General features: G+C 68.6%; 51 protein-coding genes (1 of these 51 running past the window's edge). 38 read left to right on the forward strand and 13 right to left on the reverse strand.

What is annotated here, in order from left to right; translation table 11 throughout:
- The 20 genes from N802_RS06445 to N802_RS06540 all read left to right on the forward strand — a co-directional run.
- Window positions 1-1,875 (forward strand): peptidoglycan D,D-transpeptidase FtsI family protein (locus N802_RS06445; protein WP_342666745.1); only part of this gene is annotated, 1,875 nt, incomplete at its 5' end.
- Between the two features lie 11 nt (window positions 1,876-1,886).
- On the forward strand, window positions 1,887-3,494 hold the full coding sequence (locus N802_RS06450; RefSeq protein ID WP_052109519.1) for a UDP-N-acetylmuramoyl-L-alanyl-D-glutamate--2,6-diaminopimelate ligase: 1,608 nt from the start codon (window positions 1,887-1,889) through the stop codon (window positions 3,492-3,494).
- On the forward strand, window positions 3,491-4,939 hold the full coding sequence (locus N802_RS06455) for a UDP-N-acetylmuramoyl-tripeptide--D-alanyl-D-alanine ligase (protein WP_035913907.1): 1,449 nt from the start codon (window positions 3,491-3,493) through the stop codon (window positions 4,937-4,939). Before N802_RS06450 ends, N802_RS06455 begins: the two co-directional genes overlap by 4 nt.
- Window positions 4,936-6,018, forward strand: coding sequence for a phospho-N-acetylmuramoyl-pentapeptide-transferase (mraY, locus tag N802_RS06460; protein WP_035913910.1), 1,083 nt, complete (start codon window positions 4,936-4,938; stop codon window positions 6,016-6,018). The genes N802_RS06455 and mraY overlap by 4 nt, the downstream gene beginning before the upstream one ends.
- A complete protein-coding gene (murD, locus tag N802_RS06465) occupies window positions 6,015-7,505 on the forward strand; it encodes a UDP-N-acetylmuramoyl-L-alanine--D-glutamate ligase (protein ID WP_035913913.1) in 1,491 nt (496 codons plus the stop codon). Before mraY ends, murD begins: the two co-directional genes overlap by 4 nt.
- A gap of 4 nt (window positions 7,506-7,509) precedes the next feature.
- Window positions 7,510-8,778 carry a putative lipid II flippase FtsW gene (ftsW, locus tag N802_RS06470; protein WP_035913914.1) on the forward strand — a complete coding sequence of 423 codons (1,269 nt, stop codon included), beginning with the start codon at window positions 7,510-7,512 and terminating at the stop codon, window positions 8,776-8,778.
- Window positions 8,775-9,911, forward strand: a complete 1,137-nt coding sequence (murG, locus tag N802_RS06475) for an undecaprenyldiphospho-muramoylpentapeptide beta-N-acetylglucosaminyltransferase (protein WP_052109523.1) — start codon at window positions 8,775-8,777, stop codon at window positions 9,909-9,911. Before ftsW ends, murG begins: the two co-directional genes overlap by 4 nt.
- Window positions 9,912-9,913: 2 nt before the next feature.
- Window positions 9,914-11,362, forward strand: coding sequence for a UDP-N-acetylmuramate--L-alanine ligase (gene murC, locus N802_RS06480; protein ID WP_035913915.1), 1,449 nt, complete (start codon window positions 9,914-9,916; stop codon window positions 11,360-11,362).
- A 4-nt stretch (window positions 11,363-11,366) separates the two neighbouring features.
- Window positions 11,367-12,146, forward strand: coding sequence for a cell division protein FtsQ/DivIB (locus N802_RS06485; RefSeq protein ID WP_035913916.1), 780 nt, complete (start codon window positions 11,367-11,369; stop codon window positions 12,144-12,146).
- A 407-nt stretch (window positions 12,147-12,553) separates the two neighbouring features.
- Window positions 12,554-13,879, forward strand: coding sequence for a cell division protein FtsZ (gene ftsZ / locus N802_RS06490; RefSeq protein WP_035913917.1), 1,326 nt, complete (start codon window positions 12,554-12,556; stop codon window positions 13,877-13,879).
- Between the two features lie 83 nt (window positions 13,880-13,962).
- Entirely contained in the window at window positions 13,963-14,685 is a 723-nt protein-coding gene (gene pgeF / locus N802_RS06495; protein ID WP_035913919.1) for a peptidoglycan editing factor PgeF, read from the forward strand.
- Window positions 14,682-15,380 carry a YggS family pyridoxal phosphate-dependent enzyme gene (locus N802_RS06500; RefSeq protein WP_035913920.1) on the forward strand — a complete coding sequence of 233 codons (699 nt, stop codon included), beginning with the start codon at window positions 14,682-14,684 and terminating at the stop codon, window positions 15,378-15,380. The genes pgeF and N802_RS06500 overlap by 4 nt, the downstream gene beginning before the upstream one ends.
- Before the next feature lie 55 nt (window positions 15,381-15,435).
- On the forward strand, window positions 15,436-15,924 hold the full coding sequence (locus tag N802_RS06505; RefSeq protein WP_035913921.1) for a cell division protein SepF: 489 nt from the start codon (window positions 15,436-15,438) through the stop codon (window positions 15,922-15,924).
- Window positions 15,925-15,969: 45 nt separating this feature from the next.
- Window positions 15,970-16,245 (forward strand): YggT family protein, encoded by a 276-nt coding sequence (locus N802_RS06510; protein ID WP_035913924.1) that lies wholly within the window; start codon window positions 15,970-15,972, stop codon window positions 16,243-16,245.
- Window positions 16,246-16,317: 72 nt separating this feature from the next.
- Window positions 16,318-17,631: a DivIVA domain-containing protein gene (locus N802_RS06515; RefSeq protein ID WP_035913926.1), complete on the forward strand. Its 1,314-nt coding sequence runs from the start codon at window positions 16,318-16,320 to the stop codon at window positions 17,629-17,631.
- Window positions 17,632-17,832: 201 nt separating this feature from the next.
- Complete coding sequence (locus N802_RS21040) at window positions 17,833-18,777, forward strand: TraR/DksA family transcriptional regulator (RefSeq protein WP_035913928.1); 945 nt, start codon at window positions 17,833-17,835, stop codon at window positions 18,775-18,777.
- Entirely contained in the window at window positions 18,750-19,412 is a 663-nt protein-coding gene (locus N802_RS06525) for a signal peptidase II (protein ID WP_084071988.1), read from the forward strand. The genes N802_RS21040 and N802_RS06525 overlap by 28 nt, the downstream gene beginning before the upstream one ends.
- Window positions 19,405-20,328: an RluA family pseudouridine synthase gene (locus N802_RS06530; RefSeq protein WP_035914378.1), complete on the forward strand. Its 924-nt coding sequence runs from the start codon at window positions 19,405-19,407 to the stop codon at window positions 20,326-20,328. Before N802_RS06525 ends, N802_RS06530 begins: the two co-directional genes overlap by 8 nt.
- 102 nt (window positions 20,329-20,430) lie before the next feature.
- Window positions 20,431-24,042: a DNA polymerase III subunit alpha gene (gene dnaE / locus N802_RS06535; protein WP_035914381.1), complete on the forward strand. Its 3,612-nt coding sequence runs from the start codon at window positions 20,431-20,433 to the stop codon at window positions 24,040-24,042.
- Window positions 24,043-24,049: 7 nt separating this feature from the next.
- Window positions 24,050-26,248 (forward strand): S9 family peptidase, encoded by a 2,199-nt coding sequence (locus N802_RS06540; protein WP_052109591.1) that lies wholly within the window; start codon window positions 24,050-24,052, stop codon window positions 26,246-26,248.
- On the opposite strand, the gene N802_RS06545 is transcribed toward N802_RS06540, so the two are convergent.
- Entirely contained in the window at window positions 26,180-27,067 is an 888-nt protein-coding gene (locus tag N802_RS06545; protein ID WP_035913932.1) for a universal stress protein, read from the reverse strand. The genes N802_RS06540 and N802_RS06545 overlap by 69 nt on opposite strands.
- A 236-nt stretch (window positions 27,068-27,303) precedes the next feature.
- Between N802_RS06545 and N802_RS06550 the strand changes: the two genes are divergently transcribed.
- The 5 genes from N802_RS06550 to N802_RS06570 all read left to right on the forward strand — a co-directional run bounded on the left by N802_RS06550 (window position 27,304) and on the right by N802_RS06570 (window position 31,018).
- On the forward strand, window positions 27,304-27,957 hold the full coding sequence (locus N802_RS06550) for a SatD family protein (RefSeq protein ID WP_035913933.1): 654 nt from the start codon (window positions 27,304-27,306) through the stop codon (window positions 27,955-27,957).
- A complete protein-coding gene (locus tag N802_RS06555; protein WP_035913934.1) occupies window positions 27,954-28,721 on the forward strand; it encodes a hypothetical protein in 768 nt (255 codons plus the stop codon). Before N802_RS06550 ends, N802_RS06555 begins: the two co-directional genes overlap by 4 nt.
- Before the next feature lie 66 nt (window positions 28,722-28,787).
- Window positions 28,788-29,549, forward strand: a complete 762-nt coding sequence (locus N802_RS06560; RefSeq protein WP_035913935.1) for a hypothetical protein — start codon at window positions 28,788-28,790, stop codon at window positions 29,547-29,549.
- Between the two features lie 46 nt (window positions 29,550-29,595).
- Window positions 29,596-30,621: a citrulline utilization hydrolase CtlX gene (ctlX, locus tag N802_RS06565; RefSeq protein ID WP_035913936.1), complete on the forward strand. Its 1,026-nt coding sequence runs from the start codon at window positions 29,596-29,598 to the stop codon at window positions 30,619-30,621.
- A 19-nt stretch (window positions 30,622-30,640) separates the two neighbouring features.
- Complete coding sequence (locus tag N802_RS06570) at window positions 30,641-31,018, forward strand: Cif family virulence factor (protein WP_035913938.1); 378 nt, start codon at window positions 30,641-30,643, stop codon at window positions 31,016-31,018.
- 42 nt (window positions 31,019-31,060) lie between these two features.
- Here N802_RS06570 and N802_RS06575 read toward each other — a convergent pair whose 3' ends face one another.
- Together N802_RS06575 and N802_RS06580 are read right to left on the reverse strand one after the other, a co-directional pair.
- Window positions 31,061-32,530 (reverse strand): peptide ligase PGM1-related protein, encoded by a 1,470-nt coding sequence (locus N802_RS06575; protein WP_035913940.1) that lies wholly within the window; start codon window positions 32,528-32,530, stop codon window positions 31,061-31,063.
- 79 nt (window positions 32,531-32,609) lie between these two features.
- A complete protein-coding gene (locus tag N802_RS06580; protein ID WP_035913942.1) occupies window positions 32,610-33,314 on the reverse strand; it encodes a hypothetical protein in 705 nt (234 codons plus the stop codon).
- Between the two features lie 134 nt (window positions 33,315-33,448).
- Here N802_RS06580 and N802_RS19355 point away from each other — a divergent pair, with 134 nt between their 5' ends.
- On the forward strand, window positions 33,449-34,630 hold the full coding sequence (locus N802_RS19355; RefSeq protein ID WP_156971311.1) for a sensor histidine kinase: 1,182 nt from the start codon (window positions 33,449-33,451) through the stop codon (window positions 34,628-34,630).
- Window positions 34,627-35,289, forward strand: a complete 663-nt coding sequence (locus tag N802_RS06590; RefSeq protein WP_035913944.1) for a response regulator — start codon at window positions 34,627-34,629, stop codon at window positions 35,287-35,289. The genes N802_RS19355 and N802_RS06590 overlap by 4 nt, the downstream gene beginning before the upstream one ends.
- A gap of 58 nt (window positions 35,290-35,347) precedes the next feature.
- On the opposite strand, the gene glnA is transcribed toward N802_RS06590, so the two are convergent.
- Entirely contained in the window at window positions 35,348-36,772 is a 1,425-nt protein-coding gene (gene glnA / locus N802_RS06595; protein ID WP_035913945.1) for a type I glutamate--ammonia ligase, read from the reverse strand.
- 171 nt (window positions 36,773-36,943) lie between these two features.
- Here glnA and N802_RS06600 point away from each other — a divergent pair, with 171 nt between their 5' ends.
- Window positions 36,944-37,363 (forward strand): RDD family protein, encoded by a 420-nt coding sequence (locus N802_RS06600; RefSeq protein WP_035913946.1) that lies wholly within the window; start codon window positions 36,944-36,946, stop codon window positions 37,361-37,363.
- A gap of 5 nt (window positions 37,364-37,368) precedes the next feature.
- Here N802_RS06600 and N802_RS06605 read toward each other — a convergent pair whose 3' ends face one another.
- The 4 genes from N802_RS06605 to lipB all read right to left on the reverse strand — a co-directional run bounded on the left by N802_RS06605 (window position 37,369) and on the right by lipB (window position 41,186).
- Window positions 37,369-38,352 (reverse strand): endonuclease/exonuclease/phosphatase family protein, encoded by a 984-nt coding sequence (locus N802_RS06605; RefSeq protein WP_052109526.1) that lies wholly within the window; start codon window positions 38,350-38,352, stop codon window positions 37,369-37,371.
- Window positions 38,349-39,080, reverse strand: a complete 732-nt coding sequence (locus N802_RS06610; protein WP_035913947.1) for a DUF4191 family protein — start codon at window positions 39,078-39,080, stop codon at window positions 38,349-38,351. The genes N802_RS06605 and N802_RS06610 overlap by 4 nt, the downstream gene beginning before the upstream one ends.
- 69 nt (window positions 39,081-39,149) lie before the next feature.
- On the reverse strand, window positions 39,150-40,184 hold the full coding sequence (gene lipA, locus N802_RS06615) for a lipoyl synthase (protein ID WP_035913948.1): 1,035 nt from the start codon (window positions 40,182-40,184) through the stop codon (window positions 39,150-39,152).
- Window positions 40,185-40,553: 369 nt separating this feature from the next.
- A complete protein-coding gene (lipB, locus tag N802_RS06620) occupies window positions 40,554-41,186 on the reverse strand; it encodes a lipoyl(octanoyl) transferase LipB (RefSeq protein WP_035913949.1) in 633 nt (210 codons plus the stop codon).
- Between the two features lie 107 nt (window positions 41,187-41,293).
- On the opposite strand from lipB, the gene N802_RS06625 reads away from it, so the two are divergent.
- Genes N802_RS06625 through N802_RS06635 form a run of 3 tightly spaced genes read left to right on the forward strand, consistent with a single transcriptional unit; the run spans window position 41,294 to window position 45,227 of the window.
- Complete coding sequence (locus N802_RS06625) at window positions 41,294-43,537, forward strand: MMPL family transporter (RefSeq protein ID WP_052109528.1); 2,244 nt, start codon at window positions 41,294-41,296, stop codon at window positions 43,535-43,537.
- Between the two features lie 21 nt (window positions 43,538-43,558).
- Window positions 43,559-44,617, forward strand: a complete 1,059-nt coding sequence (locus tag N802_RS06630; protein WP_035913951.1) for a Gfo/Idh/MocA family protein — start codon at window positions 43,559-43,561, stop codon at window positions 44,615-44,617.
- A gap of 1 nt (window position 44,618) precedes the next feature.
- On the forward strand, window positions 44,619-45,227 hold the full coding sequence (locus N802_RS06635) for a DinB family protein (protein WP_084071940.1): 609 nt from the start codon (window positions 44,619-44,621) through the stop codon (window positions 45,225-45,227).
- Window positions 45,228-45,253: 26 nt separating this feature from the next.
- On the opposite strand, the gene N802_RS06640 is transcribed toward N802_RS06635, so the two are convergent.
- On the reverse strand, window positions 45,254-45,985 hold the full coding sequence (locus tag N802_RS06640; RefSeq protein WP_035913952.1) for a Type 1 glutamine amidotransferase-like domain-containing protein: 732 nt from the start codon (window positions 45,983-45,985) through the stop codon (window positions 45,254-45,256).
- Between the two features lie 181 nt (window positions 45,986-46,166).
- Here N802_RS06640 and N802_RS06645 point away from each other — a divergent pair, with 181 nt between their 5' ends.
- The 5 genes from N802_RS06645 to N802_RS19360 all read left to right on the forward strand — a co-directional run bounded on the left by N802_RS06645 (window position 46,167) and on the right by N802_RS19360 (window position 51,372).
- A complete protein-coding gene (locus tag N802_RS06645) occupies window positions 46,167-47,057 on the forward strand; it encodes an ABC transporter ATP-binding protein (protein WP_052109594.1) in 891 nt (296 codons plus the stop codon).
- The gene (locus N802_RS06650; protein WP_052109530.1) at window positions 47,054-47,854 is read left to right on the forward strand and encodes an ABC transporter permease; all 801 of its coding nucleotides are present in this window, start codon (window positions 47,054-47,056) and stop codon (window positions 47,852-47,854) included. Before N802_RS06645 ends, N802_RS06650 begins: the two co-directional genes overlap by 4 nt.
- A gap of 38 nt (window positions 47,855-47,892) precedes the next feature.
- Complete coding sequence (locus N802_RS06655; RefSeq protein WP_245613847.1) at window positions 47,893-48,996, forward strand: sensor histidine kinase; 1,104 nt, start codon at window positions 47,893-47,895, stop codon at window positions 48,994-48,996.
- A complete protein-coding gene (locus N802_RS06660) occupies window positions 48,993-49,598 on the forward strand; it encodes a response regulator transcription factor (protein WP_035913955.1) in 606 nt (201 codons plus the stop codon). The genes N802_RS06655 and N802_RS06660 overlap by 4 nt, the downstream gene beginning before the upstream one ends.
- Window positions 49,599-49,674: 76 nt before the next feature.
- Window positions 49,675-51,372 (forward strand): serine/threonine-protein kinase, encoded by a 1,698-nt coding sequence (locus N802_RS19360; RefSeq protein ID WP_052109532.1) that lies wholly within the window; start codon window positions 49,675-49,677, stop codon window positions 51,370-51,372.
- Between the two features lie 38 nt (window positions 51,373-51,410).
- Here the strand turns inward: N802_RS19360 and N802_RS06670 are convergent, their stop codons facing one another.
- Genes N802_RS06670 through lpdA form a run of 3 tightly spaced genes read right to left on the reverse strand, consistent with a single transcriptional unit; the run spans window position 51,411 to window position 55,642 of the window.
- Window positions 51,411-52,307, reverse strand: coding sequence for a TIGR01777 family oxidoreductase (locus tag N802_RS06670; protein WP_035913957.1), 897 nt, complete (start codon window positions 52,305-52,307; stop codon window positions 51,411-51,413).
- 11 nt (window positions 52,308-52,318) lie between these two features.
- Entirely contained in the window at window positions 52,319-54,223 is a 1,905-nt protein-coding gene (gene sucB / locus N802_RS06675) for a 2-oxoglutarate dehydrogenase, E2 component, dihydrolipoamide succinyltransferase (protein ID WP_035913959.1), read from the reverse strand.
- Window positions 54,224-54,262: 39 nt separating this feature from the next.
- Window positions 54,263-55,642 carry a dihydrolipoyl dehydrogenase gene (gene lpdA / locus N802_RS06680; protein WP_035913961.1) on the reverse strand — a complete coding sequence of 460 codons (1,380 nt, stop codon included), beginning with the start codon at window positions 55,640-55,642 and terminating at the stop codon, window positions 54,263-54,265.
- Window positions 55,643-55,844: 202 nt separating this feature from the next.
- Between lpdA and N802_RS06685 the strand changes: the two genes are divergently transcribed.
- Window positions 55,845-56,174, forward strand: a complete 330-nt coding sequence (locus N802_RS06685) for a hypothetical protein (protein ID WP_035914401.1) — start codon at window positions 55,845-55,847, stop codon at window positions 56,172-56,174.
- 126 nt (window positions 56,175-56,300) lie between these two features.
- Window positions 56,301-56,492, forward strand: coding sequence for a DUF5302 domain-containing protein (locus tag N802_RS06690; RefSeq protein ID WP_035913963.1), 192 nt, complete (start codon window positions 56,301-56,303; stop codon window positions 56,490-56,492).
- A 159-nt stretch (window positions 56,493-56,651) separates the two neighbouring features.
- On the opposite strand, the gene N802_RS06695 is transcribed toward N802_RS06690, so the two are convergent.
- Window positions 56,652-57,671, reverse strand: the 3' portion of a protein-coding gene (locus N802_RS06695; protein WP_035913965.1) for a leucyl aminopeptidase. 504 nt of this gene lie beyond the right edge of the window; 1,020 of the gene's 1,524 nt are visible here — the last part of the coding sequence; its start codon lies off the right edge, out of view; the stop codon is at window positions 56,652-56,654.

Raw genomic sequence — 57,671 nt, forward strand, 5'->3', positions numbered from 1 at the left:
CGCCCGGCACCGCCGCGTCGGCCGCCGTCCCGGCGCCGCCCGGCGGCTGCGGGCAATCCTCGTCGCCGCATGCGCGGACTCACCGTCGCGGTGCTCTTCGTGTTCAGCATCTTTGCGGCGCAGCTCCTACGCATCCAGGGCTTCGACTCCGCGGCCGTTGCCGAGGAGGCACTCAAGCAGCGCACCGAGAAGGTCGTGATCCCGGCGCTGCGCGGCAAGATCACCTCGTCCGACGGAGTCGTCCTGGCATCGAGTCGAGCTCGTGAGACGGTCGTGGCAGATCCGACAGCTGTCTGCCACTACAAGCAGGAGCACGCCAAGACCTGCAGTCCGGTGACGATGGGCGCGGCCGTCGACGCGGCCGCGACCGCTCTGGCGCCCCTCCTCGGCACGACAGCAGCCGACCTCCGTCCCAAGCTCGCGGGCAAGGGGCAATACCAAGTGCTCGACCGCAAGGTGAGTCCACTGACGTGGCGCAAGATCGCCGCACTCGGCATCCCGGGTATCTACAAGGACTCAGCTGAGTCCGTTCCCGAACGCGTCTACCCGCAGGGGCCGAACTCAGCGTCACTCGTCGGCTACGTCACCAACGACGGCGCGGCCGGTGGCGGCCTGGAGTCGATGATGGACAAGGCGCTCAAGGGCACCCCCGGCTACTCGGTGTTCGAGAGGGCACAGGACGGGTCCAAGATCCCGGGTGGGCGTCAGGGCGGGGTCAAGGCCGTCGACGGCCAGGACATCACGCTCACCGTGAACGCCAATATCCAGTGGTACGCCCAGAACGCACTCGCCCAACAGATGGGCAAGATGGGGGCGCAGTCCGGCACGGTCGTGGTCATGAATGCGAAGACGAGCAAGGTGCTCGCCCTGGCGAGCTATCCGACCTACGACCCGAACGACATCGGCCGGGCCAAGGGCAGCCTCGTCAACAAAGCCCTGAGTGACGTCTTCGAGCCGGGGTCGACCGCCAAGGTCATGACCGTCGCGGCGGCGCTCGAGGACAAGAAGGTCACACCCGACCAACCGGTCATCATCCCCAACCGGATGAAGCGCTTCGACACGAACTTCAAGGACAGCCACGATCACCCGACGCTGTACGCGACTGTCGCCGGTGCGCTGGCCGAGTCGAGCAATATCGGGACCATCCTCATCGGCGAGACCCTCGAGTCGAAGCGTCTCGAGGAGTACTACCGGAAGTTCGGCCTGGGCTCGAAGTCCGGCCTGGGCTTCCCGGGGGAGTCGGCCGGTCTGCTGGCGCCGGCCGAGAAGTGGAGCGGAACCCAGCGGTCGACGGTGATGTTCGGGCAGGGCCTCTCGGTGACCGCGATGCAGGCTGCGTCGGTCTTCCAGACCATCGCCAACGGTGGAGTCCGAGTCACGCCCTCGCTCGTCGAGGGCACGACCAACGCCGATGGCGAGTTCACGAAGGCCGAGACGAAGCCGGGGACCCGGGTGGTCTCGAAGGACACGGCCACCAAGGTCAACGCGATGCTCGAGGGCGTCGTGTCCAAGGAGGGCACAGCGCCACAGGCGCAGATCCCGGGATATCGCATCGCCGGCAAGACAGGCACCGCCGACTTCTATGACGCTCGCCTGCGCAAGTACTCCGGCAAGACCGCGAGCTTCATCGGCTACGCACCGGCCGACGACCCCGAGATCGTCGTCGCGGTGATCGTGCAGCGACCCAGCGCGAGCATCTTCGGCGGCACGGTCGCGGCCCCCGTGTTCCACGACGTCATGACCTATGCGCTCCAAGAACTCAAGATTCCGCCGACGGGCACGGCCAAGGCCCCCATCACCCTGTCGGTCTCACCCGAGGAAGCCGCATCGAACCCGGACACCCTTCGCGACAAACCACGCGAGCGCGGCAAGTAGTCTGACTGGTCGTGTCCGCACCCCGACCCGCTTCCCATGACAGTTCGAGCCTTCGTGGTCTCGCGCTGCTCATCGGTGCATCTCCTGACAGCTTTGCATCCCCAGACAGTGGTGCATCCCACGGTGACGTCGCCGACGTCACGGTCACCGGGGTGACCCTCGATTCCCGTGCCGTCCAGAACGGCGACCTGTATGCCGCCCTCCCGGGAGCCCGTGCGCACGGCGCCGACTTCGCGGCGCAGGCTGCCGCGTCCGGGGCGGCTGCGGTTCTCACCGACGCCGACGGTGCCTCCCGGATGCGGGAGGCGGGCGTCGCACTGCCGAGCCTGGTGGTGGAGAACCCGCGCTCCGTGCTCGGCGCCGTCGCATCGGCGATCTATGACACGGCCGACCAGGACCTCACGATGATCGGGATCACCGGCACGAACGGCAAGACGACCACTGCGTACCTCGTCGCCAGTGCGTTGGGCGTCCTCGGACATCGCACTGGCCTCATCGGCACGGTGGAGACCCGCATCGGCGACGAGCGCATCAAGAGCGTCCGCACGACGCCGGAGGCCACCGACCTCCACGCGATCCTTGCCGTCATGGAGGAGCGTGACACCGACACCTGTGTCATGGAGGTGTCGAGCCATGCGCTGAGCCAGCACCGCGTCGACGGTGTCGTCTACGACCTTGCGCTCTTCACCAACCTTTCGCAGGACCACCTCGACTTTCATGCCGACATGGAGGACTACTTCAGCGCCAAGGCACAACTGTTCACGCGCGAGCGGTCGGTGCGGGGGTTGGTGTGCGTCGACGACATCTGGGGCCGTCGCCTCGTCGAGCAGTCCGGTGTCCCGGTCGCGACCCTCACCACGCAACCTGACCAGGAGGCCGACTGGATCGTCACGGTCGACGAGGGTGAGCCATCACGGTTCACGTTGCGCGGCAACGGAACCGAACTCGACCTGCGCTCGGCACTGCCCGGCGACTTCAACGTGGCCAACACCGCGATGGCGGCGGTGGCGCTCCTGCTCATCGGCGAGGAGGTCGACGCGGTCAGCCGGGCGATCCTCACGGACCCGCACGTGCCCGGGCGCATGGAGAAGGTCGTAGCCACCGCCGGTGGGGCCGTCGGCTCCGACGACCTGTTGGCCGTCGTGGACTACGCCCACACGCCGGACGCGGTCGAGGCAGCCCTGACGGCGTTGCGCTCCGCGGCCACCGGGCGCCTCGTCGTCGTGCTCGGTGCCGGAGGTGACCGAGACATGAGCAAGCGCCACGGCATGGGCCGCGCCGCCGCTGGGATCGCGGACGTCGTCGTGGTGACCGACGACAATCCCAGGAGCGAAGAACCGTCAGCCATCCGTGCTGCGGTGCTCGAGGGCGCCCAGTCCGTGGCCACTGACGCTCTTCTCGTCGAGGTCGATGGTCGCCACCGCGCGATCCGTGAGGCCGTGCGCCTCGCTCGCGAGGGTGGCCCCGGTTCGATCGTCGCCGTCGTGGGCAAGGGGCACGAGACCGGGCAGGAGGTCGGGGGAGTGGTGCACCCCTTCGATGATCGTGATGAGCTCCGGCTGGCGCTTGATGCCGCAGACCCCGCCGACGACTCGGCACCGACGGGAGGAACGTCGTGATCACCCTGACCCTGCCCGAGATCGCCGATCTCACGGGCGGCACGCTCCATGGAGTCGATCCCTCCGCCCAGGCTCCGGTCATCTCCGGTGCAGTCGTCACCGACTCCCGTGAGGCCGAGCCGGGCAGCCTCTACGTCGCCCGCATTGGCGAGGCGATGGACGGCCACCAGTTCGTCGGTGGCGCTCGTGACAAGGGTGCAGTCGCCGCACTGACGAGTCGCACAGTCGACGAACTGCCATGCGTCGTCGTCGACGATGTGCAGGCAGCCTTCGTCGCGATCTCACGCGCGGTGCTCGACCGCGCGACCGACCTCACCGTCATCGGGATCACGGGTTCCTCGGGCAAGACGAGCACCAAGGACCTCCTTGGCACCGTTCTTGCCGCCACCGCCCCGACCATCGCTCCGGTCGGCTCCTACAACTCCGAGGTGGGGGTGCCGCTGACGGTCACGCGCGTCACCGAAGAAACCCGGTTCCTCGTCGTCGAGATGGGTGCTCGCGGCATCGGACACGTCCACTACCTCACGACGATCGCGCCACCCCAGATCGGCGTGGTCCTCAACGTTGGCACGGCCCATGTCGGCGAATTCGGTTCTCGCGACGCCATTGCACAGGCCAAGGGCGAACTCGTCGAAGCGCTTCCGGCCGCCGGCGTCGCGGTTCTCAACGCCGACGACCCAGCCGTCCGGTCCATGGCGGGGCGCACCGGCGCGCGCGTCGTTCTCGTCGGCGAGGCGCCGGACGCGACCGTTCGAGCGGAGGATGTCGCAGTGGGCCGGGACGGACGGGCGACGTTCCGTGCCGTGACGCCGAAGGGTGACGCGACCATCGCTCTCAGCCTCGTCGGTCGACACCACGTGGGCAACGCCTTGGCAGTTCTCGCGGTGGCCCTGGAATGCGGCATACCCCTCGCCACGGCGGCCACCGCCATCGGAAGCGCGGGCATCGTGAGCCGCTGGCGCATGGAGGTCACCGATCGGGCGGGCGGAGTGACCGTCGTCAACGACGCCTACAACGCCAACCCCGACTCGATGCGTGCCGCGCTGGCGGCGCTCGAGACGATGGGAGAGGGCCGGCGCACCTGGGCCGTCCTGGGGTCCATGCTCGAACTCGGAGACGAGTCCGACGCTGACCACGCCGCCATCGGCGTGGAGGCGCAGCGCCGGGGTGTGGATGAACTTGTCGTCGTGGGTGAGACAGCCCGCCCCATGGCGGAGGTTGCGCCCGTCCCCGGCACCCGAATCCGTTGGGTGGCCGACGCCGACGCAGCCGAAAGCCTGCTCCGAGCAGAACTCGCGCCACCCGACGTCGTGTTGTTCAAGTCGAGTCGCGATGCGGGTCTACGGTGGCTCGGAGACAAACTCACCGAGTCCGCCCGGGCCACGCCTGACGAGAGCTCAGCCCGCACCACAACAGACCACACCATCCAGGAGGACACACAGTGAAGGCCGTGCTCGTTGCCGCGGTGGTGAGCCTTGTCGTCGCGCTCCTTGGGACGCCGATGTTCATCAAGTTCCTCGTCAAGCGCGGCTATGGCCAGTTCATCCGCGACGACGGTCCGACGTCGCACCACACCAAGCGCGGCACGCCGACCATGGGTGGAGCCGTCATCATCATCGCCACCCTGGCGGCCTACGGCATGGCGCACCTCGTCTTCTGGTCGGCGCCGAGTTGGAGCGGCGTCCTCGTGCTCTTCCTCATGGCCGGTCTGGGTCTCGTGGGGTTCCTCGACGACTACATCAAGATCAGCAAGCAGCGCAGCCTCGGACTGCGGTCCAAGGAGAAGCTCTTCGGGCAGACGCTCGTCGCGACGATCTTCGCCGTGCTCGCGCTGCAGTTCCCCAACGACTCGGGTCGCACGCCCGCCTCGACGAAGATCTCGTTCGTCCGCGACACCAACATCGACCTCGCCTTCGCGGGGACGATCGCCGGCGTCCTGCTCTTCATCCTCTTCGCCAACCTCATCATCGCGGGCACGAGCAACGGCGTGAACCTCACCGACGGGCTCGACGGTCTGGCCACGGGCGCCTCGGTGATGACCTTCGCGGCCTACGTCCTCATCGGCATCTGGCAGTTCAACCAGAACTGCCAGACCAACCCGGGCATCAAGTGCTACGAGGTCCGCGACCCGCTCGACCTCGCGATCGTCGCCGCGTCGATCATGGGTGCCTGCTTCGGCTTCCTGTGGTGGAACGGCTCGCCGGCCAAGATCTTCATGGGTGACACGGGTTCACTCGGTCTCGGTGGTGCCCTGGCCGGCCTCGCGATCGTCACGCGCACCGAGTTCCTCATCGTCATCCTCGGTGGCCTGTTCGTGCTCGAGACGGTGTCGGTCATCCTCCAGGTGGCGTCCTTCAAGTCGACCGGCAAACGCATCTTCCGGATGGCTCCGCTTCATCACCACTTCGAAATGCTGGGGTGGGAGCAGATCACGGTGACCATCCGCTTCTGGATCATCGCCGGCCTCTTCGTGGCCTTCGGGCTCGGCCTGTTCTATGCCGAATGGGTCGTCGGCGCCGTATGAGCAGGAGCAACACCGATCGCCTCGACTCCCTGACCCACCGCGAGGCCGACTGGACAGGGCTGCGCGTCCTCGTGGCCGGGCTCGGCGTGAGTGGCTTCGCTGCCGCGGATGCCTTGTTGGACAGGGGGGCCCACGTCATCGTCGTCGACGGCTCCGCGTCCGACTCGTCTCCTGCGATGGCCGAGCGTGCCCGCATCCTCGAGATCCTCGACGCCGAGTTGCGCCTCGGTCCCGACCACGTTTCGCGTATGCCGTCCGACCCCGTCGATCTCGTCGTCACCTCTCCGGGGTGGGCGCCGACCCAGCCGCTGCTGGCTGCCGCAGCGGAGGCCGGCGTGCCGATCTGGGGTGAGGTCGAGCTGGCCTGGCGCATGCGGCCGCTCGAGGGCGCCGCACCGTGGCTCACGGTGACCGGCACCAACGGCAAGACGACGACCGTGCAGATGCTCACGTCGATCCTGCGAGCCGCGGGGGAGAGGGCGATCAGCGCCGGCAACGTCGGCACGCCGATCCTCGAAGCCGTGATGGACCCGCAACCGTTCGACGCCATCGCGGTGGAGCTGTCGAGCTTCCAGCTGCACTGGTCCGAGTCGATTCGGCCCCAGGCCTCCGCCTGCCTCAACGTCGCACCCGACCACGTCGACTGGCACGGCAGCTACGACGAGTACGCCCGCGCCAAGGGCAAGGTCTACGAGGGCACCGAGATCGCCTGCATCTACAACGTCGACGACCCCCAGACCGAGCGTCTCGTAGAGGATGCGGACGTCCAGGAGGGATGTCGTGCTGTCGGTTTCACCCTGGGCACGCCGGCGCCGTCAATGCTGGGAGTCGTCGGTGACGTCCTCGCAGATCGCGCCTTCGTCGAGCAGCGCCGGCACGCTGCCGCCGAACTCGCCTCGATCGACGACCTGCGCGGTGACGCCCCCGATGTCGCGCCCCACCTCGTCGCCAACGCCCTGGCCGCTGCCGCACTGGCGCGCGCCCACGGCGTGGAGCCCGGCGCGGTCCGTGCCGGACTCAAGGCCTTCCGGCCAGAGGCCCACCGCATCGCCCACGTCGCGACGATCCATGACATCAGGTTCGTCGACGACTCCAAGGCGACAAACCCGCACGCAGCGGCAGCCTCGCTCACGGCATACGAGCACGTCGTCTGGATCGCAGGCGGCCTGCTCAAGGGAGCCGACGTCGACGACCTCGTCCGCGCAGCTGCCGCGCGTCTGCGTGGTGTAGTGCTCATCGGGCGCGACCGCGCCCAGATCGCCGAGGCACTGGCCCGACACGCGCCCGATGTCCCCGTCGTCGACGTGGCAGGGACGGACACTGGTGTCATGGACCGCGTCGTGACCGAGGCCGCGAAGCTCGCCCAGGCGGGCGACGTCGTGCTCCTCGCGCCCGCAGCCGCGTCCATGGACATGTTCGCCAACTACGGCGCACGCGGAGACGCCTTCGCCGAGGCGGTGCTCCGCCACTCGGCGTCGGGGGAGTGACGCAGTGAGCAGCACGACCGGGCCCCTCAAGGGGCGCCTGACGGATTCGGTCAAGGACCGACGCGGCCTCGGGTTCTCCGACTGGCTCGAGCGACTCGACCGGCCAGTCACGACCTACTACACCCTCGTGGCGGTGACGTGCGCTCTCGTCGCGTTCGGGCTCGTGATGGTGCTCTCGGCCTCGACCGTCACATCCCTGAATGAATCCAAGTCGGCCTACTCGGTCTTCTTCAGCCAGTTGCAGTTCGCCGCGATCGGCGCCATCGCATTGCTCGTCGCCTCGCGGCTCTCGGTCGCGACATGGAAGAAGTTGGCACTCCCGGTCCTTGTGCTCGGACTCGCGCTGCAAGCGCTCGTGTTCACCCCACTGAGCGCCGGTGAAATCAACGGCAACCGCAACTGGCTCGACCTGCAGGTGGTCTCGGTGCAACCCTCCGAGCTCCTCAAAGTGGGCCTCGCGTTGAGCGGCGGCCTGATCCTGAATGCCAAGCGCAAGCAGCTCGGACGCCTGGGGCACGCGATCGTCCCCTATGTCTTCCCGTTCGCCGCGCTCGCGATCACCCTCGTGCTCCTCGGCAACGACCTCGGGACAGTTCTGGTCATGGCGGCGATCGTGGCCGGCGTGCTCTTCACCGCGGGGGTCCCCGGCAGGTGGTTCGCGTTGGCCAGCGCCGGGTTCGCCGCCGTCGCCGTGACCTTCGTCGTGACGAGCCCCAACCGTCTGGGGCGCTTCGACGTGTGGCTCGGCCGAGACACCGACCCCTTCGGCCCGGCGCGTCAGAGCATCCACGGCCGCTATGCGCTTGCCGACGGTGGCTGGACAGGCGTCGGTCTGGGCCAGTCCCGCGAGAAGTGGTCGTGGCTGTCCGAGCCACACAACGACTTCATCTTCGCCATCATCGGTGAGGAACTCGGACTGGGCGGAAGCATCACGGTGCTCGCCCTCTTCGTCGTCCTCTCCCTGGCCTGCTACCGCCTGGTGATGCGCACCAACGACTTCTTCGTGCGGGTCGCCACCGCAGGGATCATGAGCTGGATCCTCGTCCAGGCGATGATCAACGTCGGTGCTGTCATCGGACTGCTGCCGGTCGTCGGCGTGCCCCTCCCATTCGTGTCGTCGGGCGGATCGTCCCTCGTGACAACGATGCTTGCACTCGGCATCCTGTTGTCCTTCGCCCGTTCCGAACCGGGATGCGCCAAAGCCCTTGCCGCCCGTCCATCCTTGGTGAAACGGTCCATCGCCGTCTTGCCGAAACGAAGGTCTCGTCGATGAGTTCGCCCACCAGTCCCACATCTCGCACGCCCCGCGCTTCAGACGGCGCGGTCGGCTCGGTCGTGCTCGCGGGCGGTGGCACCGCAGGCCACGTGTCACCCCTGCTCGCGCTCGCAGACTGCCTGAGACGGCGTGAACCCGAGGTGCGCATCACAGCTCTGGGCACGGCAGAGGGACTTGAGGCCCGTCTGGTCCCGGCGAGAGGCTACGACCTGGAGGTCGTCCCCAAGGTCCCCATGCCGCGCAAGCCGTCGGCAGCCATGCTCCGACTGCCCGGCTCACTCAAGAGGGCCGTGGACGCCGCCGACGCCGCCATCGTGGGAGCTGACGCCCGCGTCGTCGTCGGCTTCGGCGGCTACGTCGCGACTCCGGCCTACCTCGCTGCGCGCCGTCGTGGCATTCCCGTCGTCATTCACGAGCAGAACGCTCGCCCCGGACTGGCCAACAAGCTCGGCTCGCGGTTCGCCAAGCACGTGGGCGTCACCTTCCCGGGCACGCCCCTGCCTGGAGCGACCGTGACCGGTATGCCGTTGCGTCGAGAGGTCGCCCTCCTCGATCGCGCCGCCCGGCGCGCCGAGGGCATGGCCCACTTCGGACTCGACCCGCACTGGCCCACCGTCCTCGTCACCGGGGGATCACTGGGGGCGCAGCGGATCAACGAAGCCTTCCGCGGTGCGGTGGCGACCCTGCGGACGGCTGGCGTCCAAGTCCTTCATGTCACCGGCGCGGGCAAGGAGTTCCCTGTCGAGGGCGGTGAAGGTGCGCCCTACGTCGTGGTGCCCTATGCCGACCGGATGGAGCTGGCCTACGCCGCCGCGGACATCGTCGTGGCGCGCTCTGGCGCCAACACGGTCTGTGAGCTGACCGCGGTCGGGCTCCCCGCGGCATACGTGCCGTTGCCCATCGGCAACGGGGAGCAGAGCCTCAACGCACGCGCGGTGGTCGCCGCGGGTGGCGGGATCATCGTGGATGACGCAGACCTCACATCGGCCTGGGTCGAGAGCACCCTCGTGCCCCTGCTGCGGGACGCCAGCGGGCTCGCCGCCATGGCCAAGGCCGCGGCGTCCGTGGGCGAACGCGACGGAGACGAGTTGCTCGCCGACCTCGTGGTCGACGCCGCAGGAAAGGGCTGATCGTGCAGGGACGCAATGCCCGGTTCGACTTCACCAGCGAAGTCCCCGGGCTGGAGACGCTGGGTCGTGTCCACTTCATCGCCATCGGCGGCTCGGGCATGTCCGCCGTCGCGCGCATCATGCTGGCCCGGGGGGTGGTCGTGAGTGGGAGCGACGCCAAGGACAGCGCCGTGCTCGAGACCCTACGAGGGCTGGGCGCCACGATCACGGTCGGCCACGACCCAGCGCACGTCGAGGGCGTCGACACGGTTGTCATCTCGTCGGCGATCCCCGAGACCAACGTCGAACTCGCCGCCGCCCGTGTCGCCGGATGCCTTGTGCTGCACCGCTCCCAGGGACTCGCCGCGACGATGAAGGACGCCCGACCGGCGGCGGTGGCGGGAGCCAATGGCAAGACGACGACGACGTCCATGCTGACGGTCGCACTCCAGGCTGCCGGTCTCGACCCGTCATTCGCGTCGGGTGGCGAACTCGCTGGCCAGGGGACCAATGCGGCATGGGGCAGCGGCGACGTGTTCGTCGTCGAGGCGGACGAGAGCGACGGTTCGTTCCTCGTCTACCGGCCCGAGGTCGCCATCGTCACCAACGTCCAACCGGACCACCTCGACTTCTACGGCACGTTCGACAACGTCGAGGCGGCCTATGCGGAGTTCGCGGAGTCGCTCCGTTCAGGGGGGCTGCTCGTCGCGTGCGCCGACGACGCCGGTTCCGAACGCCTCGCGGCGCGTGCGTCGGCGGCGGGGACCCGCGTCCTCACCTACGGCTTCGACGCGACCGCCGACCTGAGGCTGGCCGATCACCGGGCCGACGACGAGGGCATCGGCACGACGACCGTGCTGCACCGGAGCGGCGGCGACTCGGTGACACTCCGACTGGCGACCCCCGGGTCGCACAACGCCCTCAACGCGGCGGCCGCCTATCTGGCCGCGACGGAGGGGTTCGGCGCGCATTCGACCCGAGTGCTCGACGGGCTCGCCGAGTTCGACGGGGCCCGGCGCCGCTTCGAGATTCGTGGCGATGTCGCCGGAGTGACCGTGGTCGATGACTACGCCCACAACGCCGGCAAGGTTGCTGCCGTCGTCGCGACGGCGGCCGAGATCGCGGGACGTCGAGGAGGCCGCCTGCTGGTGGCCTTCCAGCCGCACCTCTACTCGCGGACGCGCGACTTCGCCGGGGGCTTCGCGGCAGGACTCGCTCCGGCCGACACCGTCGTGCTCCTCGACATCTACGGCGCCCGTGAGCAACCGGCTGAGGGGATCACGAGCGAGCTCATCGCGGCACCGCTGCGCGAGCTGCCGGGGGAGCGGTCCGTGACGGTGGGCGGCTCGTTCGAGTCGATTGCCGCCGATCTGGCCGCAGAGGCGCAGCCCGGCGACCTCGTACTCACCGTCGGTGCCGGTGACGTCACCGCCCTCGCGTCGCACGTCCTGCGTGCTCTTGAGGAGCGCTGATCGCGTGGCTGTCTCGACGCGGGGACTCGCCTCCGCAGAGCCGCGCTTCCGGGCCCGGGCACTGCAGCGCCGCCGTCGTCCCTGGCTTCGGATCCTCTGGACGATCGTGGCCCTTGCGGTGGTCGGGGCACTGGTGTGGCTGGTGTTCTGGAGCCCAGTGCTGGCCGCGCGCACGGTCGAGGTTTCCGGGGTGACCGGCGCCGACCGGACGGCCGTCGCCGACCTTGTCGACGTCGACGGGACAACACCTCTGGCTCGAGTCGACCTTGAGGCTGTGGAGCAACGCGTCCGCACGCGTCGCAACATCGCCGAGGTGTCGGTCGAGCGAGGGTGGCCCTCGACCCTGCACGTCCGCGCTGTGCCTCGCGAGCCTGCGCTGGTCCTCAAGAACCCTGAGGGTCAACTCGAGGTCGTGGACGCCACGGGTGTCGCGTACGGCTCCGTCAGGACCGCGCCGGCCGGTGTCCCCGTTGTCACAGCGGACTCCACCAAGGGCACGACGAAGCCGGCACTCGAGGCGGCCCTGTCCGTGATCCACACGCTCCCCAGTGACCTCGCCGACCAGGTCAGCAGCATCCGGGTCAGCACCGCGAACCTCGTCTCGTTCACGCTCGGTGACGTCGAGGTCGTCTGGGGCGGCGCCGACGAAGCGGACCGCAAACTGGCCATTCTGCGGGCCCTGCTCGCGACGGAGCCCACGTCGATCGACGTGAGCGCGCCGGACACCCCGGTCACCCGCGGCGGGCCATCGCCATCGCCGTCGGAATCCGAGTCCGAGGACTGAGCGCGGCCCCGCCTCGGCGTCCGCAGGTTTGGTCGCGGTGGCGACCGGATCTGCGGACGCAAGCGGACGGCATACCCCACGCGTCCGCAGGTTTGGTCGCGTGGGCGACCACATTCGCGGACGCAAGCGGACGGTTGACGGGACCGGAGAAGGCGGATGGGGGCGGTGTGACGCGAGTGACAAGGGTGAGCAAGAATCACGGGACTGGTCTGCGACACGCCCGCCCCTTCGTTGCATGAGGGCGCACCGACGCCTAGCGTCACTTCAACGGGTCGTGACCAAACTGTGACTCTTGACTTGAGGTCGAGACTTCAATCCGGAGAACCAGCGGCAATCACGGGCCGGGAACACCACGAACACCTCGAACACCAGCTCGAAACTCAGCAATCTCAGGGAAGGCCCACGCCGTGGCAACACCACAGAACTACTTGGCCGTCATCAAGGTCGTCGGCATCGGTGGAGGTGGTGTCAACGCCATCAACCGGATGATCGAGGTCGGCCTCAAGGGCGTCGAGTTCATCGCGATCAACACCGACGCCCAGGCGCTCCTCATGAGTGACGCCGACGTCAAACTCGATGTGGGCCGCGAGCTGACCCGCGGCCTCGGGGCGGGTGCCGACCCCGAGGTTGGCAAGAAGGCCGCCGAGGACCACGCCGAGGAGATCGAGGAGGTCCTCAAGGGGGCCGACATGGTCTTCGTCACCGCCGGTGAGGGTGGTGGCACCGGAACCGGTGGCGCCCCCGTCGTCGCGCGCATCGCCAAGGGCCTGGGTGCCCTGACCATCGGTGTCGTGACCCGGCCGTTCACCTTCGAGGGCCGCCGCCGCGCCAACCAGGCCGAGTCCGGCATCGGCAACCTGCGCGAAGAGGTCGACACCCTCATCGTCATCCCCAACGACCGACTGCTCTCGATCAGCGACCGAGCTGTCTCCATGCTCGACGCCTTCCGCAGCGCCGACCAGGTGCTCCTCTCCGGCGTCCAGGGAATCACCGATCTCATCACCACGCCGGGCCTGATCAACCTCGACTTCGCCGACGTCAAGTCCGTCATGCAGGGCGCAGGCTCCGCGCTCATGGGCATTGGCTCGGCGCGTGGCGAGGACCGCGCGGTCCAGGCCGCCGAGCTGGCGATCTCGAGCCCGCTGCTCGAGGCGAGCATCGATGGTGCTCATGGCGTGCTGCTCTCGATCCAGGGTGGGAGCGACCTCGGTCTCTTCGAGATCAACGAGGCTGCCCGGCTCGTCCAGGAGGCAGCGCACCCGGAGGCCAACATCATCTTCGGTGCGGTCATCGATGACGCACTGGGCGACGAGGTCCGCGTGACGGTCATCGCGGCCGGTTTCGACGGCGGTGCGCCGATCAAGCGACCCGACGAGCGCGGCATCGGCAGCATCCAGGGTCCGAGCAAGGCACAGCAGGCGCAGGCTCAGGCCAACGCACAGGCGCAGCAGGCCGCGCCGGCACAGCAGGCTGCTCCGGCGCAGCCCCAGCCGAACCACAACGGCAACGGTGCTCCGGTCCAGCGGCCGGTCCAGGCCGAGCCACAGCGTCAGCACGTGCCTGCCCAGGCGGCGGTCGTCCCGCCCTCCTCGCCGAACGGCGACGGCGCCCGTCAACACGCTGAGCCCGTGGTGTCCCAGCGCGTCGCAGAGCCCGAGCAGCGTCCGGCGCCGCCGCGCACCGTGACCTTCGATGACGGCGACGACCTCGACGTTCCCGACTTCCTCAAGTGAGGCGCGGCGCTTCAAGGCGCTGACAACGTCCTCAGGGGCGACCGGTCATCATCGGTCGCCCCTGAGCCGTCTACGGTGGATTCGTGTTCTTCTGGAATGACGACGTGGACGGTGTCCGCCGTGCCTTCACCGACCGATCGGGTGGCGTGAGCGAGATCCCGTATGCCGGTCTCAACCTTGGCGGGCACGTCGGCGATGCGCCGGAGGCGGTGCGAGAGAACCGAGTTCGTGTTGCCACGGAATTGGGCGTCGGCCTCGATCGTCTCGTGTTCATGGACCAGTGCCACGGCGCGGACGTCGCGGTGGTCACGGAGAAGCCCTCCGGCCCCCTCGCCGTTGATGGCATTGTCACCGCCGAGCCCGATCTCGCGCTGGCCGCGCTGGTGGCCGACTGCACCCCGATCCTGCTCGCGGATGTGCGCGCCGGTGTCATCGCCGCCGTGCACGCTGGACGACCCGGCATGACCAAAGGTGTTGTGCCGCAGGCCATTTCGGCCATGCGAGATCTCGGGGCCAACTCCATCAGCGCGGCCGTGGGGCCGAGCGTGTGCGGCCGGTGCTACGAAGTCCCGCTCGAGATGCGTGAGGTCGCCGCGTCGGTCCGGCCCGAATCGAGCGCCGTGTCGTGGACTGGCACGCCTGCCATCGACGTCGCGGCGGGTGTCGTGGCGCAGTTGCGAGAGGCCGGGGTGAGCGACCTCACCTGGGTGGCCGGCTGTGCTCGGGAGGAAGCCTCTCTGTACTCATACCGGCGCGATGGCGCCACTGGTCGGTTCGCGGGCGTCATCGTCCGGAGTTCCTCGTGAGCGATCGTCGTGAGGCTCTCGGGGCCAACCTGGCGGTGGTGCAGGATCGGATCGCCCGCGCCACGGCGGTCGCCGGTCGCGCTGTGGATGACGTCGAGCTGGTCGTGGTGACGAAGTACTTCCCGGCCGCGGACGTCGACCTGCTGGTCGACCTGGGCGTGAGACACATCGGCGAGAACAAGGACCAGGAGGCCGGGGCCAAGGTCGCCGAGTTGTCTCGGCGCGATCTGGTCACGGTGCACTTCGTCGGCCAACTGCAGTCCAACAAGGTGGGGCACGTCGCCGCGTATGCCGATGTGGTCCAGTCCGTCGACCGGCCCAAGATCGTCTCGGCTCTCGACCGCGCGGTAGGGCGTCACGACCGCACACTCGAGGTGCTGCTCCAGGTGTCTCTCGAAGACCGCGCGGGACGTGGGGGAGTCGTGCCCGAGGAGGCCCTCAGGCTGGCGGATCTCGTCGGCGACGCGGCCCACCTCACCCTCCGTGGAGTCATGGCGGTGGCGCCCCTCGGAGGCGAGGCGCGACGGTCGTTCGCGCGACTGCGAGAGGTTGCGGACGGCATACGTGCAGGTCATCCGGATGCAACCTGGATCTCGGCAGGGATGAGCGGCGACCTCGAGGAGGCCGTTGCGGAAGGCGCGACACACCTGCGTGTCGGAACCGCAATACTCGGTTCTCGTGCGTCACTTGGGTAACTTCTTTTAACGAAAGACACGACCACCGGGTCGCCGATTCGCACTAGGAGTACTCATGGCTGGCGCGCTGCGCAAGACGATGGTCTACCTCGGGCTGGCCGAGGACGAGGGTCGTTACTACGACGAGGCCTACGACGAGTACGAGTCCGACGAGGCCTACGAGCCGGAGGAGACCCGTGAGCCGCGCGAGCGTGCAGCGGAGGTCACTCCGCTCACGGCGCGACGCAGCGTCGCCCAGGTGGTCCGCACGCCGGAGGCGTCGGGCATCTCCCGGATCACGACCATCCACCCTCGCACCTACAACGAGGCCAAGACCATCGGTGAGAACTTCCGTGACGGGACGCCCGTCATCATGAACCTCACGGACATGGACGACGCAGATGCCAAGCGCCTCGTCGACTTCGCAGCCGGGCTCGTGTTCGGTCTGCATGGTGCGATCGAGCGTGTCACCGCCAAGGTGTTCCTGCTCTCGCCGTCGACCGTCGAGGTCAACGCCGAGGAGTCTGTGGCGGCGCCGGGTCGCACGCTGTTCAACCAGAGCTGACCCCGGCTCAGGTTTCGTACAGGCCGGTCCCGCACACTGGTCGCCATGGACTCCGTGCGTTCGCTGCTCGAATTCGTCGTCTGGCTGTATCTGCTGGTCGTCTTCGGGCGCCTCATCCTTGACTGGATTCGTGTTTTCTCCCGTGACTGGCGTCCGCGAGGCGTGATGCTCGTCATCGCCGAGGCCGTCTACACCCTCACGGATCCGCCTCTCAAGGCCCTGCGCAAGGTGATCCCACCCGTCCGCCTCGGGGGTGCTTCCCTCGACCTCGGGTTCCTCGTCCTGGTGCTCGGGCTCTACCTGCTCATCGCCATCCTCTAGGGTGGATGGCTGAAGCCCTGCGTCTGATGTGACACAGGGCATCTCCTGACCGATCGATACAGAGGAGTTGACATGGCGTTGTCGCCCGAGGACGTCCTCAACAAGACGTTCACGACCACCCAGTTCCGACGCGGCTACGACGAGCGCGAGGTGGATGACTTCCTCGATGACATCGTCGCCGAGATGCGTCGCATGACGAAGTCGGACGACGAGGTGCGCAAGCAGCTCAATGACTGCCGTCAGGGCCGCGGCCTCGAGCCGGTCACGGCAGCGATGCCGGCACCGGCCGCTGTGACCCCGGACCGCTCGGCGGAGATCGCCAAGCTCCAGGGACGCAATTCCGAGCTCGAGGCGCGCGTGCGCCAGCTCGAGGAGCTCGAGGGCAAGAACCAGCCGTCACAGGGCCAGGGGGATGCCGAGGGCCTGTCCCGCCGCAACTCCGAGCTCGAGAACCGCGTCAAGGACCTCGAGCGTCAGCTGGCCGACTCCGAGCGCCGCCTCAACGACCTGCGTCAGGAGCGAGACGGCATCGTCGGTGAGCGCGACACGCTCGTGCGCGAGCGCGACTCCGTGGTTGCCGAGCGTGACCGCGCTCGCGCCGAGCACGAGGCGGCCAACGCCAAGAACGCGCAGGAGCGTCAGGCGGTCTACGCCAAGGCCAACAGCAACGCCGACGAGCAGCTCTCCGTGCTGCGCACCCGTGTCGAGGAAGCCGAGCGCGACGCGCAGCGCCGGATCCAGCAGGCTCAGGCGAAGGCCGAGCAGGCCGAGTCCGAGGCCTCTGAGCGAGCCTCCAAGACTCAGGGTCAGGCAGCCGGCGGCTCCGACATTGCCGCCCTCGCTGGTGCCGGTGGCATCGGCGGAGGCTCCGCAGCCGGTGTCCTGGCCCTCGCCCAGCGACTCCACGACGAGCACGTCTCGGCTGGTGAGACCCGCCGCGACGAGTTGCTGCGCGAGGCGCAGGGCCGTCACGACGAGCTGATCAGCACCGGTGAGGCGCAGCACAAGAAGTTCCTCGAGACCGGGCAGTCCAAGCACGACGAGCTCATCAACACCGCTCAGGGCCGTCACGACGAGTTGATCTCGACTGCGCAGACTCAGCACGACACGCTGCTCGCTGAGGCCAACAGCAAGCGTGAGGAGCTCATCACCGAGGCGCGCGAGCGTTCCACCGGGATGGTTCACGAAGCGCAGCAGCGCAAGGCGGCCATCCTGCAGGAGCTCACGGACGAGCGCACGGCGCTCGAGCGCAAGATCGAGCAGCTGCGAGGCTTCGAGCGCGACTACCGCGGCCGCCTGAAGACCTACATCCAGGGTCAGCTCAAGGAGCTCGACCACACGGCCGTCGACCTCGAGGTCGAGGAGTCGGCCAAGCAAGGCAAGTGATCTGCCACTGACCACACGGTCATCACAGGGCACTCGGTCGTGGACCGGGTGCCCTGTGGCATGTCAGGACCCTGTATGCCGCCTGCGAACTTTGCAGGTCATCTGGCGTTTTGCGTTGTGATGCGGATCATGAGGGCTTATCCTCGCCGCACGCGGTCGAGCCCTGCCGGGCCCGACCTTTGTTGACGAGTGAGGACAGGCATGGCTGCCAAGAGCGCTCCCTCGGGGGCCACGAAGGCTGGATCCGGCAAGACGTCGACGGCGAGGTCGTTGGCCAACAAGGCCGGCGCGGCCGTGCGGGCCGTGACCTCACGTGCCACGGGGACGAAGCCGAGCGCGAAGGTCGAGTCGACGACGAGCAAGAAGGCGGCGTCGTCCACGACGAAGTCCGCCAAGGCCGCTCCGGCGAAGAAGGCGCCTTCCTCCAAGGCTTCGGCGAAGACTGCGTCAGCAACGAAGGCGTCCGCCAAGAAGGCCCCGGCCAAGGCGACGAAGGCCGCTGCGACCAAGACTTCGGCCAAGAAGGCCCCGGCCAAGGCGACGAAGGCCGCTGCGACCAAGGCTCCGGCCAAGAAGACTCCGGCAAAGAAGACCCCGGCCAAGGCAGCCGTCACCCAGGCATCCGCAGCCAAGGCTCCCGCACAGAAGGCCGCGAAGGCCGCGCCCACCAAGGCGGCAGTGGCCAAGAAGGCCCCAGCCACGAAGGCGCCAGCCGCAAAGAAGGCCCCGGCCAAGAAGGCCACCACCAAGAAGGTCGCCCTCGTCGTCCGTGAGGACGAGTCACCGTGGACGGCCAAGGAGTTGCGGGCAGTGCGTGCCGAGATCGAGGCGAGCGTGGCTCAGCTGGAGGCCGAGCTGCGGCAGGCAGAGTCCGAGCTGTCGGACCTCCTGCGCGACTCAGGTGACGGTGCCGGAGACGACCAGGCCGACGCCGGAGCAAAGACCTACGAGCGTGAGCAGGAGATCGCTCTCGCCGACAACGCCCGCGAAATGCTGCACCAGAACCGGCACGCCCTCGAGCGTCTCGATGACGGGACCTACGGCGTCTGCGAGAACTGCGGCCAGCCGATCGGCAAACTTCGCCTTCAGGCCGCACCTCGTGCGACCCTATGCATGCGATGCAAGACGAAACAGGAACGCCGCTGACGCCCAGCGCCCAGTCCACTCACGCACCGGCCCCGGATCAGGTCCAGGGCCGGTCGCGGCTGTTTGCCCTGCTGGTGGGGGTCGGTGTGCTCACCCTCGCCCTCGACCAGGGGACGAAGGTGTGGGCCCTGGCCTCACTCACACCGGGAGTGCCCCAGGACCTCGTCGGGTCCGCGCTGCGGCTCAATCTCATCCGCAACGCGGGTGCAGCCTTCTCGCTCGGGGACGGGGTGACCTGGCTGCTCACGCTGGTGGCCCTCGCGATCGTCATCTGGGTGGGGCGTGCGGCGCTTCGTGTCGGACACCGCGGGTGGGCGGTGACCCTCGGCATGCTCCTCGGGGGAGCGATCGGCAACCTCATCGACCGGATCTTCCGGGAGCCGGGCTTCGGCCGCGGCCACGTCGTCGACTTCATCGACTACTTCGGCCTGTTCATCGGCAACGTTGCCGACATCGCGATCGTCGTCGCGGCTGGTCTGGGCGCTGTCATGGCCCTGCGCGGCATACCTCTTGAGGGCGTGACCCACGGTCGTCACGAAGTCGACCACACGGCCGCTGATGTCAACGGTTCGGACGACGAGGTCGGCCAGAACCCCGAACCCCGCCCGGAGGCCTCCGAGCGTGACGATGTCTGACAGCCGCACCATGCTGGTGCCAGAGGGACTCCAGGGCGAGCGCGTCGACGCTGCCATCGCCCGACTCTTCGGGTTGTCGCGGACCCGTGCCGCCGATCTCGCCGCCGATGGTGGCGTGGCGGTCAATGGTTCGAGCGTGGGCAAATCGCATCGCGTCCATGGCGGCGACATGCTCGAGGTCACGCTGCCCAGTGCCGACCCGAGTCCGACCCTCGAGGTCATCGCGGAGCCGGTGCCGGGGATGGGCATCATCCACGACGACGATGACATCGTCGTGGTCGACAAACCAGTTGGTGTTGCGGCCCACCCCAGCGTCGGGTGGACCGGCCCCACCGTCCTCGGCGGGCTCGCTGCTGCGGGCTACCGGATCTCGACGAGCGGGGCCAGCGAGCGTCAGGGCATCGTCTCCCGTCTCGACGTCGGAACGTCCGGGCTCATGGTCGTGTGCAAGAGCGAGCGGGGCTACTCGCTGCTCAAGCGGGCCTTCAAGGAGCGGCGGGTCGACAAGACCTACCACACGCTCGTGCAGGGGCTTCCCGATCCACTTGTGGGCACGGTCGACGCCCCGATCGGTCGGCACCCCGGTCACGACTACAAGTTCGCGGTGATGGAGTCGGGCAAGCACGCGGTGACGCACTACGAGCTGATCGAGGCGTTCCGTCACGCGAGCCTGCTCGAGATCCACCTCGAGACGGGTCGGACGCACCAGATTCGCGTCCACTTCTCGGCGCTGCGGCATCCGTGCGTCGGCGACCTCACCTATGGCGCCGACCCGACCCTGGCCAAGAAGCTGGGCCTCGAGCGGCAGTGGCTGCACGCCGTCGGCCTCGGCTTCGAGCACCCCGGATCGGGCGACTGGGTGACCTTCGAGAGCCAGTACCCCGAAGACCTCCAGTCTGCGCTCGATCGGCTCTGACACAGGCTCTCGTATGCCGTGAGCGCCCGTCCCACGGGCCTCTTCCGTCACAGCGTGGCGCGGCTTCCGAGGGTGTCGGCGGGTCGACCTAGGATGGTCGCGATGTCGTCGCCAACCTCCTCCTCAGCCCCGGACCGCTCGGACAACTTCGTCCACCTGCACGTCCACACCGAGTACTCCATGCTCGACGGGGCCGCCCGGATCGGGGACCTGTTCAATCGGGCCGCCGAGCTCGGGATGCCCGCGGTGGCCATGACCGACCACGGCTACCTCTACGGTGCGCACGAGTTCTGGCGCAAGGCCCAGGGGACCGGCGTCAAACCCATCATCGGGCTCGAGGCCTACGTCACGCCGGGCACGCACCGCACCGACAAGACGCGCGTCAAGTGGGGCGACGAGCGCACCCGTCCCGGCGACGATGTGTCCGGTTCCGGCGCCTACACGCACATGACGTTGCTGGCCAAGAACAACAACGGTCTGCGCAACCTGTTCCAGATGGACAGCCAGGCCTCGCTCGACCAGGTCTATGCGAAGTGGCCGCGTCTCGATCGTGAGTTGATCGACCAACACAACCAGGGACTCATCGCGACCACGGGCTGCCCGTCGAGCGAGATCCAGACGCGGCTGCGGCTTGGCCAGTACGACCTGGCCAAGCAGGCCGCCAGCGACTACCGCGACATCTTCGGTGCAGAGAACTACTTCTGCGAGGTCATGGACCACCAGAACGAGATCGAGCGGCGCACGATCAAGGACCTTCTGCGGCTGGCCAAGGAGCTCGACCTCCCGCTGCTCGCGACGAACGACAGCCACTACACCTACCCCGAGGACTCCCAGGCGCACGGCGCCCTGCTGTGCGTCCAGTCCGGGTCGACGCTGATGGACCCGAACCGCTTCAAGTTCGACGGTGACGGCTACTACCTCAAGTCGGCCGCCGAGATGCGCCACATCTGGCGGGAGTACCCCGAAGCCTGCGACAACACCCTCCTCGTGGCGGAGATGTGCGAGGTCTCCTTCACCGAGGGTGAAGGCCGCTACATGCCCAGGTTCGAGTGCCCCCCCGGCGAGAACGAGGCGTCGTGGTTCATCAAGGAAGTCCAGAGCGGACTCAGCGAGCGGTTCCCGGACGGCATACCGGAGTACGCGCAGAAGCAGGCCGACTACGAGATCGAGGTCATCTCCTCCAAGGGTTACGCCGGCTACTTCCTGGTCGTTGCGGACTTCATCACCTGGGCCAAGAAGAACGGCATCCGGGTCGGGCCGGGTCGTGGTTCAGGTGCCGGGTCCATGTGCGCCTACGCCATGAAGATCACCGACCTCGACCCCATCCCTCACGGGCTGATCTTCGAGCGGTTCCTCAACCCCGAACGCATGTCGATGCCCGACTTCGACATCGACTTCGACGAGCGCCGGCGCGGCGAGGTCATCCGCTACGTGACCGAGAAGTACGGCTCGGAGCGGGTCGCCCAGATCGTCACCTACGGCACCATCAAGGCCAAGCAGGCCGTCAAGGACTCGGCCCGGGTGATGGGGCACCCCTTCAACGTCGGTGAGCAACTCACCAAGGCCATGCCCCCGGACGTCATGGGCAAGGGCGTGCCCCTTTCGGGGATCTACGACCCGGAGCATGCGCGCTACGGCGAGGGCAAGGAGTTCCGCGAGCTCGTCGAGACCGAGCCGCACTTCAAGGAGATCGTCGAGACGGCCAAGGGCCTCGAGGGCCTGAAGCGTCAGTGGGGCGTCCACGCTGCCGGCGTCATCATGTCGAGCGAGCCGCTCATCGACGTCATCCCGATCATGAAGCGCCTGCAGGACGGCCAGGTCCTCACGCAGTTCGACTACCCGACGTGCGAGACGCTCGGGCTGGTCAAGATGGACTTCCTCGGCCTGCGCAACCTGACGATCCTCGACGACGCCATCGAGAACGTGAAGGCCAACCGGGGAGAGGACCTCGACCTCGACGCCCTGTCCAAGGACATGACGGACAAGGCGACCTACGACCTCCTTGCCCGCGGCGACACCCTCGGCGTCTTCCAGCTCGACGGTGGCGGCATGCGCACCCTCCTCAAGCTGATGCAACCCGACAACTTCGAGGACATCTCGGCGGCCCTTGCGCTCTATCGCCCGGGGCCGATGGGTGTGAACGCCCACACCAACTTCGCACTGCGCAAGAACGGCAAGCAGGAGCTCATCCCGCTCGACCCACAGCTCAAGGGCAAGCTCCAGCCCGAGATGGAGACGGCGCTCGAGCCCATCCTGGGGACGACCTACGGCCTGGTGATCTACCAGGAGCAGGTCATGGAGATCGCGCAGAAGCTCGCGGGCTACACCCTGGGCAACGCCGACCTACTCCGCCGCGCCATGGGCAAGAAGAAGAAGGAAGTCCTCGACGCCGAGTACGTCCCCTTCTCCGAGGGCATGAAGGCCAACGGCTTCAACGAGGCTTCGATCGCGGCCCTCTGGGGCGTTCTCGTCCCGTTCTCGGACTACGCGTTCAACAAGGCCCACACCGCGGCCTACGGGCTGGTTTCGTACTGGACGGCGTACCTCAAGGCGAACTACCCGGCCGAATACATGGCCGGGCTCCTCACGAGTGTCGGTGACGACAAGGACAAGTCGGCGCTCTATCTCGGCGAGTGCCGGCGCATGGGCATCAAGGTGCTCCCGCCCGACGTCAACGACTCGGTCGCCCGCTTCGCCGCCGTGGGGACCGACATCCGCTTCGGGATGGCCGCGATCCGCAACGTCGGCCACAACGTCGTCGAGGCGATCATCCAGGCGCGCGAGGAGAAGGGCGCCTTCACCTCCTTCCGGGACTTCCTCTCGAAGTGCCCCGCGGTCGTCTGCAACAAGCGCACCATCGAGTCCCTCATCAAGGGTGGTGCGTTCGACGGTCTGGGGGAGTCACGAGCCGGGCTCCTGCGTATCCACGAGGAGTACGTCGACGCGTTCGTGTCCATCAAGCGCCAGGAAGCCATCGGTCAGGACTCGCTGTTCGGCGCCTTCGGCGACGACGGCAGCGGCGACGGCGGGGGCGACGCCATGATGGGCCTGACCGCGGTGCCGTCGGTCGAGTGGGACAAGTCGACGCTGCTGACCTTCGAGCGGGAGATGTTGGGGCTCTATGTCTCAGACCACCCGTTGTTCGGCGTCGAACACGTGCTCCAGCAACACGCCGACACGGCCATCGCCGCCCTGAGCGCCGAGGACGGCAAGCCCGAGGGGTCCATGGTCACCGTGGCAGGGCTCATCACCGGGCTGCAGATCAAACGGACCAAGAAGGGTGACCTCTGGGCGATCGCCACGGTCGAGGACCTCGAGGGCGCGATCGAGTGCCTGTTCTTCCCGAGCTCCTACCTGACGGTGTCGACCATGCTCTCCCAGGACGTCGTCGCCGTCGTCCGCGGCAAGGTCAACCGCCGTGACGACTCGGTGTCGATCTATGCCCAGGAGCTGACCCTTCCCGAACTCACCGAGGGCCCCCGCGGGCCGGTGATCGTCACGCTCGACACGTTGCGTGCGACAACTGGGCGGATGGAGGAACTCAAGGGCGTCCTCGCCAACCACCCGGGCACCACCGAGGTGCACCTCAAGCTCACCAAGCCGGGGCGCACGACGCTCATCAAGCTCGACGACGCTCTGAGGGTCAACGCGACCGAGTCGCTCTACGGTGACCTCAAGGTGCTTCTGGGCCCGAGGTGCCTCACCGGTGGCTGAGCCGACCATGACGCCGATCCCCAGCCCACCGATCGCCGCGACCCGTGAGCACATCAGAGAGCACCACGGCGACCGGGTCACGGACCCGTATGAGTGGCTGCGCGACGGTGAGGACCCGGCGGTTCGCGCCTACCTCGACGACGAGAATGCCTATGCGGACTCGCGCACAGCGCATCTGAAACCGTTGCGGGACAGCATTTTTGGCGAGATCAAGCAACGCGTGCTCGAGACCGACCTGTCGGTGCCGGTTCGGTCCGGTCCGTGGTGGTACTACTCCCGCACGGTCGAGGGCCAGCAGTACGCCATCCACGCCAGGGTGCCCGTGACCGATCCTGCATCCCGGCCCGTCGTCGCAGCGGATGCGGCACCGGAGGGCGAGCAGGTCATCGTCGATGGCAATGCCGAAGCCGGGGATTCGGAGTTCTTCTCGATCGGTGCCCTCGCCGTGAGTCCCGACCACACGCGTCTGGCGCTGGCGACCGACGTCACCGGCGACGAGCGCTTCGACCTGGTGGTCAGGGACCTTGAATCCGGCGAGACGCTCGACGACGGCATCAAGGGCATCGGCTACGGCGTCGAGTTCTCCTACGACGGCCGCACGCTGTTCTACACCCGGCTCGACGACGCATGGCGGCCACACCAGCTGTGGAGGCACGTGGTCGGTGCCGACCCCAGCGACGACGTGCTCGTCCACGAGGAAGCCGACGAGCGCTTCTGGATGGGCATCGGGACGAGTCGCGACGACCGGTGGATCATCCACGCCCTCGGGTCCAAGACGACGTCCGAAGTCCGCCTGCTCGATGCGACGACTCCCACCCAAGACTTCCGGGTCGTCGCGCCGCGTCGTGATGGGGTCGAGTACGACGTCGAGCCAGCGGGGGACCGGTTGCTCATCGTCCACAACACCGACAACCCGGACTCCGACCTCGCGTGGGCCCCGCTCGGCGCCACGAGCCACGAGGAATGGGTGCCCCTCCTTGCTGCCGGCGAGGGCGAGCGCTTCCTGGGGATCGATGCCTTCGACGACGTGGCAGTCCTGTCGTTGCGACGCGAGGGACTCACCGCGCTGTCACTGCTTGCCGCGGATCCGACACATGAATCCGGTTATGCCGCACCGGTTCCGGTGAGCTTCGACGAGCCCATCTACTCCGTCGGGCTGGGCGACAACCCAGAGCGGGCTCAGTCGTCGCTTCAGGTGGTCTACGAATCCTTCGTGACCCCACGCACCGTGCTGGACCTCGACATCGCTACGGGCGAGCGCACGATCCTCAAGCAGCAACCCGTCCTCGGTGGCGTGGATCTGAACGACTATGTCCAGCGACGCGAGTGGGCGACAGCCTCCGATGGCACGCAGGTGCCCATCTCGATCGTGCACCGGAGCGGTCTCGAACCGGACGGATCGCACCCGGGTCTCCTCACGGCATACGGCGCCTATGAGCATTCGAGCGATCCCTACTTCTCGGTCGCGCGGCTCTCGCTCCTGGATCGCGGTGTCATCCATGCGACGGCTCATGTGCGTGGCGGCGGCGAGATGGGTCGGCACTGGTACGACAACGGCAAGTTGCTCGCCAAGCCCCACACCTTCAGCGACACGGTGGCTTGCGCAGACCGCCTTGTCCAGCTCGGCTGGGTTGCTCCAGACCGACTGGGACTCGAAGGTGGTTCTGCCGGCGGCCTCCTCGTCGGGGCGGTCGTCAACCTCGCGCCCGATCGATTCCGGGTCGCGCACGCTTCCGTGCCCTTCGTCGATGCACTGACGACGATCCTGCGCCCCGACCTCCCCCTGACCGTGGGGGAATGGGAGGAATGGGGGAACCCGCTCGAGGACCCTGAGGTCTACGCGGTGATGAAGGGCTACACGCCCTACGAGAACGTTGCGGCACAGGGCTACCCGGCGATCCTGGCGACGACAAGCCTCAACGACACCCGGGTCTTCTTCACCGAGGCGGCCAAGTGGGTGGCCCGGCTGCGTGCGACCGTGACCAATGACCAGGCGTCGCGTCCGATCCTCCTGAGGACCGAGATGTCGGCGGGGCACGGTGGGCGTAGCGGTCGCTACGCAGCATGGGAGCAGATCGCGTGGGAGTGGGCCTTCGTCCTCGACCAACTGGGTGCGACCTCACGGTTGCCGACGAGGTCAGGCCTCCGGGGAGTGGACGACCACGAGCGGGCACGCGGTGCGGCCGAGGAGCCGTCCGGAGACTGATCCCAGGTGCAGGCCGGGGAAGCCGCCGGTGCCGCGGGCGCCGACCACGACGAGGTCAGCGGTGTCGGCTGCCTGGGTCAGGGCGGCGATGGGGGAGTCGCGCACGACGTCATGCCTCACCTTGACGGCCGGATGGGATGCGCTGCTCGCGGCGATCTCCTGGGTCACCTTGCGCTCCAGTTCGCTCTCGTATGCCGGCCAGCTCGAGTCGGTCTGGAGGGTCGGGTCCTCGAGACCCCTGGCTTCCCACGCGTGCACGACGACCAGTTCGGAGTCGGTGGCGGCTGCGTGGTCGAACGCGGTGTGGAGGGCGGCACGCGATGACGGTGAGCCGTCGACTCCGACGACGACCCGGCGGTGGCTTCCCTCGGTGTGGCCTTCGTGCCCGACGATGACGACGGGACAGGTGGCGTGGGCAGCGACCTGCTGTGCGACGGCGCCGATCGTGGCCCGGCTGAGCAGCCCGTGCCCGACCGCGCCGAGAACGACCATGGTGGCGTCGTGCGAGGCGTTCACCAAGGAGCGTGAGGCAAATCCCGGCGGGAGCGAGGTGGTCACCCTGAGGGTGGAGTCGATGGCGTGGGCCCTGGCGGTGGCGGTCTCAAGGAGGCGTCGCCCCTCTTCGAGGATGGAACTCTGGTCCGTGGTGCCGAAGCCGACCATGGGAATGTCGGGGGCGAACGCGTGGATGATGTGCAGCGGCACGTTGTCGGCCGAGGCTCGCTCAGCCGCCCAAGCGAGTGCTGCCCACCCATGGGCGGAACCGTCGACACCCACCACGAGGCGTCGCGTCGGGGTGGGGGAAGTGATGCCGCTCATGATGCCTCCAGACGATGGTGATCTGGCGGCGGGAACCCTGTGGGTTCGGGACCTCGGGGCCCCGTCGTCACGGAGCCTGCTGCGGCTCCGTCCTTCCACTATGGACCCGATCACTGGGTGTCGTCTGGGAGACGCGCGGGTCCACGTGGGCAAGTGGGCCAATTCAGTGTGACACTTCATTCATCTCGGATGAAGCACATTGCTTATCTGAGTCAGAATGAAGGTATGATCTGTATATGTCCAGAGTTCAGCCGTCGCCTGTAGCCCTCATCGGCGACGTCGTGGCATCGCGATCGGTCAAGGATCGCCGGGGTCTGCACCGCGCGGTGGAGGCAGCCCTCGCCGAGACCAACGACCGTGTCGACCACGTCGAGCCGCTCGAGATCACCGTCGGCGACGAGTTCCAGGGTGTGTACCCACACCTCGGCGCCGCGCTCGAGGCAGCCCTGCGGACGCGGCTCGCCCTTCGCCCCTCGGCGGAGAGCCGCTACGGCCTTGGGAGAGGGGCCACCACGACCCTCGACAAGGCGCGCGGGATCAAGGATGGGCCGGCGTGGTGGGCGGCCCGGGAGGCGATCGTGGAGGTGGAGCGGCAGGCGGAGCGAGGGGCGCTGGCACTCGTGCACACGGCATACCGGCTTTCCGAGGACGAGCGGGACGACCACGGCGTGGTGCACGCCGTGAACGCGGCGCTGCACTGTCAGGACCACATGGTTGGCTCGTTGTCCGAGCGATCAGGGCGACTGCTGAGAGGACTGCTGGACGGGATGACACAACGCGAGCTGGCGACGACGGAGGGCATCACTCCTTCCGCTGTCTCGCAACGGGTTCGGGCTGACGGGCTCGCCGTGATCGTCCGCAGCCACGAACTGCTCAGGAGGCTGCCATGACGTGGCTCGCGGTGTGGCTGCTCGGCGTCGGTGTCACGGACCTGCTGCGCGCCGTGGAGCACCAGCGAGTGCGGCGGTTCGCGGTTCCCGCCGGTGCACTGACGCTCGTGGGTGCCGGCCTGCTCGCAGGTCTGTCCGACACCGCCGATCTCGTGACGCTCATCGCCGCGATCGTGCCGCTGGCGGCCTGGGTGTCACTGTCCGAGCGATCGCTCCAACGCGGGGGCGGACACGCCGAGGCGCTTCTCGTGCTGGGTGGGACGGCCAGCATGCTCGTCCTCCTGTCGGGCTTCTCCTCCTCACCGGGAGGCCCCCTGGCCGACTGGCTCACCTGGGCCGACCTGCCCTTCGCCGACGGGATCACGGTCGACCGGATCCTTCTCGCCGTGAGTTTGTTCATCGCCAATCTCGCGACCGGCAACGTCATCGTCCGGCTCGTCCTCGTGAGCGTCGGGGCGCTGCGCCCGTCGGCGCGCGCCGTGCACGCCCGCGAGACCCAGCCGTCGGACCGACTCAAGGGCGGGCGGCTGCTCGGGCCCATGGAGCGCATCTTCATCCTCGGTCTGGGGCTCGCCGGTCAGATCACCGCAGCGAGCATCGTCATCGCGGCCAAGGGGCTGATCCGGTTTCCCGAGCTGCAGTCCGCCAAGGACGACGACACAAGCGTCAAGGGCGATGGCATCGACCAGGTCACCGAATACTTTCTGGTCGGGAGCTTCGTCAGCTGGCTCATCGCGTTGGGGTCGCTCGCGCTCACCCGTTGACCCTCGGCCTGAGGCATGCTGGAGGTGAGGCCGCGACATCGGTCCGGCCCTGCATGAGGAGGAACCGTGGGATTTCTCGACAAGCTTCTCGGCCGTGAGCCGCGTCAGGGACACGGGTCCGGTGCCGCTCCGGGATCCGGAGGAGGCTCGTGGTCTGGTCAGCAGCAGGCGCAGACCTTCCAGCCCGCGACGCCCCAAGGGCGGGGAAGCGCGTCCCAGGGGTCGAGTGGCTCGTCGGAGGACGAACGCGCCGTCGCGCGCTACCGCTACCTCCTGCGCACGGCGCCACCGGAGGCGCTGGAGCAGGTGCATGCCGAGGCCTTCGCCAAACTCACTCCCGAGCAGCGCCAGCAGCTCCTCACCGAGCTGACCCAGAACGCTCCCCAGGGTGAGGCCCCTGCCAGTGCGGAGCCGCAGGACCTGGCCAGGGCAGCAACCCGGGCCGAGATGCGTCAGCCCGGCACGCTCGAGCGAACGTTCGGCAGCCGCGGCTTCGGTGGCGCCGGGATGGGCGGCACGCTCATGGGATCGATGATGGGCACCATCGCCGGTGTCGTCGTCGGTTCGGCGATCGCCAATGCGCTGTTCGCTGACTACGGCTCCTCACCAGAAGCGGCCGAGGCCGGTGAAGCCGGCGCGGAGGGAGACCCTGGCGGCGACGGCGGGTCCGGCGCGGACGCAGGTGCCGAGTCCGGGGGTGAGCCCACCCCTGCCGACTCCGGTGGCGCTGACGCTTATGGCGGCGACTTCGACGGAGGCGGATCCGACATCGGCGGCTCGGACTTCGGTGGTGGCGACTTCGGCGGCGGAGACTTCGGAGGCTTCTGACGCTGCGAGTTCGGAGCCGGTGCCGCTCATGGTCTAGATTCCGTCCGTGAGTGCACAGGCCCCCAACGCTGTCATCCTGATCCGCGCCGAGCGGTTCATGCCCAACCCCGCCACGGCGGCAGACAACGCGTTCCAGCGTGACGTCCCGGCGGGACAGACCGACGACGTCGTCTCCACCACCGCACTGGCCGAGATGGATGCGCTCGCCGACGCGTTGCGCGGTGCCGGTGTGACGGTTCACGTCTTCGCCGACGAGGACCACACCCGCCCCGACAGCGTCTTCCCCAACAACTGGTTGTCGACCCACGCCGGCGGCTACGTCGCGGTCTACCCGATGTATGCGTCGAACCGGCGCCACGAGCGCCGCGCCGACGTGCTCGAGATGCTCAAATCGGACTATCGCGTCCAGGCGATCGTCGACTACTCCGGTCTGGAGCCGGACGGCATCTTCCTCGAGGGCACGGGGGCCATGGTTCTCGACCATGTGTCGCGGGTTGCCTACACCGCACGCAGTCACCGGGCTGACATCGCCGTCCTTGAGCGCTTCTGCACCGATTTCACCTATGAGCCGATGGCCTTCGACGCCGTCGACTCCGAGGGCGTGCCGGTCTATCACACGAACGTCGTGGCCTGCATCGGCACCGACGTCGCGATGATCGCCCTGGAGATGATCCCCGACGAGACCCGTCGCGAACAGGTGCGGGAGCGTCTCTCGGTGAACGGTCGCAAGATCGTGGAGTTGACGGAGGAGCAGATCCGCGAGTTCGCCGGCAACGCCGTGGAGCTCTGCGGTCGCACGGCCGAAGGCAAGCGCCGCTACATCATGGCGATGTCGGCCAGGGCCCGCCGCAGCCTGCGCCCGGACCAGGTTGCCGTCATCGAGGAGTCCTGCGAGATCGTCGCCGTCGACATCCCCACCATCGAGCTCGCGGGCGGCTCGGTGCGCTGCATGATCGCCGGTGTCCACCTCGACCGCCGCCCCGCCGCTGAGGTCGAGCCGACCGCCGCCGTCGAGGCGATCGATGAGAACCCCGGCACTGTCGACGGTCAGGATCTCGTCGAGGCAGAGTGACAGGTCTGGATTCGGCCTCGTGAAGGCCGACGCACAGACCACCGCCGCGATCCGCGAGCTCATCGACCGCACGTATGCCGTGCTGTCGACTCCCGGAGCCGACGTCGCCTCCGTCTTCGGGGCCGCGGACATCACGGTCGCCGGCTCCGGACAAGGCGAGCTCATGCACGGACCCGAGGAGGTCGCGCTCGTCGCCCAGCACATCGCCTCCACTGCGATGCAGTGGGTTCCGGAAGGGGTGACCGTGTGGTGTCGGGGTGACGTGGCATGGGCACAGGTCCTTGGGGTCGTCCGGGTTCCCCGGCCAGATGGCACGGAGGACGTTGCCCTCTTGGACGACGGGCGTCTTCGGTCGCACCGCCGACGGATGGGAGTGGCTCTACTGGGGCGGGTCTGAGCCGCAGGAGAATTCGAGGGTCTGACGGCCGGGGCACCGCCGTCACCGCGCGGCCGGCTCGCTGACGAGGGCGAGTGCTCGGCAGGCTGCGGCGTGGAGCTCGTCGGACTCGCTCGGCGTCCGCCCGATCGCCACCACGCCCAGTCGGCCGTCGACGGCGAGGCCCGACAACATGTGGAGCACGACGCCGGTGCCCACCGCACGGTCGAACGCCAGCCCGGCCTCCTCCACTGCGGCCACAGCCACGGACGCACGCAGCCCCAGGGCTCCTTGTGGCATCACGTTGTCGTCGGCTCGATAGCAGCGCGTGCTGCCGTCGCGAGCGATCCATCGGCCGCCGACCTCGTCGTAGAGGCCCGGAACCAAGTGGCGCAGCGCCGTGTACGGATGGGTCGTGCCACCGCGACGAAGGTTGATCTCGAGTGCGAACACCTCCCAGGCCCCGCGTCGGCGCACAGCGACGAAGTCCACGGCCACCCTGCCGAGGACGCCGCGGTCGGCCAGCAGGTGGCCCACCGCCCGGGCATGGCCTGCAAGTACGGCGGCATACGCTGGGTTCGCGGGAAACCGGCAACCCGTGAACACCTGACCGTTCTCGCCGCCCAGGACCTGCTCGTGGGTGGAAAGCACTCGCACCGAGCGGTCCGGCCCGATGTCGATCTGGGCGCTGGGGCTGGTCAGGCGTGAGCCGTGGACCAGTTCCTCGACCACGCCACCCTCCAGCAGGTCGCGCGCGAACCATTCGGGCGCCTCGGAGAGGCACTCGATGCCGAGTCGGCGCGTGGGGATGCGGATCCCGTCACGCCGCGTGTGCACGATCAGATTGCCGTCCCCGGCGCCGCTGTTGTCCTGCTTGACCACGACGTCATCGAGCCGGGGTCGGAGCCGGCGGATGGACGCGATCGCTGCCGCCACGTCAGACGGCCCGTGAACCTCTTCGCAGCCGCACGGCACGGGCACTCCCGCAGCCTGGAGGAGTCGTCGCCCCGAACTCTTGAAGCCGAGCGGCCAGAGGTTGGGCGCGGTGCCGTACACCGGCACACCGAGCGAGATCGCCACCGCAACCTCGTCGTCGGTGACGTTCCACGCCTCGAGAAGTGCTGGGCGCCCGGCCACCTGACCGCGGATCTGCCTGAGAAGGTCCGGCCGATCAAGCAGTTTGGCCGAGATGCCTCGTGCCGAGATGTCCGGGACCACCACCACATGAAGGCGACGACGCACCGACGCCGGATCATGCGGACCCGCGAGTGCCGCGTAATAGTCCAGGACGTCGTCGCCCGGGTCCACGCAGGTCACCAACAGCAGCTCCGCCCCGGGGATGGTGCCGAGCATCAGCCCGGCGAGCAGATAGCGGTGCTCGAGCGACCCAAGTCGGTCACGGTAGTGCTCAAGGATCGTCGGGCCGAGGCTGAATGACGGCAGGAGGACCACGACATGCTCGTCAGTCGAGCCCATCGCGTTGGCGCGCCAGGCGGCAAGCAGGTGCTTTTGGAGGTCCTCGAACCTTCCCACGGAATCAGCGTAGGGAGGGGCTGGCCGCCTTCGCATGGCCCAGACACATCAGCCCGGTTCTGGAAGTCACTGCAGCTTGCTACCTGCCAGGGGCCTCGACCTGCCCGACCGACACACTGGTCCGCAGCCCGTCGGTGGCGGCGCCAGCCTGGTCGCTGGGGCGCCGTGGTGCACGAGCCACGACAAAGATTCCGGCGACGACACTCCAGAGGACGAAGAGCAGGGTCGGGAACCAGGTCCAGCCGGCAAGCAGAAGCCCCCCAACGATGTAGCCCGATCCTCGGATCCCGCGCCCCAGCGCGTTCGTGGGACGGCTCGCCCAGCACACGCCAGCCACGGTCAGGCCCAGCAGCACCGGAGCGGCAAGCAACGCGAAGGCATCGCCCATGGCGGACGCCGTCCTCATGAACAGCGGCTCGATCTCCCCGCCCTTCGTATTGAAGCCCAGGTGCGTATAGGCAGTGGGGAGCAGGAAACTTGCCCCGCCCGCCAATGCCAGCGCCCCATATCCCGCGGTCGCCATGGGAACCGACGAGGGGAATCGTCCACCCGCGTCCTCGATTCGACGGCGTAGTTGGCTCACCCACGTGAACACGAGGACGACTGCGGCGACACACAGGTAGAACGCGAAGAAGGTCTTGGTGGGGCCAGTCGCCCCAGCGTAGAAGTCGAGCGCCTCGCCGTTCGACTCCTCGATGTCAGGAACGGTGGTCAGCACCATGGACGCGAAGGTGATCAGACCCATTGCGATCATCAGAAGGCCTGTCTTGCACTGGTCGGTCATGGCTGCTCCTCAGTTGTCGACGGGACGATCACGACGCTAGAGACGCTTTCCGCCCGGCAGTACCGCCTCGAGGTGGCTCGTCCTACCTCCTCAAGTCGGTAGTGAGGCCCGCTGCGGGTTCGTATTCTCAAGTCGTGGCAGTCTCCTCCCGAGCGCCGAACTCGGATCGTGTGCGCGACGTGGCGATCGACGTCGTGCTCGTCCTGGGATTGCTCGCCTTCGGACAGGCAGAGGTCTGGAACGGTGCCGCAGCACTGCTCGTGGGGCCGCGGTGGCTCAACGCAGCCATCTTTGCCGCAATGTCCTTGGTCCTCATCTTTCGGCGAGCCTGGCCACGGGAAACCCTGTGGTTTCAGGCGGGCATCCTTGTTGCCGGCGTCGCAGCCGCAGGAGGGACGTCAGAATCACTCGGGTGGTTGTTCCCGTTGCTGGCCGGGGTCTACACCGTGGCCGTCTCGGACTCCCCACACCGCCTGGTGACGACATTGATGGCCATCGCCCTTCTCACGACCTGCATGGCGTTCATCGACCGGGCTGGCGCCTCGTCATGGTCCGAGGTCATGGCGGTCGTGCCGTTCATCGGGCTCCTCGCCGGCGCGTGGCTGGTCGGTGACCACGTGCGTGCTCGGCGCGTCGCCGCCACGGAGGCGATCAGGATCGCCCGCTTGGAGGTCATCGCGGAGGAGGAGCGGGCCAAGTTTGCGTCCGCTGAACAGCGTGCGCAGATTGCTCATGAACTGCATGACGTTCTTGCACACGCACTCACTGTCTCGATTCGCCAAGCAGAAGCCGGCGCCGCACGGCTGGACAGCGATCCCCAGCGTGCGAGGGAGTCCTTCGAAGCCATCGCTCTCTCGGGGCGCGAGTCGATGACGGACGTGCGCCGCTTGCTGCGGCTGGTGCGTGATCCGGGCGCTGCCTTCCAGCCACCCGTGGCTGACGCCACGTTCGCAGACCTGGCCAGCACGCTGGAGTCGGCGGGCCTGCATGTCGACATGGATGTCCACCGTGATGGGGACGTCGACGCTCCCGATGCTGTGGTCCAAGCGGCCTATCGAATCGTCCGTGAGTCCCTGACCAACGCCCTGCGACACGGTCGCGCCACGGGTGTCACGGTCCGCGTCGTCCACCGTGATCGGTCAACGCTGGTCGAGGTCATCGACAACGGACAGGGGATGGTCGACCACGCTGTACCCGGCGAAGGGCTTCGCGGGATGCGCGCCCGCGCTGCATTGTTCGGTGGCGAGCTCACGACCCAGTCGTCGCCATCGGGAGTCACCATTCGCGCCGAACTCCCCTGGGAGGGAACGGCATGACGACGTTGGTGATCGTTGATGACCAGGATCTCGTGCGTGACGGTCTTCGTGCCCTCTTCGAGGGACACGCCGACATCGAGGTCGTGGGGGAAGCTGGCGACGGTCTCAAGGCCCTCGACCTCTGTGTCCGCCTGCGACCGGACGTCGTCCTCATGGACATTCGGCTACCCCGCCTCGACGGGATCGCCGCGACACGGCGCATCGTCGATCAAGGCCTGGCCGGATACGTCGTCCTCCTCACCACGTTCGAACTGGACGAGTACGTCATCGACGGCCTCAGGGCGGGAGCTTCTGGGTTCCTGCTCAAGGACGCTCCCCGAGAACGCATCGTCGAGGCGGTGGAGCGGACGGCGGCGGGGGAGACCCAACTCGCCCCGCAGGTGGCTCGTTCCCTGACGCAACAGATCGCGCGCCAGCCCAGCCTCGTGGCACTGCCAGCCCTGACCAACCGGGAGACCGAACTGTTGCGACTGCTGGCTCAGGGGTTGAGCAACGCCGAGATCGCGGCCGAGATGCTGCTGGGCATCGCCACGGTGAAGTCGTACGCCAGTTCGCTGTTCGACAAACTCGGGGCCAGGGACCGCGTGCAGGCGACGGTCCTCGCCTACGAGTCCGGGCTCATCCGCCCGGGACGTCCGAGTCCAGCCGAACGAGAGTAGACGAAGTCCCGCCCCCACAGGGTGGAGGCGGGACTTCGTCTACTCTCGACGGCTTCGATCAGATGTCGAAGTACATCTCGAACTCGTGCGGGTGCGGGCGGAAGCGGATCGGGTCGACCTCGTTCTTGGTCTTCCACTCGATCCAGGTCTCGATGAGGTCCTTCGTGAAGACGTCGCCCTCGAGCAGGAACTCGTGGTCGGCCGCGAGTGCCTCGAGCACGGCCGGGAGGGAACCCGGAACCTGCTCGATGGCCTCGTGCTCCTCGGGCGGCAGCTCGTAGAGGTCCTTGTCCACGGGCTCCGGGGGCTCAATGCGGTTCTTGATGCCGTCGAGGCCGGCCATGAGCTGCGCAGCGAATGCGAGGTAGGGGTTCGACGACGGGTCCGGGATGCGGAACTCGATGCGCTTGGCCTTCGGCGAGTCGCCCGCGATCGGGATGCGGACGCACGCGGAACGGTTGCGCGCCGAGTAGACCAGGTTGACCGGCGCCTCGTAGCCGGGGACCAGACGGTGGTAGCTGTTGACCGTCGGGTTCGTGAACGCGAGCACCGCGGGGGCGTGCTTGAGCAGGCCACCGATGTACCAGCGGGCGATGTCCGAGAGGCCGCCGTAGCCGCGCTCGTCATAGAACAGCGGCTCGCCGTCCTTCCAGAGCGACTGGTGCGTGTGCATGCCCGAGCCGTTGTCACCGAAGAGCGGCTTCGGCATGAACGTCGCGGTCTTGCCATAGCCCCAGACCGTGTTCTTGACGACGTACTTGAACTTCATCATGTCGTCGCCCGACGCGAGCAGCGTGTCGAAGCGGTAGTTGATCTCCTGCTGGCCGGCGGTGCCCACCTCGTGGTGGCTGCGCTCGACCTTGATGCCGACCTTGTCGAGGTTCAGGCAGATGTTGTCGCGCACGTCGGCGAAGTGGTCGACCGGGGGGACGGGGAAGTAGCCACCCTTGTAACGGGTCTTGTAGCCCTTGTTGCCGCCCTCCTCCTCACGACCGGTGTTCCACGCGGCTTCGATGGAGTCGAGATAGTAGTAGGACGCGTTGGCCTTGGTCTCGAAGCGCACGTCGTCGAAGACGTAGAACTCGGCCTCGGCACCGAAGTAGGCGGTGTCGGCGATGCCGGTCGACTTGAGGTAGGCCTCGGCCTTCGCGGCGATGTTGCGCGGGTCGCGGCTGTAGGGCTCGTCCGTGAACGGGTCGACGATCGAGAAGTTCATGATGAGCGTCTTGTGCTCACGGAACGGGTCGAGGTAGGCGGAGCTGGGGTCCGGGATGAGCTTCATGTCGGACTCGTGGATGGCCTGGAACCCACGGATCGAGGACCCGTCGAACGCCTGGCCGTTCGTGAAGAAGTCCTCGTCGACCGTGCTGGCAGGCACGTTGAAGTGCTGCATGACACCGGGCAGGTCGCAGAAACGGATGTCGACGAACTGAACGTCCTCGTCCTTGATGAACGACAGGACCTCGTCAGCAGAGCTGAACAACAGGGGCCTCCTAGGCAAAAGGGGAGATCGGGCGGCGCCCGGGCACGATCGAAACCCTAAGTGCGAGCGGTTTCTCGACCATGACCCGAATGTTTCACCGGTGTTACACCCTGCCAGAGCGGGAGCTGACCCGTCGGAGACGTCGGCCGTGACACGGCATACAGTCCTCGGGTGGCGACGAAAGACGAACCGCAGGGGTATGCCGGTGAGGAACTCGGCATGCCGGCTTCCGGACCGGGGTCGATGGCTCCGTTGTGGCGTCGCGCGGTGGGGCTGCTCATCGACTGGGTGCTGGCCCAGGTTCTCGCGGTGGTCGCCTTCGGTGCCGAACTAGGGGCCGGGGGAGCGCAGTCCTTCGTTCCGCTCGGGGTGCTCGCCGTCCTCAACCTGCTCTGCGTGACGGCCTTCGCCGCCACTCCGGGTCACGCGCTGATGCGCCTGCAGGTGCTCCAGGTGCGACCGGGATCGTTCCCGCTCCAGGTCCTGATCAGGACAACGCTGCTGTGCCTGTTCGTCCCGGCAGTACTTCAGGACGCGCACGGGCGCGGCCTCCACGACGCTGCGGCCGGCACAGTCATCGTCCGCCGCTGAGCGAATCAGCTCAGGTTCAGCCGAGCCCAGACCAACGAGTGGTCAGTGCCGGGGAGGGTTGTTGCGCCGGCGCCCACGACCCCGCCGCGGCGCACGAGGACGTGGTCGAGCTGGACGAATGCCGGCACGCCGGTGTTCTGCGGCCACGTGCGCACCCATCCTGAGCCGGCGACGCGGTGAGCGTGCACCATGTCCTTCGTGAGTGTGCGAAACGCTGGGTGAGCCTGGGACGCGTTGAAGTCGCCGGCCAGGACGAGCGGTCTGGCGTCGGGTTGTGCGGCAACCCAGTTGGCTGCTTCACCCAGCTGCCGATGCCATCCGCGCACGAGGCGTGGAGTGGGCGGGTAGGGGTGCATGGCCCGCAGGGTGTAGTCGCCAGTCCGGGCATGGACCGTCGCCACCGGCTGGTCGAAGAGGCCAGGGATGTGGCCGGACGCGATGTCGGTGAGCCTGTGCCTGCTGAGAATGACGGTGCCGTCAGCCCCCACCTGGGCCTGACCCACGCGGTGGGGGAGCAATACCTTCAGGCCGGACTCGTCAAGGGCCGCAGCAGCGTCCGGGGTGATCTCCGTGAGAACGAGGGTGTCGACCTTCAGGTCACGAACGCGTGCGACCAGCGTGGTCGGGTCAGCCTCCCCGAACTCAAGGTTGCTGGCAGCGACGACTTCGTCTGCTTCTGACCCTGGCACTGTGTCGGATCCGAGCGTGGAGGCCCCGAGGACGGTCGGCACCAGGGCCACGCAGACCGCTGGGAGAGCGAGCGCGAGGCGACGGCGCAACAGCACAAGACTGAGTCCGGCCCAGGCGATCGCCACGCCGCCGATCATGGGGAAGGCGGCCTGAAGGACCGGAAGGCGCGCCGCACTCGTATCAAGCCAGCGTGTGGCGACGGCCATCGCCACCCCGACCGTGATCAGGACGCAGAGGCCAGCCAGAACTCGACGTCGACCGTCTGGCGCAGGGCCGAGCGGCTTCCTGCCGTCGGTCACTTGCCGCGCATGGCCTTGCGGTCGACGCGGGCGCGGGTCGGGTCCATGCCGGCGGGGACGCCGGTGCGCAGACCGCCGAGGGACTTGAGTCGCTTGTTGACGACCGAGACCTCGTCCTTGGTGAGGACGGGACGCATGCGGGTGAGCTTGGAGCTGATCTTGCTCACCTTGACCTCGTCGTCACCGTCACCGACGACCCAGAGGTGCACGGGAACGCCAGGCGCGACGCGGTTGATCTTCTTCTCCTCGGCCTTGAGGAGTTTGAGTGCGCGCTGCTTCGGCCCTTCGCCGATGAGGACCACACCGGGACGGCCGAGGGCGCGGAAGACCATGGCGGCACCGGAGAGGTCGCTCGGCTTCGACGCACGGTTCGCGTCGACGGCGACCGGCTCGTGCGAGGCATACCACCCGCGACGGCCGACGCCCTGGAGTGCGGCACCGGCTGCGCCGGCCTGGCCCTCGAGCACGCCATACATCGCCTTGTTGCCGCGACGGTTCATGACGAACGTCGCTGCGAGGAGCGCGGCGGGGATGGCGATGAGGATGAGATACCAGCGCCAGAGGCCACCCAGGAGGAATCCGATGCCAACGATCACCGCGAAGGTCACGAGGGCCGCCAGCAGCATGAACCACCCGATCTTCGGGTCGACCTGCTTGATGGCGCGGTAGCCCTGACGGATCTCGGCGAGCCGTCCGGGCTTCTTCTCAGTGGTGGTCTCTTTGGCCACGGGGCACGTGCTCCTGCGTCAGTGAAGTGGCGCGCGGACAGCGCACCGGTGCGAGAAAGGTCTCGAGGATCAGGATACGGCCCGCTGGGACACCTCGGCGCGCGCCACCAACGACGCGGCCTCTTGGCGGGCGGGGTCGCTGGCGGCCTGGGCCAAGTGCGACAGGTGCTCGGGGATCGGGCGGCCCCACTTCGTCATCGCCGTCGCCCACAGGCGTCCTGCGCGGTAGGACGAGCGCACGAGCGGACCGGCCATGACGCCCTTGAAGCCCATCTCCTCGGCGATCGTGCTCCAGTGCACGAACTCCTCGGGCTTGACCCAGCGGTCGATGGGGTGGTGCAGCTTCGAGGGGCGGAGGTACTGGGTGATCGTGAGGATGTCGCAGCCGGCCTCGTGCAGGTCGGTGATGGCCCGCTCCACCTCGTGGTCCTCCTCACCCATGCCGAGGATGAGGTTGGACTTCGTCACGAGCTCGGCGTCGCGGGCCATCGACAGGACCTTGAGCGACTTCTCATAGGTGAAGGCCGGACGAATCTGACGGAAGATCCGCGGCACCGTCTCGAGGTTGTGGGCGAACACCTCGGGCCGCGCATCGAAGACCTGACCCACGAGCTCGGGCTTCGCGCCGAAGTCGGGCGGCAGGATCTCGACACCGGTGTTGGGGTTGAGCGCATGAATCTGACGGATCGTCTCGGCGTAGAGACCAGCGGCACCATCGGGCTGGTCATCGCGCGCAACACCGGTGACGGTCGAGTAGCGCAGGCCCATCTGCTGCACCGACTCGGCGACACGGCGCGGCTCGTCGAGGTCGAGCGAGGTGGGGCGCCCGGTGGCGATGTCGCAGAAGTCGCAGCGGCGGGTGCAGACGTCACCGCCGATGAGGAAGGTGGCCTCCTTGTCCTCCCAGCACTCGAAGATGTTGGGACAACTGGCTTCCTGGCAGACCGTGTGGAGGCCTTCCTTCTTCACCATCGAGTGGAGCTGTGTGTATTCCGGGCCCATCTTGGCCGTGGTCCGGATCCACTCGGGCTTGCGCTCGATGGGGGTCTCGGCATTGCGGGCCTCGACGCGCAGGAGACGACGTCCTTCGGGTGCGGCAGTCACACGACCCAGAGTACGCCCGCGCGTGTCGAACCCCACATTCGGTCGGGCCAGGCGGCCACTCGATGTGGGAGTGGGCACGGTGCGCGGCAATCAGGCGGGGGGTGCTCGTGTTCGTGCGTTGGTTCCAGGAACGGCTCCCTGCGCTGGGTCCATCTGCCGCGCAGGGGGCACGCCTCCTCTGGAACCCGGCGCCCTCGGCGACGGCCGTCGTGCCACCCTGACCGTCACGGAGGTGCGATCCGATCGAGGGGTGAGCGGACGGCATACCGGAGTCACTTCAGGTGGGGAACTCGGAGGTGCGCCGACAACCTTGGCGCTGCGAAGTCCGAGAAACCCACTTCCGGCGGGAAACTCGGGACGCGAGTGCTCTCAGCCGAGGACGTCGGTGAGGTGCTTCTCGGCGTAGGGGAGGAGCTCCTGGACGGTCACGGTCCGACCGGCCTCACGGCTGATCGACGACACCCCCGCGTCCTCGATGCCGCACGCGATGATGTTGTCGGCCCAAGAGAGGTCGGCGTCGCAGTTGAGGGCGAAGCCGTGCATCGTCGTCCGCTTGCTCACCCGGACGCCGATCGCGCCGAGCTTGCGGTCGGGCCCGCGCTCGTCGGCGAGGACCCACACCCCGCTGCGTCCTTCGACGCGGGTGGTCTCGACGCCGAACTCACGCGTCATCCGCATCATTGCCTCCTCGAGTCGGCGGACGTGCGCGACGACGTCGATCGGGACCTCGGGAAGGCGGCAGATCGGGTAGCCGACGAGCTGGCCCGGGCCGTGCCACGTGATGAGGCCGCCGCGGTCGACGTCGACGACGGGGGTCCCGTCGAAGGGGCGCTGCTCGGGCTGGGTGCGCTTGCCGGCGGTGTAGACGGCCGCGTGCTCGAGGAGCAGGGTCGTGTCCGGCTCGTCGCCCGCGGCGACCGCCGCGTGCACCTCGCGCTGGCGCGCCCAACCGTCCTCGTAGTCGACGAAGTCCGGCGCGAAACCCAAGTGCTCGAAACGCATACGGACACGGTATGCCGTCCGCCCACCTCCCGTCGCATGTCCCCTTCCGGGGACCGGAACCTCGCGCTGCGTCACGTGCGCGGTTCGCTCACGAATAGGGTGAGCGCATGAGTGAGCAACGCGTTGTCCCACGCCCCGGTCGACCGCGGCTCGTGCTGCTCGCCGCGCTGGCGATCATCGTCGCCTGGCTCGCCGTCGGTTCCGTGGGTGGACCGGCGACGGGGCGCCTGTCGGAGGTGCAGAAGAACGACAACGCGTCCTTCCTGCCCGCCGACGCGGAGTCGACCGCAGTCCTCGAGTCCGTGGCCCGGTTCAGCGATGAAGAGGAGATCCCCCTCATCGTCGTCGTCGAGCGCAGCGACGGTGAGGAGCTCGACCTCCGGGCGGGTGCAGCTCTCCTCAAGCTCGCCGAGGAACTGCCGTCACTGAGGCTGGGCGAGTCCGGCGTGACGTTGGGGGACTACGTCGTCGAGGGGGCGCGCATCGGGCCGGTGCCGAGTGAGGACCGCAAGGCCGCGCTCATCGTCATCCCGCTCAAGGAGGCCGCCGTCTCGGCTGTCGTCGACGGCGAAGCGCCGGTCGTCGCGGCAGCCGATGCGGTCCGCACCAAGGCGCGGGTCGACCTCTCCGCGACCGGCCTCGGACTGACGTCGAGTGTTGGCGGGCCGGGAGGGCTCATCGCCGACTTCTCCGCGGCCTTCGCCGGGATCGACGGGGTGCTTCTCCTCGTCGCGCTCTGCGTCGTGCTCGTCATCCTGCTCGTCGTCTATCGCAGCCCGGTCCTGCCGCTCGCTGTGCTCATGAGTGCGGTCTTCGGGTTGTGCCTCGCCGTCCTCGTCATCCGGCCACTCGCCGAGAACGGCACGATCGAGCTCTCTGGGCAGTCGCAAGGGATCATGTTCATCCTCGTGGTGGGTGCGGCCACCGACTACGCGCTGCTGCTCGTGAGCCGGTTCCGGGAGGAACTGCACGAGCACGAGAGCACGTGGGTCGCCCTCAAGCGCGCATGGCGCGGTGCGGTCGAGCCCATCGTGGCCTCGGGGGCCACAGTCATTCTCGGACTGCTCTGCCTCCTGCTCGCGGACCTGCGCAACACCTCTGGTCTGGGACCCGTGGGCGCGTTGGGGATCGCCGGTGCCCTGCTCGCGTCGCTGACCTTCTTGCCGGCCGTGCTGCTCGTCTTCGGGCGAAAGGCGTTCTGGCCGTTCGCCCCTCGCGTCGACCACCACCACGCGGAGGACGCGGTGGGGACGCGATCGTTGTGGGGTCGCGTGTCCGGTTTGGTGGGTCGCCACCCCAGGCGCACCTGGGTCGTGACGCTCGTCGTGTTGCTGGCGGCCGCGGCGTTCGCGCCGTCGTTCAAGGCCGAGGGCGTGACCATCAAGGACACGTTCCTCACGGCCACCGACTCGGTGGACGCGCAGGAGGCCATCCAGCGGCACTTCGCTGCTGGCTCCGGCAGCCCCGTGCAGGTCATCGTCCCGGCAGAGCAGGCCGAGGCGGCGCGCACCGTCGTCGAGTCCGATCCCGGGATCGACGCGGCGTGGATCGGCCTGACTCCGCCCGTGCCCGGTCAGCCCGCGCCAGGCGCCGAGCCGGTCGACGGCCTCCAGCTCGTCCAGGGCACCACGGCCGGGGCCGCCGATAGCCAGGAGGCCGAGGACACGGTTCGACGGTTGCGCACGTCGCTCGACGCCGTGAGCCCGGACGCCGTCGTCGGGGGCCAAGCAGCGATCAACCTCGACGTCCTCGACGCGAGCGGGCGGGACCTGCGGGTCATCGTGCCGGCGATCCTCGTCGTCATCTTCATCGTCCTCTGCCTCTTGCTGCGCTCGATCCTCGCGCCGTTCCTGCTCGTCGTCGCCAACGTCATCTCGTTCGCCGCGACCATCGGAGTGGCCGAGCTCGTCTTCGACCACGTCCTCGGGTTCGGGGGAAGCGACCCGGCGATCCCTCTGTATGGCTTCGTTTTCCTCGTCGCCCTCGGCATCGACTACTCGATCTTCCTCATGACGCGAGTGCGTGAGGAGTCGGTGCGGCGCGGCACCCGGCCCGGCATCCTCGTCGGTCTGGCTGTCACGGGCGGTGTCATCACGAGTGCCGGAATCGTGCTCGCTGCAACGTTCTCCGCGTTGTCGGTGCTGCCGCTGGTCTTCCTCGTCCAGGTCGCGTTCATCGTCGCGTTCGGTGTCCTGCTCGACACGTTCGTCGTGCGGAGCCTGCTCGTGCCGGCGCTGTCCTACGACATCGGGCCGAGGGTCTGGTGGCCGGCGCGTCTCGCGGGGGACCGTCGCGAGACGCAGGGAGACCCCTCGGGTGAGCAGCGGACGCCGGAGCCGAGCGGAGTCTGACCAGCGCACTAGGGTCGACTCATGGTGAGAGTTGGACTGGCGGGGTACGCATCGGCAGGGCGTGGCATCCACGCGCCCCTGATCCGGGAGGCCGGGCTCGAGCTCGCCGCGGTGGCCACCTCGAATGCTGAGCGTCGAGCCGAGCTCGCGCAGGACTTCCCTGCGGCTCTTGTCGTCGATGACCTTGACGCGCTCCTGGCCGTCGAGGGAATCGACGTCGTGGTGCTCGCCACGCCGAGCGGCAGTCACCTGGAGCACGCCCTCAAGGTCATCGGGGCCGGCATCCCGTGTGTCGTCGACAAGCCGCTCGCCGTCACGGCCGACGACGCGCTCGAGGTCGTCGACGCGGCCGAGCGGGCTGGCGTTCCGCTCACCGTCTTCCACAACCGGCGCTACGACCCCTCTCACACAACGCTCGCAACCGTGGTGGCGGATCGCCTTGCAGGAGAACCGTTCCGGTGCGAGTTGCGGTGGGAGCGGTGGCGCCCCGTGCCGAAGGACCGGTGGCGTGAGAATGCCTCCGCGGCAGAGGGTGGTGGCATCCTCCTCGACCTCCACTCGCACCTCATCGACTCGGCGGTGCAGCTCTTCGGCCCCGTCGTCACGGTGTTCGCGACTGTCGACTCGCGCACCACTCCGGCAGAGGACGACGCCTTCCTCGTATGCCGTCACGAGAGTGGCGTCGTCAGTCACCTCGGTGCCACATCCGTTTCCGGGGCGGCCGGGCCGCGGATCCGCCTGCTCGCGCGCGATGGTGCGTACGTCCAGAACGAGTTCGAGGGGGAGCCGAACGTCTATCCCGACCTGGCCGACCTCGACGGTGACCACTGCGGCTGGATCCTGAGGTCGACCGACCGTGAGGCGGTTCCGACGACGCCCGCCGACCAGGCCGACTTCTACCGGGCCGTGGGTGCGGCTCTGTCAGCGCCGGATCCCCAGGCTGCCATGCCGGTCGACCCGCACGACGCGGTCCACACCATCGCCGTCATCGATGCCGCACGCACGAGCGGCGAGGGCGAGCGCGTCGTCGAGGTCATGACGCCCGGTGTGCGTCCCGGCCACAGCCCCGAGGAGGCCTGAGATGGGCACCGACATCCACAGCAGCGAGCCGAAGGCCGTCCTTCACCGTTACCTCAAGAGGTCGCGCGATGCCGTCCTCTGGAAGCTCGACGGCCTCTCGGAGCACGACGTGCGCCGGCCCCTGACGCCGACGGGCACCAACCTCCTCGGCATCGTCAAACACCTCGCCGGGGTGGAGGCCGGCTACTTCGGTGACTGCCTCGGGCGGCCGGTTCCGGACATGCCTGCGTGGTACGCCGAGATGATGGCCGACACGCTCGAGGACAACGGCGACATGTGGGCGCGGCCCGACGAGACGCGTGAGGAGATCCTTGCTCTCTACGCCCGCGTCACGGCCCACGCAGACGCGGTCATCGAGGAGCTCGACCTCGAGGACTCCGGCACCGTCGAGTGGTGGGGCGACGCCGGCACGGCCGTGACGCTGCAGTGGTTCCTCGTCCACATGATCGCCGAGACCAACCGGCACGGCGGCCATGTCGACATCGTCCGCGAGCTCATCGACGGTGCCGCGGGGATGCGGCGGGATGCGAGCAACCTGCCCTCCGAGGACGGCTCCTACTGGGAGACCCACCGACAGCGGGTTCAGGACGTGGCAGACCACTTCGCCTGAGCCCGGCCCGACGACACCCGGGTGGCTCAGGGGTTGGTGAGGCGGCGCGGCTCGAGGCGTTCCTCGACAGCCGTGCCGCCGTCCCGGGTGACGATGTAGGCGCCCTTGCCGTCGCGCTCCGAGACCGCCTCGACAAGTTCCGTGCCGTGGTAGACGAGCCCGACCCCGTCGTCGGTGCAGTGGGTCTCACCCAGCGTGCCGTCCGCCACGAGCTGGTGCACGAGGGGGCGCCGCCGCTCCTCCGAGTCGTAGTGGACGCCGTTGCCGTAAGGCAGGAACCCGAGCCCGTTGGTCACCGCGCGCAGTTCGAGGCCGAACGAGTCGGTCGTCCCGCCCGTGTACCAGCAGATCGACCCGGCGGACACTCCGGAGAGGACGACGCCCGCGTCCCACGCCGAGCGCATCGCCGACCCGAGGTCGTGGACCTGCCACACCGCGAGGAGGTTGGCGACGGAGCCGCCGTTGACCCAGATGACATCCTGCTCGAGCAGGTGGCCGGGAACGTCCTCGAGGTTCGGCATCGGGAAGAGGTCGAGCGTCGTGATGTCGAATCCGGCGACGCGACCGGCCTGGTGCACGTGGTCGTTGAAGTAGCGCTGGTCACCGCTGGCCGTGCCGACGAAGGTGACCTTCGGACGCCCCGTGGCGCCGGACAGCTCGGCGGCATGGTGGACGAGCGCGTCGAACTCGAGGTGGGTGCGGTGGGAGGGGCGGTAGCCACCGGAGGTGGCGAGGATCGTGGGCTGGTCGGCAGGCATGCGCCCGACCCTAGACCGACGCGGAAGGCGAGGCGAATGACAAACGCGCACACCGGCATACGCGATCTTCGTCGGCACGCACAAGGCGCGATGGACGCGGTCGGCGACCTGACAAATGTCACGGGGGCTTCATGACATGCGTGTGAGGGGCGCGGCCCGGTTCGCCGACACAGTGGATGACATGACGACACAGACAGCGGTCAGCCTGCGGGACGTGACCAAGAACTTCGGGGACGTGGAGGCGGTGCGCGGCATCGACCTCGACATCGCACCCGGCGAGGTCGTGGCCTTCCTTGGCCCGAACGGCGCCGGCAAGACGACGACGATCGACATGCTCCTCGGCCTGTCGCAGCCGACGAGCGGCGAGGTGGAGGTCATGGGGATGAAGCCTCGCGACGCCATCGCCCACGGCCTCGTCTCGGCCGTGATGCAGACCGGGGGACTCCTCAAGGACATGACCGTCCGCGAGACCGTCGCTTACATGGCGAGTCTCTTCGCCAACACCGAGTCCGTCGACGACGTCCTCAAGCGCTCCGGCATCTCGCAGCTCGCAGCTCGCAAGGTCGGCAAGTGCTCTGGTGGAGAGCAGCAGCGGCTGCGGTTCGCGCTCGCCCTGCTGCCCGACCCGGCCCTCCTGCTGCTCGACGAGCCGACGACCGGCATGGACGTCGAGGGGCGGCGCGCGTTCTGGGGAGCCATCCGTGAGGACGCCTCCCGCGGGCGGACCGTCCTCTTCGCGACGCACTACCTCGAGGAGGCCGACCAGTACGCCGACCGCATCGTGCTCGTGAGCAAGGGCAAGGTCGTCGCCGACGGCACCGGGTCGCAGGTCAAGGCCCTCGCGAGCGGTCGCACCGTCCGCGCCACCTGGCCGGCCGCCGACGTCGAACGCCTCACCGCGCTCGGCGGCGTCGACTCCGTGGAGGTGCGCGGCGACACCGTCCACGTCCACGCCAAGGACACCGACACCGTCGCCCGCTACCTGCTCTCCGAGACGAACGCACGCGACCTGGAGATCACCGCCCGAGGGCTCGAAGAGGCCTTCATCAACCTGACTGGAGCACAGGCATGAGCACCACGACTGCGACCATGGGGAGCACCGTCGACGTGACGAGCCGGAACGTCCCCCGGTTCGGTGGCTTCAACTCGACGATGCTGGGAATCGAGCTCCGCCGGATGCTGCGCAACCGCCGGACGATCATCTTCACCCTCGTCTTCCCGGCGGCGATGTTCTTCGCCTTCGGCGGCCAGAGCGGGTGGGACGAGAAGGTCGGCAGCGGCAACGTCGCGGCATACATCCTCGTCTCGATGGCGCTCTACGGCGCGGCCCTCACCGCGGCGGCGGGTGGCGCCATGGTGGCCATCGAGCGCAGCCTCGGGTGGTCGCGCTCGTTGCGGCTGACGCCTCTCAAACCGGCGGTCTACATCCTCACGAAGGCGTTGGTGGCGCTGACGATGGGTGCCATCGCGGTGACCGTCGTCAACGTCGCCGGCATCGTCCAGGGCAAGCCGAGCATGCCGGTCGGCACGTGGATCGCGTGCGCCCTGCTCACCGTCGTCTGCACGCTCGTCTTCGCCGCCCTCGGGGTGTTCATCGGCTACCTCGTGCCCGGCGAGAACGCGATGCAGGTGCTCGGGCCGGGGCTCGCGCTCTTCAGCTTCGTCGGCAACGTCTTGATCCCGATCACCGAGGGCACGACGATGTGGCACGTCGCGTCGTTCACGCCGATGTTCGGAGTCGCCGAGATCGCCCGGTCGCCGCTGACACACGAGCTGCCCTGGTACGCCGTGCTGAACGCGGTCGTGTGGCTGGCGATCTTCATCGGCGGCGCGGCGTGGCGGATGAGCAAGGACACGGCTCGGGTCTGACCCGGGTCACGCGCAGCCGGACCGGCACAATGACGAGCATGAGCCAGCCGACCAGCACCCTCCAGCGGCCACCCGGTCGTTGGGGGGTCCTGTTCGCCGCGATCTGGCTGGTCTTCCTCCTCGATCCGGCGCGGGTGGCGTGGGAGCACCGGGACACGGCCAAAGGTGACCTGGGACTGATCGCAACCCTGGTGTTCGCCGGCGTCTACCTCCTGCTCTGGGTCCGCCTCCGGGCCGACCGCGCACGATTGGTCGTGCACCCAGCGTGGGGCGAGGCGGCAGGGTGGCTCGTCGCGATGGCCGGCCTCGCAGTGACGATGGTCTGGTCCCTGGGGGAGGCCGGGACGGCCTCCGCGGTCTACTGCGCGGTCGCCGCGGTGATGCTCCTGCCGTTTGTGTATGCCGCGGTGCTCGTTCTCGGGATCGCCGGCCTCGTGATCGTGCTGGGGGAGACCCGACCGACCTGGGACTCCGGGTTCGGGACGGCCTTCGGTGTGTTCGCCGCGGCTTTGGCCGTGTTCGGGATCCAGCAGATGCTGTTGCGCAACATCGAGCTCGTCAAGGCGCATGACGAGAACGCCGAGCTCGCCGTGGAGAACGAGCGCACCCGCTTCGCCCGCGACCTGCACGACATCCTCGGGCACTCCTTGACGGTCATCACGGTGAAGGCGGAGCTTGCCCAGCGGCTCCTGGACGTCGACCCCTCCCGTGCCCGGACGGAGTTGGCCGACCTCGAACGTTTGTCGCGCGACGCCCTCGCGGACGTGCGCCGGGCCGTCGAGGGCTACCGGGACGTGAGCCTCCCTGCTGAGTTGGCCCGGGCGCGGGCGGCCCTGGCGGCCGCGGAGATTCGGGCGGACCTGCCGAACTCCACCGACGACGTGCCGAGCGAGAAGCGCGAGCTGTTCGCCTGGGTAGTGCGCGAAGGTGTCACGAATGTGTTGCGGCACAGCGGTGCTCGTCGTTGCTCGGTGGTCCTCACCCCGACGTCGGTCGAGGTTCGGGACGACGGTCGGGGCAGCGCCGAGGCTTCTCGCGGCTCTGGTCTCACCGGGCTGCAGGAGCGCGCTTCGCTGGTCGGCGGCACCGTCGTGACGCGCACCCTCTCGCCGGGGTACTCGCTCCAGGTGGTCGTCCCGTGATCCGGCTGCTGCTCGCCGACGACCAGGCTCTCGTCCGGGGAGCGCTGTCGGCCCTCCTGTCGCTCGAGTCGGACCTGGAGGTCGTTGCCGAGGTGGGCTCGGGTGACGCCGTGCTCGACGCCGTCCGACAGCACTGTCCGGACGTCGTCCTCATGGACGTCGAGATGCCCGGGCTCGACGGCATCTCCGGGACCCAGCAGGTGCGCGCGGCCTTCCCGGGGACCCGCGTGCTCATCGTGACGACCTTCGGGCGCCCGGGCTTCCTGCGTCGCGCGATGCAGGCCGGCGCGTCAGGGTTCGTCGTGAAGGACACTCCCGCCGCGCAGCTCGCGGATGCGGTCCGGCGTGTGCACGAGGGGCTCCGCGTCGTCGACCCTGCCCTTGCGACGGACAGCCTCGTTGCGGGGGAGTCGCCGCTCACCCCGCGTGAGACCGAGGTGTTGCGTGCCGCACGGGATGGCTCGTCCGTAGCGGGGATCGCGTCCCGGCTCTTCCTGTCCGAGGGGACGGTGCGCAACCACCTGTCGGCCGCGATCGGCAAGACGCACGCAGCGAATCGCGCCGAAGCGGTGCTTACGGCGGAGAGCAACGGCTGGCTGTAGCTCACCTCGAACGCTCCCGAATCGGCCCTGTGGATAACCCCGCGGCCGATTTCGCGGAAACCGCGACGATGGGGTCATGGAGATCCAGGAACAGCGACGCAGCGATGGCTTCCAGCCGGACGGCGGTCGGTATGCCGGCCGGCACCGGATCGTGGATCACGCGGCTCCCAGCGTGCCCGGTTACGACGTCCTGGAGCCGATCGGTCAGGGGGGATCGGGCGCCGTCTGGTCCGGCAGGAGTGCCGATGGAAGGGAGGTCGCCATCAAGGTCGTGCCGGCCGTGGACGCCGAGGACGCGCTCGTGGAGCTCGCCGTCCTCGGCCGTATCACGGACCCACACCTCGTGCGCCTGCATGAAGCCGTGGCCCTTGACTCGGGTGACGTTGCGCTCGTCCTCGACCAGCACCGTGGTGGCACGGTCGGTGCTGCGGTTCGGGCGCGAGGGCACCTCACACCGGGCGAGGCGGTCACCGTCCTCAGCCCCATCGCCTCGACGCTCGGTCGGCTTCACGGCCTCGGCGTCGTGCACGGTGATCTCTCGCCGGGCAACGTGCTGCTCGACGTGGATGGCCACCCCTACCTTGCCGACCTCGGTGTGGCGCGCATCCTGGGGGAGCGGTCGCTCGACGTCGCCGGTACTGATGGTTTCGTCGCGCCCGAGGTGGCCGCCGGGGGCCTGCCATCGCCCGCGTCCGACAGCTACGGTCTGGGCGCCCTCGCATGGTTCCTTCTCACGGGTGAGGTTCCCGGCCCGGCTGCCCTGCGTGGGCGGCTGGCGGATCGGGTGCGCGGTGTGTCCGAACCCCTCGTCACCGCGGTCGAGTCGTCGCTGGCCACGCGCCCCGAGGCGCGCCCCGGTGCCGATGCCCTCGCCATGGCGTTCTTCGACGGAGCCGAGCCGACGCCACTCGTCCTCGTGCGCGGTGACGACGACGTCAGCCTGATGACCCGGCGCATCCGGGCCGCGGCACGCGCCGGTTCCGCCCAGGAGCCCACGGCACGGCCGCAGTCACGACTGGGCCGCCGACCATCCTTCGACGCGGCTCGGCGCCGACTGCCGCGCCGGACGACGCTGGTCGCAGCCCTGCGTGCCGTGGTCCCGTTCGTCGCCGTGGCAGCTGTGGTCCTCGGGCTCGTCGCTGGAGTCCTCGCGTGGAGCGGCGGACGTGAGGACGCCCGCGCTGTCACCCCACAGGGTGAGCACCCCTCCCAGGCTGGAACGGCGGCTGACGCGGGAAGGACGGCAGACGTGGGCAAGACGGCTGACCCGAACAAGACGCCTGATGCGGGCAAGGCAGCTGACGCGGGCAAGGCCGGCAGCCCCACGGTGTCGACGTCGCGTGGTGCAGGCACCGCCGCCCCCGCGTCGAGCGCCGTGCTCACCGACAAGGAGTCGCCGCGCAGCAACCCCGTGGGGCTCGTGCGTGCCCTGGCGGATGCGCGCGCGGGCGCGTGGTCCAGCGGCGTTGCGGCCCGCCTCACCGACGTCGATGCTCCCGGATCACCCGCCCTGGAGCGCGACACGGAGGTGCTCGCGGGGGTGCAGCTCGCCCGCCAGCAGTACGTCGGGCTCACCTTCACGGTGCGGGAGGCAACGCTGGTCAGCGCGGCCAAGGGCAAGGCGACGGTTCGGGCCCGCATCGACACGAGCGCCCACGTGGTCCGCGGCCCCGCAGGGGAGCAGAGCCGACCAGCGGAGTCGGCAGCGCCCGTCCTGCTCGACCTCGTGCACACCACGCACGGCTGGAGGGTCCACGACGTTCGCAAGGCCTGAGCCGACCGTGTCCGATTGGCCCGGCCGACCACCGCTCCTTACCCCGCCGTCAACATCCAGCGGACGGCGTCGCTGAGGGTGGCGTGTTCGAACTCGAAGCCGCTGTCGAGGAGACGCCGGGGGAGGGCGCGTTGGCTCGAGACGATGTCGCCGGCCATCTCGCCGACGACGGCGCGCAGGGCAAACTGCGGAGCCGGAACGACAGTAGGGCGATGGAGCTGCCGACCCATCTCGGCCACGATCTCGCGCTGCCTTGCCGGGGACGGACCGCTGAGGTTGACCGCTCCCTCGAGGCGTTCGTCGAGGACATGCTGGACCGCGCGGACATGGTCGGCAAGCGTGATCCATGACCAGTACTGGGCTCCATTGCCGAGTGGTCCGCCGAGCCCGAACCGAGTCAGCCGCAACAGGATTCGCATGGCGTCACCCTCTGCCGCGAGGACAATTCCCGTGCGGGCCAGCGTCACCGGCGCGCCTGACGCTCGAGCCGGTTCCGTCGCCCCCTCCCACCCGTGGACGAGGTCCACGAGGAATCCCGACCCGGCATGGCTCGCCTCGGTGAGCACCTCGTCGCCACGGTCTCCGTAGAACCCGACGGCGGAGCCGTTGACGAGGTGAATGGGGCGGCCCGTGGCGGCGATCGCCCGGGCCAGGGCGGTGGTTCCGTCGGTTCTCGAGTGGACGAGCTCGGTCTTGAAGGACGGGCTCCACCGGCGACCACCCAGGCTCGCACCGGCGACGTTGACGACGGCATCCACACCGTCGAGCACGGCGGGGTCGAGCTCGCGCGTCGACGGGTCCCACTGGACCTCGAGGTGATGCTCCGGAGGACGGCGGACGAGCCGCAGGACCTCGTCACCCCGAGCCCTCAGGGAACGACACAGCGCACCGCCGATCAGTCCGGACGAGCCGGCGACGGCGATTCGCTGTGGCATCGGATCAGGCCTCAGAGACCGAGGTCGGCCTCGAAGGCGCCTTCCTCCAGTCGGTCCTTCATCGTCGTGAGGAAGCGGGCGGCGTCGGCTCCGTCGACGATCCGGTGGTCGTAGGACAGGGCGAGGTAGACCATCGACCGGATGGCGATCGTCTCGCCACCGTCGGAGTCCTTGACCACGACGGGGCGCTTCACGACGGCACCCGTGCCGAGGATTGCGACCTGCGGCTGGTTGATGATCGGAGTGTCGAACAGGGCACCGCGCGACCCCGTGTTGGTGATCGTGAAGGTGCCGCCCGCGAGGTCGTCCGGCGTGATCTTGTTGGTGCGCGTGCGCTCGGCGAGGTCGGCGATGTTGCGCGACAGACCGGCGATGTTGAGGTCACCGGCGTTCTTGAGGACCGGGACGATGAGGCCCTTTTCGGTGTCGACGGCCATGCCGACGTTCTCGGTGCCGTGGTAGGTGACGTTGTCGCCCTCGATGCTCGCGTTCACCGTCGGGTGCGCCTTGAGCGCCTCGATCGCGGCGAGCGTGAAGAACGGCAGGAAGCTGAGCTTGCTGCCCTCGCGACGCTGGAAGTCACCCTTCGCGCGGTCGCGCAGGCGGGCGATCTTCGTGACGTCGACCTCGACGACCGTCGTGAGCTGCGCGGAGGTCTGCAGCGACTCGACCATGCGCTTGGCGATCGTCTTGCGCAGGCGGGTCATCGGCTGCGTCGTGCCACGCAGGCTCGTGTCGACCGGAGCCTTCGTCGCGGGCGCCGGAGCCTGACCCGCACCGGCGGCGGCAGCGGCAGCGGGGGCGGCAGGCGCAGGGGCAGGTGCCTTGGCTGCTTCGGCGGCCTCGAGGACGTCCTGCTTGCGGATGCGGCCACCCACACCGGTGCCCTTGACCGATGCGAGGTCGATGCCGTTCTCGGCAGCGATCTTGCGCACGAGCGGCGTGACGTAGGCGGAGGCGTCCTGGTCGCCCTCACCCGCGGAGTTGTCCGCCGCGGGAGGGGCAGCCGGCGCCTCGGGTGCCGTCGCGGCGGGAGCCGGGGCAGCAGGAGCGGGAGCGGGAGCGGGAGCGGCCGGAGCCTCAGCTGCAGGTGCCGGGGCAGGTGCCGGTGCGGCAGCTTCGGGAGCAGCAGGGGCCTCGGGAGCTGCCGGGGCTTCGGGCTCGGCAGGCGCCGGAGCGGGCTGTTCGGCCGGGGCGGACTCCGCGGCAGGAGCGGCCTCTGCGGCCGGAGCCGCGGCGTCGCCACCGACGACCGCGAGGTCTGCGCCGACCGGGACCGTCTCGTCCTCCTGGACGAGGATCTTGCTCAGGGTGCCGGCGACCGGCGACGGGATCTCGGTGTCGACCTTGTCGGTGGAGACCTCGAGCAGCGGCTCGTCGACGGCGACCTCGTCACCCTCGGCCTTGAGCCAGCGCGTGATCGTGCCCTCGGTGACGGACTCGCCCAACGCGGGCATCGTCACCGTCGTGCCACCGCCACCACCGGCGGACGGCGCGGGAGCCGGTGCTTCAGGGGCCGGGGCGGGCTCGGCCGGGGCGGCAGGAGCAGCCGCGGGCTCGGCGGCAGCGGGTGCCGGAGCCTCTTCAGCCTGAGCCTCTGCAGCAGGGGCCTCGGCCGGGGCAGCCTGCTCGGGAGCCGGAGCGGCATCCTGTGCCGGGGCGTCGCCGCCGGCGGCGGGACCGTCACCGATGACGGCGAGGTCGGCGCCGACGGCCACCGTCTCGTCCTCCTCGGCGAGGATCTCCTGCAGCGTGCCGGCGACCGGCGAGGGGATCTCGGTGTCGACCTTGTCGGTGGAGACCTCGAGCAGCGGCTCGTCGACCGCGACCTGGTCACCAACGTTCTTCAGCCACCGGGTGACGGTGCCCTCGGTCACGGACTCGCCGAGGGCGGGCATGGTCACACGTTCGGACATGGTGTCAGTTCTCCTATCAACGGTGGCGTCGAGTCAACTCTAGTTGTGAGCATGCAGGGGTTTGCCGGCGAGCGCCAGATGGGCCTCGCCGAGTGCTTCGTTCTGGGTGGGGTGCGCGTGGATGAGGGGCGCCACGTCGTCGGGGTGCGCCTCCCAGCCGACGATGAGCTGGGCCTCGCCGATCTGCTCGCCCATCCTCGCCCCCACCATGTGGACGCCGACGACCGGGCCGTCCTTCTGGCGGACGAGCTTGACGAAGCCCTGGGTCTGGAGGATCTGGGACTTGCCGTTTCCGCCGAGGTTGTACTCGTACGTCTCGACCTCTCCGTGAGCCTCGCGGGCCTGTGCCTCGGTGAGCCCGACGGACGCGATCTCGGGGTCGCAGTACGTCACGCGCGGGATCGTCGACTCGACGATGGGAGCCGGGGACAGGCCGGCGATCTCCTCGGCGACGAAGATGCCCTGCTGGAAGCCGCGATGCGCGAGCTGGAGCCCCGGCACGATGTCTCCCACGGCATACACACCGTCGGCGCTGGTCCGGAGTCGGTCGTCGGTCGTGACGAAACCGCGGTCGAGAGTCACTCCGGCTTCCTCGAAGCCGAGACCGTCCGTGACCGGACCACGACCGACGGCCACGAGCAGCAGGTCCGCCTCGATCGTCGTGCCGTCCTCGAGCGAGACGGTCACGACGTCGCCGTCCTGCGTCGCGCCCGCGAACTTCACGCCGGTCTTCGCGGTGATCTTGCGCTTGCGGAACGTGCGCTCGAGAACCTTTGACACGGCCTCGTCCTCGGCGGCCACCAGTCGGGGCAGTGCCTCGACGATCGTCACCTCGGAACCGAAGGAGCGGAAGACGGAGGCGAACTCGACGCCGATGACACCGCCACCCAGGACGACGACACGGTTCGGCACGTGGTCGAGCTGCAGTGCCTGCTCGCTCGTCATGATGCGGCCGGCGATCTCGAGGCCGGGAAGACTCTTGGGGTAAGAGCCCGTCGCGAGGACGACGTTGCGGCCCGTGACGCGGCGGCCGTCGACCTCGACGGTCGTGCGGTCCACGAGGCGACCGGCGCCCTCGATGAGGTCGACCTTGTGCGCCTTGGCCAGGCCGAGCAGGCCCTTGTGGAGGCGGCCGATGACGCCGTCCTTGTAGGCGTTGACGCCGGCCATGTCGATGCCCTCGAGCGTCGAGCGCACACCGAACTGAGCACCCTCGCGGGCCGAGTCGGCGACCTCGGCGGCGTGCAGGAGCGCCTTGGTCGGGATGCAGCCGACGTGGAGGCAGGTGCCTCCGAGCTTGGCCTTCTCGACGAGGGCGACTCGGAGCCCGAGCTCCGCGGCGCGGAAGGCGCACGCGTAGCCGCCGCTTCCGCCTCCCAGAATGACGACGTCGTACAGGTCCTCGGCGGTGGCCGGCATCGGTGGTGCTCCCTTGGTTGCGACAGGGGGCGCGCGCCGAGCGGGTCTCGCCGACGCCGCGCCAGTTCGGCCCATCCTGTCACTGCACCGTGGCCGGCGTCACACGAGGTCCGGAGGTGGGGTGTTGCACGAGTTCCGTATGCCGGCCGGCCACCCAGCGAACCTCCACCCACCGTCCAGCGTGCTTCCGTATCGTTGGCCCATGTCGTGGTTCCGGAGGCGCAAGGGTGGCCGATCGCAGGGAGGTGCTGCGGCGCCGTCGAAGGATGACCTGCGCCGGGCCAGGGCACACCTCGAGGAGTTCTCCCGCAGTCGCCGTGGGGTGGAGGCCTTTGTCGAGCCGGCGACCCACGTGACGTCGACGACGCTCATCCTCATTGCGCACGACGGTGAATGGACCCGCCGCGCCGTGCCGACTCGGGAGGCGGCGTTCGCGCTGGCCAACGCGCTCCACCTCCCGACGTACGACGTCAACCAGACGGGCTACCCGCAGCGCATGCGCGACTGGAACGCCCGCCAGCGCGGTCGCTGACGCCTATCCAACGTCCGCAGGGGTCGTGCGCAGGCGTGAACGCTGCGGAGGCCAAAGTCCGTGGCCGCAGCGGGCCGCTCGTGCGAGAGTGAGGGGGACCGCACCACCACCGATTCAGGAGGCCCCGTGTCCGAGTCCAAGAGTTCCCGCCCCACGCCGAGCGAGGACATGAAGAAGAAGTTCCGCGAGGCCCTGGACAAGAAGCACTCCCACGGAGGCGCAGACGTCTCCGACCGTGGCGAGCACGGCAAGGTCGACCACGGTCACGGTCCCGAGACCTCAGGCCGTGACCAGATGTTCCGCCGCAAGTCCGGCTGATCGGTCGGCTGAGTCCGGCTGGGCAGCTCGGCGAAGCTGCCACGCCTCTCCGAACAAGAGAAACGGGTCCGGAGCAAGGGAACAGTTCCCTTGCTCCGGACCCGTTTAGCGGGTCACCCGTAAAAAGTGAGGCGGGTGAGGTGAGGCCCGGGTGGTGGGTCAGGCGGTGTGGTTCTCGACGAGGTTCACGAGGGTCGCGACGCCGTAGCCGGTGCCGCCCTTGGGGATCTGACCATCGACACCACCCTCGTTGAACGACGGGCCGGCGATGTCGACGTGGGCCCACTTGATGCCCTCGGCGACGAACTCCTTGAGGAAGAGCCCGGCGGTGAGCATGCCGCCCCAACGGTCGGCCTTGTGGGCCATGTCGGCGACGACGGAGTCGAGGCCCGGACGCAGCTCGCGGGGGAGCGGCATGGCCCAGGAGTCCTCACCCTCGGCGGCGCCGGCGGCGACGACGGTCGTGCGGAAGTCGTCGTCGTTGGCCATGACGCCGGCGATGCGGGTGCCGAGCGCCACCATCTGCGCACCCGTGAGGGTCGCGATGTCGACGATGACGTCGGGCTTGCCCTCACCGGCGAGGCAGATGCCGTCACCGAGGACCATGCGGCCCTCGGCGTCGGTGTCGATGATCTCGACCGTGGTGCCGTTGCGCATCGTCACGACGTCGCCGGGACGCTGGGCCGTGCCCGACGGCATGTTCTCGGCGAGGCAGAGGTAGCCCGTGACAGCCACCGGGCCACCGAGCTCCGCCGCGGCGAGCACCGATGCGGCCACCGCGGCCGCGCCGGCCATGTCGGACTTCATCGTGTACATGCTGCCGGCGGGCTTGATGCACAGGCCGCCCGAGTCGAACGTGATGCCCTTGCCGACGAGCGCGACGCCACCGGACTTGGAGCGGGAACCGCTGGGGGAGTAAGACATCGTGACGATGCGGGGCGGGTTGGCCGAGCCCTGGCCGACGCCGACGATGCCGCCGAAGCCGCCCTTGGCGAGAGCCTTCTCGTCGAGGACGGTGACGGTGACCTTGCCCGACGACGCGGCCACAGCGGCCTTGACGCGCTCGACGAAGAGCTGCGGCGTGAGGAGGTTCGGGGGAGTGTTGACGAGGTCGCGCGCGAGATCGCGGGCCGCACCGATGACCGCGGCGCGCTCGACGCCCGCCTTGACGGCCTTGCC

The sequence above is a fragment of the Knoellia sinensis KCTC 19936 genome, assembly GCF_000768705.1.
GTDB classification, from domain to species: Bacteria; Actinomycetota; Actinomycetes; order Actinomycetales; family Dermatophilaceae; genus Knoellia; species Knoellia sinensis.

Excerpts from the sequence above, each read along its gene's own strand:
- murD (WP_035913913.1), top strand. The coding sequence starts at position 6,015 with ATGAGCAGGAGCAACACCGATCGCCTCGACTCCCTGACCCACCGCGAG.
- murG (WP_052109523.1), top strand. The coding sequence starts at position 8,775 with ATGAGTTCGCCCACCAGTCCCACATCTCGCACGCCCCGCGCTTCAGAC.
- N802_RS06505 (WP_035913921.1), top strand. The coding sequence starts at position 15,436 with ATGGCTGGCGCGCTGCGCAAGACGATGGTCTACCTCGGGCTGGCCGAG.
- N802_RS06510 (WP_035913924.1), top strand. The coding sequence starts at position 15,970 with ATGGACTCCGTGCGTTCGCTGCTCGAATTCGTCGTCTGGCTGTATCTG.
- N802_RS06515 (WP_035913926.1), top strand. The coding sequence starts at position 16,318 with ATGGCGTTGTCGCCCGAGGACGTCCTCAACAAGACGTTCACGACCACC.
- N802_RS21040 (WP_035913928.1), top strand. The coding sequence starts at position 17,833 with ATGGCTGCCAAGAGCGCTCCCTCGGGGGCCACGAAGGCTGGATCCGGC.
- N802_RS06525 (WP_084071988.1), top strand. The coding sequence starts at position 18,750 with ATGCAAGACGAAACAGGAACGCCGCTGACGCCCAGCGCCCAGTCCACT.
- N802_RS06530 (WP_035914378.1), top strand. The coding sequence starts at position 19,405 with ATGTCTGACAGCCGCACCATGCTGGTGCCAGAGGGACTCCAGGGCGAG.
- dnaE (WP_035914381.1), top strand. The coding sequence starts at position 20,431 with ATGTCGTCGCCAACCTCCTCCTCAGCCCCGGACCGCTCGGACAACTTC.
- N802_RS06540 (WP_052109591.1), top strand. The coding sequence starts at position 24,050 with ATGACGCCGATCCCCAGCCCACCGATCGCCGCGACCCGTGAGCACATC.
- N802_RS06545 (WP_035913932.1), bottom strand. The coding sequence starts at position 27,067 with ATGAGCGGCATCACTTCCCCCACCCCGACGCGACGCCTCGTGGTGGGT.
- N802_RS06550 (WP_035913933.1), top strand. The coding sequence starts at position 27,304 with ATGTCCAGAGTTCAGCCGTCGCCTGTAGCCCTCATCGGCGACGTCGTG.
- N802_RS06555 (WP_035913934.1), top strand. The coding sequence starts at position 27,954 with ATGACGTGGCTCGCGGTGTGGCTGCTCGGCGTCGGTGTCACGGACCTG.
- N802_RS06580 (WP_035913942.1), bottom strand. The coding sequence starts at position 33,314 with ATGACCGACCAGTGCAAGACAGGCCTTCTGATGATCGCAATGGGTCTG.
- N802_RS06590 (WP_035913944.1), top strand. The coding sequence starts at position 34,627 with ATGACGACGTTGGTGATCGTTGATGACCAGGATCTCGTGCGTGACGGT.
- lipB (WP_035913949.1), bottom strand. The coding sequence starts at position 41,186 with ATGCGTTTCGAGCACTTGGGTTTCGCGCCGGACTTCGTCGACTACGAG.
- N802_RS06625 (WP_052109528.1), top strand. The coding sequence starts at position 41,294 with ATGAGTGAGCAACGCGTTGTCCCACGCCCCGGTCGACCGCGGCTCGTG.
- N802_RS06630 (WP_035913951.1), top strand. The coding sequence starts at position 43,559 with ATGGTGAGAGTTGGACTGGCGGGGTACGCATCGGCAGGGCGTGGCATC.
- N802_RS06635 (WP_084071940.1), top strand. The coding sequence starts at position 44,619 with ATGGGCACCGACATCCACAGCAGCGAGCCGAAGGCCGTCCTTCACCGT.
- N802_RS06640 (WP_035913952.1), bottom strand. The coding sequence starts at position 45,985 with ATGCCTGCCGACCAGCCCACGATCCTCGCCACCTCCGGTGGCTACCGC.
- N802_RS06645 (WP_052109594.1), top strand. The coding sequence starts at position 46,167 with ATGACGACACAGACAGCGGTCAGCCTGCGGGACGTGACCAAGAACTTC.
- N802_RS06650 (WP_052109530.1), top strand. The coding sequence starts at position 47,054 with ATGAGCACCACGACTGCGACCATGGGGAGCACCGTCGACGTGACGAGC.
- N802_RS06655 (WP_245613847.1), top strand. The coding sequence starts at position 47,893 with ATGAGCCAGCCGACCAGCACCCTCCAGCGGCCACCCGGTCGTTGGGGG.
- N802_RS19360 (WP_052109532.1), top strand. The coding sequence starts at position 49,675 with ATGGAGATCCAGGAACAGCGACGCAGCGATGGCTTCCAGCCGGACGGC.
- N802_RS06670 (WP_035913957.1), bottom strand. The coding sequence starts at position 52,307 with ATGCCACAGCGAATCGCCGTCGCCGGCTCGTCCGGACTGATCGGCGGT.
- sucB (WP_035913959.1), bottom strand. The coding sequence starts at position 54,223 with ATGTCCGAACGTGTGACCATGCCCGCCCTCGGCGAGTCCGTGACCGAG.
- lpdA (WP_035913961.1), bottom strand. The coding sequence starts at position 55,642 with ATGCCGGCCACCGCCGAGGACCTGTACGACGTCGTCATTCTGGGAGGC.
- N802_RS06685 (WP_035914401.1), top strand. The coding sequence starts at position 55,845 with ATGTCGTGGTTCCGGAGGCGCAAGGGTGGCCGATCGCAGGGAGGTGCT.